At 39.6% G+C, this 57,671-nt stretch carries 55 protein-coding genes, 3 tRNA genes and 1 pseudogene (2 of these 59 cut by a window edge); 19 read left to right on the forward strand and 40 right to left on the reverse strand.

Features of this window, described 5'->3' with window-relative positions; all coding sequences use genetic code 11:
* From M5E07_RS09665 to M5E07_RS09735, 15 genes are all read right to left on the reverse strand, one after another.
* Nucleotides 1-355: the 5' portion of a prepilin-type N-terminal cleavage/methylation domain-containing protein gene (locus tag M5E07_RS09665; RefSeq protein WP_252218829.1), read on the reverse strand. 197 nt of this gene lie to the left of the window's left edge; only the first 355 of its 552 coding nucleotides appear in the window; the start codon lies at nucleotides 353-355; its stop codon lies beyond the left edge, outside the window.
* 11 nt (nucleotides 356-366) lie between these two features.
* Entirely contained in the window at nucleotides 367-966 is a 600-nt protein-coding gene (locus M5E07_RS09670; protein ID WP_116758958.1) for a TetR/AcrR family transcriptional regulator, read from the reverse strand.
* A 54-nt stretch (nucleotides 967-1,020) separates the two neighbouring features.
* Complete coding sequence (locus tag M5E07_RS09675) at nucleotides 1,021-1,794, reverse strand: TatD family hydrolase (protein ID WP_252218831.1); 774 nt, start codon at nucleotides 1,792-1,794, stop codon at nucleotides 1,021-1,023.
* A 25-nt stretch (nucleotides 1,795-1,819) separates the two neighbouring features.
* Nucleotides 1,820-2,161, reverse strand: coding sequence for a PilZ domain-containing protein (locus M5E07_RS09680; protein WP_116758956.1), 342 nt, complete (start codon nucleotides 2,159-2,161; stop codon nucleotides 1,820-1,822).
* 11 nt (nucleotides 2,162-2,172) lie between these two features.
* Nucleotides 2,173-3,159 carry a DNA polymerase III delta subunit-related protein gene (locus M5E07_RS09685; protein ID WP_116759014.1) on the reverse strand — a complete coding sequence of 329 codons (987 nt, stop codon included), beginning with the start codon at nucleotides 3,157-3,159 and terminating at the stop codon, nucleotides 2,173-2,175.
* 12 nt (nucleotides 3,160-3,171) lie between these two features.
* Nucleotides 3,172-3,933 carry a 3-deoxy-manno-octulosonate cytidylyltransferase gene (gene kdsB / locus M5E07_RS09690; protein WP_252218833.1) on the reverse strand — a complete coding sequence of 254 codons (762 nt, stop codon included), beginning with the start codon at nucleotides 3,931-3,933 and terminating at the stop codon, nucleotides 3,172-3,174.
* Between the two features lie 9 nt (nucleotides 3,934-3,942).
* Complete coding sequence (gene lpxK, locus M5E07_RS09695) at nucleotides 3,943-4,947, reverse strand: tetraacyldisaccharide 4'-kinase (protein WP_252218835.1); 1,005 nt, start codon at nucleotides 4,945-4,947, stop codon at nucleotides 3,943-3,945.
* A gap of 3 nt (nucleotides 4,948-4,950) precedes the next feature.
* On the reverse strand, nucleotides 4,951-6,678 hold the full coding sequence (msbA, locus tag M5E07_RS09700) for a lipid A export permease/ATP-binding protein MsbA (protein ID WP_116758953.1): 1,728 nt from the start codon (nucleotides 6,676-6,678) through the stop codon (nucleotides 4,951-4,953).
* Nucleotides 6,678-7,100: an ExbD/TolR family protein gene (locus M5E07_RS09705; RefSeq protein WP_131265446.1), complete on the reverse strand. Its 423-nt coding sequence runs from the start codon at nucleotides 7,098-7,100 to the stop codon at nucleotides 6,678-6,680. Before M5E07_RS09705 ends, msbA begins: the two co-directional genes overlap by 1 nt.
* Before the next feature lie 8 nt (nucleotides 7,101-7,108).
* Nucleotides 7,109-7,747 (reverse strand): MotA/TolQ/ExbB proton channel family protein, encoded by a 639-nt coding sequence (locus tag M5E07_RS09710; RefSeq protein ID WP_116758952.1) that lies wholly within the window; start codon nucleotides 7,745-7,747, stop codon nucleotides 7,109-7,111.
* 27 nt (nucleotides 7,748-7,774) lie between these two features.
* Nucleotides 7,775-8,662 carry a ParB/RepB/Spo0J family partition protein gene (locus M5E07_RS09715; RefSeq protein WP_116758951.1) on the reverse strand — a complete coding sequence of 296 codons (888 nt, stop codon included), beginning with the start codon at nucleotides 8,660-8,662 and terminating at the stop codon, nucleotides 7,775-7,777.
* The gene (locus M5E07_RS09720) at nucleotides 8,659-9,441 is read right to left on the reverse strand and encodes a ParA family protein (protein WP_116758950.1); all 783 of its coding nucleotides are present in this window, start codon (nucleotides 9,439-9,441) and stop codon (nucleotides 8,659-8,661) included. Before M5E07_RS09720 ends, M5E07_RS09715 begins: the two co-directional genes overlap by 4 nt.
* A 25-nt stretch (nucleotides 9,442-9,466) precedes the next feature.
* Entirely contained in the window at nucleotides 9,467-10,099 is a 633-nt protein-coding gene (gene rsmG / locus M5E07_RS09725; RefSeq protein ID WP_252218838.1) for a 16S rRNA (guanine(527)-N(7))-methyltransferase RsmG, read from the reverse strand.
* An 85-nt stretch (nucleotides 10,100-10,184) separates the two neighbouring features.
* Complete coding sequence (murU, locus tag M5E07_RS09730) at nucleotides 10,185-10,874, reverse strand: N-acetylmuramate alpha-1-phosphate uridylyltransferase MurU (protein ID WP_252218840.1); 690 nt, start codon at nucleotides 10,872-10,874, stop codon at nucleotides 10,185-10,187.
* Nucleotides 10,871-11,887, reverse strand: a complete 1,017-nt coding sequence (locus M5E07_RS09735) for an aminoglycoside phosphotransferase family protein (protein WP_252218842.1) — start codon at nucleotides 11,885-11,887, stop codon at nucleotides 10,871-10,873. The genes murU and M5E07_RS09735 overlap by 4 nt, the downstream gene beginning before the upstream one ends.
* Before the next feature lie 120 nt (nucleotides 11,888-12,007).
* Between M5E07_RS09735 and M5E07_RS09740 the strand changes: the two genes are divergently transcribed.
* Complete coding sequence (locus tag M5E07_RS09740; RefSeq protein WP_252218844.1) at nucleotides 12,008-14,452, forward strand: LPS-assembly protein LptD; 2,445 nt, start codon at nucleotides 12,008-12,010, stop codon at nucleotides 14,450-14,452.
* A gap of 16 nt (nucleotides 14,453-14,468) precedes the next feature.
* Nucleotides 14,469-15,779, forward strand: coding sequence for a peptidylprolyl isomerase (locus M5E07_RS09745; RefSeq protein ID WP_116758946.1), 1,311 nt, complete (start codon nucleotides 14,469-14,471; stop codon nucleotides 15,777-15,779).
* 215 nt (nucleotides 15,780-15,994) lie between these two features.
* Here the strand turns inward: M5E07_RS09745 and hfq are convergent, their stop codons facing one another.
* From hfq to tsaE, 4 genes are all read right to left on the reverse strand, one after another.
* Complete coding sequence (hfq, locus tag M5E07_RS09750; protein ID WP_252218846.1) at nucleotides 15,995-16,525, reverse strand: RNA chaperone Hfq; 531 nt, start codon at nucleotides 16,523-16,525, stop codon at nucleotides 15,995-15,997.
* 97 nt (nucleotides 16,526-16,622) lie between these two features.
* A complete protein-coding gene (gene miaA, locus M5E07_RS09755) occupies nucleotides 16,623-17,567 on the reverse strand; it encodes a tRNA (adenosine(37)-N6)-dimethylallyltransferase MiaA (protein ID WP_252218848.1) in 945 nt (314 codons plus the stop codon).
* A gap of 6 nt (nucleotides 17,568-17,573) precedes the next feature.
* On the reverse strand, nucleotides 17,574-19,508 hold the full coding sequence (gene mutL, locus M5E07_RS09760) for a DNA mismatch repair endonuclease MutL (RefSeq protein ID WP_252218850.1): 1,935 nt from the start codon (nucleotides 19,506-19,508) through the stop codon (nucleotides 17,574-17,576).
* On the reverse strand, nucleotides 19,501-19,977 hold the full coding sequence (tsaE, locus tag M5E07_RS09765; RefSeq protein ID WP_252218852.1) for a tRNA (adenosine(37)-N6)-threonylcarbamoyltransferase complex ATPase subunit type 1 TsaE: 477 nt from the start codon (nucleotides 19,975-19,977) through the stop codon (nucleotides 19,501-19,503). Before tsaE ends, mutL begins: the two co-directional genes overlap by 8 nt.
* Before the next feature lie 132 nt (nucleotides 19,978-20,109).
* On the opposite strand from tsaE, the gene M5E07_RS09770 reads away from it, so the two are divergent.
* From M5E07_RS09770 to M5E07_RS09780, 3 genes are all read left to right on the forward strand, one after another.
* Nucleotides 20,110-21,015 carry a pseudouridine synthase gene (locus M5E07_RS09770; RefSeq protein ID WP_252218855.1) on the forward strand — a complete coding sequence of 302 codons (906 nt, stop codon included), beginning with the start codon at nucleotides 20,110-20,112 and terminating at the stop codon, nucleotides 21,013-21,015.
* Between the two features lie 109 nt (nucleotides 21,016-21,124).
* Entirely contained in the window at nucleotides 21,125-21,475 is a 351-nt protein-coding gene (locus M5E07_RS09775) for a type II toxin-antitoxin system RelB/DinJ family antitoxin (RefSeq protein WP_116759012.1), read from the forward strand.
* Between the two features lie 93 nt (nucleotides 21,476-21,568).
* The gene (locus M5E07_RS09780; protein ID WP_252218857.1) at nucleotides 21,569-22,012 is read left to right on the forward strand and encodes a GNAT family N-acetyltransferase; all 444 of its coding nucleotides are present in this window, start codon (nucleotides 21,569-21,571) and stop codon (nucleotides 22,010-22,012) included.
* Here M5E07_RS09780 and M5E07_RS09785 read toward each other — a convergent pair.
* Nucleotides 22,005-22,715, reverse strand: a complete 711-nt coding sequence (locus tag M5E07_RS09785; protein WP_252218859.1) for a pseudouridine synthase — start codon at nucleotides 22,713-22,715, stop codon at nucleotides 22,005-22,007. The genes M5E07_RS09780 and M5E07_RS09785 overlap by 8 nt on opposite strands.
* Before the next feature lie 125 nt (nucleotides 22,716-22,840).
* Here M5E07_RS09785 and M5E07_RS09790 point away from each other — a divergent pair, with 125 nt between their 5' ends.
* The gene (locus M5E07_RS09790; RefSeq protein ID WP_116758938.1) at nucleotides 22,841-23,293 is read left to right on the forward strand and encodes a DUF441 domain-containing protein; all 453 of its coding nucleotides are present in this window, start codon (nucleotides 22,841-22,843) and stop codon (nucleotides 23,291-23,293) included.
* A gap of 68 nt (nucleotides 23,294-23,361) precedes the next feature.
* Here the strand turns inward: M5E07_RS09790 and M5E07_RS09795 are convergent, their stop codons facing one another.
* On the reverse strand, nucleotides 23,362-24,282 hold the full coding sequence (locus M5E07_RS09795; RefSeq protein ID WP_116758937.1) for a LysR family transcriptional regulator: 921 nt from the start codon (nucleotides 24,280-24,282) through the stop codon (nucleotides 23,362-23,364).
* A 495-nt stretch (nucleotides 24,283-24,777) separates the two neighbouring features.
* Here M5E07_RS09795 and M5E07_RS09800 point away from each other — a divergent pair, with 495 nt between their 5' ends.
* Nucleotides 24,778-26,004 (forward strand): MFS transporter, encoded by a 1,227-nt coding sequence (locus tag M5E07_RS09800; protein ID WP_252218861.1) that lies wholly within the window; start codon nucleotides 24,778-24,780, stop codon nucleotides 26,002-26,004.
* Nucleotides 26,005-26,100: 96 nt separating this feature from the next.
* Here M5E07_RS09800 and M5E07_RS09805 read toward each other — a convergent pair whose 3' ends face one another.
* From M5E07_RS09805 to M5E07_RS09815, 3 genes are all read right to left on the reverse strand, one after another.
* On the reverse strand, nucleotides 26,101-27,084 hold the full coding sequence (locus M5E07_RS09805) for an ion transporter (protein ID WP_116758935.1): 984 nt from the start codon (nucleotides 27,082-27,084) through the stop codon (nucleotides 26,101-26,103).
* Nucleotides 27,085-27,187: 103 nt separating this feature from the next.
* Nucleotides 27,188-28,903 (reverse strand): AAA family ATPase, encoded by a 1,716-nt coding sequence (locus tag M5E07_RS09810; protein WP_252218863.1) that lies wholly within the window; start codon nucleotides 28,901-28,903, stop codon nucleotides 27,188-27,190.
* A 177-nt stretch (nucleotides 28,904-29,080) separates the two neighbouring features.
* Nucleotides 29,081-31,090 carry a hypothetical protein gene (locus M5E07_RS09815; RefSeq protein WP_252218865.1) on the reverse strand — a complete coding sequence of 670 codons (2,010 nt, stop codon included), beginning with the start codon at nucleotides 31,088-31,090 and terminating at the stop codon, nucleotides 29,081-29,083.
* Between the two features lie 286 nt (nucleotides 31,091-31,376).
* Here M5E07_RS09815 and mdh point away from each other — a divergent pair, with 286 nt between their 5' ends.
* Nucleotides 31,377-32,588: an iron-dependent methanol dehydrogenase gene (mdh, locus tag M5E07_RS09820; RefSeq protein WP_116758932.1), complete on the forward strand. Its 1,212-nt coding sequence runs from the start codon at nucleotides 31,377-31,379 to the stop codon at nucleotides 32,586-32,588.
* Between the two features lie 215 nt (nucleotides 32,589-32,803).
* Nucleotides 32,804-33,772: an alpha/beta hydrolase gene (locus M5E07_RS09825; RefSeq protein WP_252218868.1), complete on the forward strand. Its 969-nt coding sequence runs from the start codon at nucleotides 32,804-32,806 to the stop codon at nucleotides 33,770-33,772.
* 1 nt (nucleotide 33,773) lies between these two features.
* Here M5E07_RS09825 and M5E07_RS09830 read toward each other — a convergent pair whose 3' ends face one another.
* On the reverse strand, nucleotides 33,774-34,964 hold the full coding sequence (locus M5E07_RS09830) for a transcriptional regulator (protein ID WP_116758930.1): 1,191 nt from the start codon (nucleotides 34,962-34,964) through the stop codon (nucleotides 33,774-33,776).
* A 196-nt stretch (nucleotides 34,965-35,160) separates the two neighbouring features.
* Here M5E07_RS09830 and exaC point away from each other — a divergent pair, with 196 nt between their 5' ends.
* Together exaC and M5E07_RS09840 are read left to right on the forward strand one after the other, a co-directional pair.
* Nucleotides 35,161-36,672, forward strand: a complete 1,512-nt coding sequence (exaC, locus tag M5E07_RS09835) for an acetaldehyde dehydrogenase ExaC (protein WP_116758929.1) — start codon at nucleotides 35,161-35,163, stop codon at nucleotides 36,670-36,672.
* Between the two features lie 447 nt (nucleotides 36,673-37,119).
* Nucleotides 37,120-37,833 (forward strand): glutamine amidotransferase, encoded by a 714-nt coding sequence (locus M5E07_RS09840; protein WP_252218871.1) that lies wholly within the window; start codon nucleotides 37,120-37,122, stop codon nucleotides 37,831-37,833.
* A 104-nt stretch (nucleotides 37,834-37,937) separates the two neighbouring features.
* Here the strand turns inward: M5E07_RS09840 and M5E07_RS09845 are convergent, their stop codons facing one another.
* Together M5E07_RS09845 and tkt are read right to left on the reverse strand one after the other, a co-directional pair.
* The gene (locus tag M5E07_RS09845) at nucleotides 37,938-38,522 is read right to left on the reverse strand and encodes a YceI family protein (protein WP_252218874.1); all 585 of its coding nucleotides are present in this window, start codon (nucleotides 38,520-38,522) and stop codon (nucleotides 37,938-37,940) included.
* Between the two features lie 349 nt (nucleotides 38,523-38,871).
* Entirely contained in the window at nucleotides 38,872-40,860 is a 1,989-nt protein-coding gene (gene tkt, locus M5E07_RS09850) for a transketolase (protein WP_252218877.1), read from the reverse strand.
* A 635-nt stretch (nucleotides 40,861-41,495) separates the two neighbouring features.
* Between tkt and M5E07_RS09855 the strand changes: the two genes are divergently transcribed.
* The 4 genes from M5E07_RS09855 (at nucleotide 41,496) to M5E07_RS09870 (ending at nucleotide 44,292) form a co-directional block, all read left to right on the forward strand.
* Complete coding sequence (locus M5E07_RS09855) at nucleotides 41,496-41,777, forward strand: hypothetical protein (RefSeq protein ID WP_252218880.1); 282 nt, start codon at nucleotides 41,496-41,498, stop codon at nucleotides 41,775-41,777.
* Between the two features lie 188 nt (nucleotides 41,778-41,965).
* Nucleotides 41,966-42,169 carry a hypothetical protein gene (locus M5E07_RS09860; RefSeq protein WP_252218883.1) on the forward strand — a complete coding sequence of 68 codons (204 nt, stop codon included), beginning with the start codon at nucleotides 41,966-41,968 and terminating at the stop codon, nucleotides 42,167-42,169.
* A gap of 398 nt (nucleotides 42,170-42,567) precedes the next feature.
* A complete protein-coding gene (gene metK / locus M5E07_RS09865; RefSeq protein WP_252218886.1) occupies nucleotides 42,568-43,734 on the forward strand; it encodes a methionine adenosyltransferase in 1,167 nt (388 codons plus the stop codon).
* A 354-nt stretch (nucleotides 43,735-44,088) separates the two neighbouring features.
* On the forward strand, nucleotides 44,089-44,292 hold the full coding sequence (locus M5E07_RS09870) for a hypothetical protein (protein WP_016167644.1): 204 nt from the start codon (nucleotides 44,089-44,091) through the stop codon (nucleotides 44,290-44,292).
* A gap of 296 nt (nucleotides 44,293-44,588) precedes the next feature.
* Here M5E07_RS09870 and M5E07_RS09875 read toward each other — a convergent pair.
* The 5 genes from M5E07_RS09875 to M5E07_RS09895 form a co-directional block, all read right to left on the reverse strand.
* Nucleotides 44,589-44,673: transfer RNA gene (locus M5E07_RS09875), tRNA-Leu, on the reverse strand.
* Nucleotides 44,674-44,701: 28 nt separating this feature from the next.
* Nucleotides 44,702-44,775, reverse strand: a tRNA-Trp gene (locus M5E07_RS09880).
* 31 nt (nucleotides 44,776-44,806) lie between these two features.
* Nucleotides 44,807-44,891, reverse strand: a tRNA-Leu gene (locus M5E07_RS09885).
* Between the two features lie 107 nt (nucleotides 44,892-44,998).
* Nucleotides 44,999-45,706: a serine/threonine protein kinase gene (locus M5E07_RS09890; RefSeq protein ID WP_252218889.1), complete on the reverse strand. Its 708-nt coding sequence runs from the start codon at nucleotides 45,704-45,706 to the stop codon at nucleotides 44,999-45,001.
* Nucleotides 45,707-45,812: 106 nt separating this feature from the next.
* Nucleotides 45,813-47,324, reverse strand: a complete 1,512-nt coding sequence (locus M5E07_RS09895; RefSeq protein WP_116758923.1) for a DUF3336 domain-containing protein — start codon at nucleotides 47,322-47,324, stop codon at nucleotides 45,813-45,815.
* A gap of 183 nt (nucleotides 47,325-47,507) precedes the next feature.
* Between M5E07_RS09895 and M5E07_RS09900 the strand changes: the two genes are divergently transcribed.
* On the forward strand, nucleotides 47,508-48,380 hold the full coding sequence (locus M5E07_RS09900) for an ATP-binding protein (RefSeq protein WP_252218892.1): 873 nt from the start codon (nucleotides 47,508-47,510) through the stop codon (nucleotides 48,378-48,380).
* A gap of 192 nt (nucleotides 48,381-48,572) precedes the next feature.
* Here M5E07_RS09900 and M5E07_RS09905 read toward each other — a convergent pair whose 3' ends face one another.
* Nucleotides 48,573-48,983 (reverse strand): NUDIX hydrolase, encoded by a 411-nt coding sequence (locus tag M5E07_RS09905; RefSeq protein WP_252218893.1) that lies wholly within the window; start codon nucleotides 48,981-48,983, stop codon nucleotides 48,573-48,575.
* 166 nt (nucleotides 48,984-49,149) lie between these two features.
* Between M5E07_RS09905 and M5E07_RS09910 the strand changes: the two are divergent.
* A pseudogene (locus tag M5E07_RS09910) lies at nucleotides 49,150-49,284 on the forward strand (IS982 family transposase); the annotation flags it as partial.
* A gap of 580 nt (nucleotides 49,285-49,864) precedes the next feature.
* Here M5E07_RS09910 and tsaD read toward each other — a convergent pair.
* Complete coding sequence (tsaD, locus tag M5E07_RS09915; RefSeq protein WP_252218895.1) at nucleotides 49,865-50,884, reverse strand: tRNA (adenosine(37)-N6)-threonylcarbamoyltransferase complex transferase subunit TsaD; 1,020 nt, start codon at nucleotides 50,882-50,884, stop codon at nucleotides 49,865-49,867.
* 145 nt (nucleotides 50,885-51,029) lie between these two features.
* Between tsaD and rpsU the strand changes: the two genes are divergently transcribed.
* Nucleotides 51,030-51,245, forward strand: a complete 216-nt coding sequence (rpsU, locus tag M5E07_RS09920) for a 30S ribosomal protein S21 (RefSeq protein ID WP_001136722.1) — start codon at nucleotides 51,030-51,032, stop codon at nucleotides 51,243-51,245.
* Between the two features lie 33 nt (nucleotides 51,246-51,278).
* Nucleotides 51,279-51,725: a GatB/YqeY domain-containing protein gene (locus tag M5E07_RS09925; protein ID WP_116758918.1), complete on the forward strand. Its 447-nt coding sequence runs from the start codon at nucleotides 51,279-51,281 to the stop codon at nucleotides 51,723-51,725.
* A 68-nt stretch (nucleotides 51,726-51,793) separates the two neighbouring features.
* Here the strand turns inward: M5E07_RS09925 and M5E07_RS09930 are convergent, their stop codons facing one another.
* The 6 genes from M5E07_RS09930 to M5E07_RS09955 all read right to left on the reverse strand — a co-directional run.
* Entirely contained in the window at nucleotides 51,794-52,159 is a 366-nt protein-coding gene (locus tag M5E07_RS09930; protein WP_252218897.1) for a hypothetical protein, read from the reverse strand.
* Between the two features lie 71 nt (nucleotides 52,160-52,230).
* The gene (locus M5E07_RS09935; RefSeq protein WP_116758917.1) at nucleotides 52,231-52,596 is read right to left on the reverse strand and encodes a GFA family protein; all 366 of its coding nucleotides are present in this window, start codon (nucleotides 52,594-52,596) and stop codon (nucleotides 52,231-52,233) included.
* A gap of 47 nt (nucleotides 52,597-52,643) precedes the next feature.
* Nucleotides 52,644-54,047, reverse strand: a complete 1,404-nt coding sequence (locus M5E07_RS09940; protein WP_252223779.1) for a M48 family metalloprotease — start codon at nucleotides 54,045-54,047, stop codon at nucleotides 52,644-52,646.
* Nucleotides 54,048-54,167: 120 nt separating this feature from the next.
* Nucleotides 54,168-55,133, reverse strand: a complete 966-nt coding sequence (locus M5E07_RS09945; protein ID WP_252218899.1) for a 2-hydroxyacid dehydrogenase — start codon at nucleotides 55,131-55,133, stop codon at nucleotides 54,168-54,170.
* Nucleotides 55,126-55,818, reverse strand: a complete 693-nt coding sequence (locus M5E07_RS09950; RefSeq protein ID WP_252218901.1) for a hypothetical protein — start codon at nucleotides 55,816-55,818, stop codon at nucleotides 55,126-55,128. The genes M5E07_RS09945 and M5E07_RS09950 overlap by 8 nt, the downstream gene beginning before the upstream one ends.
* A 97-nt stretch (nucleotides 55,819-55,915) precedes the next feature.
* Nucleotides 55,916-57,671 carry the 3' portion of a M48 family metallopeptidase gene (locus tag M5E07_RS09955; protein ID WP_434087811.1) on the reverse strand. 95 nt of this gene lie beyond the right edge of the window, so 1,756 of the gene's 1,851 nt are visible here — the last part of the coding sequence; its start codon lies off the right edge, out of view; it ends in the stop codon at nucleotides 55,916-55,918.

Here is a 57,671-nt window from a genome sequence, read left to right on the forward strand (position 1 = left end):
CATTCTCTGGCAAAGGTTGTATTTTAAAAACTGAATATTCTGTCCAAGAGGACTGATTCGCGACCGTATTCATTTCAGTTTTTGCAGGATGATATTCAACAACCATATATCGAAAAGGATTTACATCTGTTGCAGGCTGTGCATTTAAAGCCAAAACAAGCGATTGATCATTCGACTCACGAGCAATACGCTGTACATTCATCATGAAAATTTCACGCGCTTGCATCGCTTTGCGCTGATCAATCCCGCCAAAATTCATCATGATTAATGAAGTAACAATAGCGACCACCACAATGACCACCATCACCTCAATCAGTGTAAAACCTCGACTCGAAGCGCGTTGATGGTATTTCATGATTTGAACGTCTACGAACTGACTTGTTTGGGTAATGCAAGGGCTTGGTCAATATACGCCACGCGTAAAGTATCACGAGAGCCAAGATAGCGTTGATAGAAGCTAGAATTCAAAATTGCAGCAGCACCATAGGTTAAAGACCAAATTGATGCCAGATAATCACGTACAGACATCAAACTCTGAATAGAACCCAAATAGGTTTCTGTCATATTAATAATGAGTCGCAAACGATGACGTCGTACTTTGTACAACTCACTAAATAAATGTTGAATGCCTTGACCTGTAATAGAAAGGCGTTCTTCTATTTGATGAAAAAGCACTGTCCGTTCAGGATGATGAAGATGATGGAGCATAAAAAATGCGAGATGTTCAGGAAAGGCTTTTTCCGAGTCCATAATCATCTCTAGTAACATACGCTCATTACGAATAATGAGCAGCATATACAGTTCATCTTTACTTTGAAAATGCTTGTAGAGTGTGCCTTTTGCTAAATCCAGCTCAGCAGCCAAAGCATCGAGAGTCATGCCTGATTCGCCATTTTCAAGCAATAATTGCTCAGCTACTTGGAAAATTAAAGTTTCTCTTGCTCGAAACTGAGCTTGACGATCCATCTTCACTCTACACTCTCTTCAATTCTTATATTCAGTCTAAAGCCACACAATCTATTACTTTAATTGCAGCAAGTTTTCAAAATTTTGTGTGGTAATCAATGCCATTTCTTCCAGCGACTTATCATATACATCAGCCAAGGCTTTGGCTACATATGGCACATATTTTGGTTCATTTGTTTTACCACGATATGGCACTGGCGCAAGATATGGGCTATCCGTTTCAATCAACACGCGATCTAAAGGAACTTGCTTGGCAACATCTCTTAAATCTTGCGCATTTTTAAAAGAAACAATGCCTGAGAAAGAAACATAATAGCCACAATCTAAAACAGCTTTCGCTGTGGCCCAATCTTCTGTAAAACAATGCAAAATCCCATGCGTCGACTTTTCTGCACGAATAATATCTACTGTGTCATGCTTAGCCGAGCGAGTATGCACAACGACAGGCTTTTTCACAATTTTTGAGGCTTGGATATGCCGAGCAAAACACTCTTTTTGTTCTTGAATAAAGTCTGTACTGTGAAAATAATCCAATCCAGTTTCACCCAATGCCCAGACCTTGTCTGCTCGGGCTAGCTCCACCAAATAGTCAGTTGTTGCACGCGCCATCGTACCTGCATCTTCACAAGGATGCACACCCACGGTATAGCCCACATCGGCATGGCGTGCGGCAATTTCAGCTAAAGCAATATGGTCATCTAGATCGACCGAGATACTCATAAATTTGGTAACGCCAGCCTCTCGCGCTTGCGCCAAAGCCAGATCTAAATTTCCATCATATGGCGTCAGATCAAGCATAGTTAAATGACAATGAGTATCTACAAACACAATTTTTTCCTATTTTTCAACCATATTACATGGTGTAACTATAACGACCTTCAACTTTAAAACCTGCGAGAATTTTTTCAGCTTCGGCTTTAAAGAAAACACCTTTTTCACCCGATAATTGCATACCAAAACCTTGAGGTTTGATGCCGTTTTGTTTCTGCGAAATCCAAATCACTTTACCTGTTAGAGGTATTTTTTGAGATTGTTCTGGCAATGTCGTGAGTACAAAAACCTCATCCCCTAATTTTACAGCTTGTTTTGAAGGAATAAATAAACCGCCGCCTACGACATAAGGCATATAGGATTGGTACAATGTTTCCTTATCTGGAATGTTTGCCTGAATGATACCGCCCATACGTGGTTGCATTGTTTTCCCCTTTAAACATTCATTAGTTTTATACACAGTTGATCGAGTACTAAATTTGTTTGTACGTTTTGCTCAATAAACTGCTTGGACTGTTGCAAATCTGAATATAAATTGAAAAGCATTTCTAAAGAATATTGCTCAGAAAGCTGTACCAACTCCAAATCTATATTTTTAATTGGTTGATTTAGCTTGACACAAATCAGGTCAGCCAACAAGTACTCAAACATGCGACTAAAATCATCAAATGGCAAGGCTTTCTGCCATTTGGTCGCGATTGCCATTGGCATATTTTTATCATGAAGTAATTTTTGCCAATCATTTAAAAAATCTTGACGTAAATTCAACCATTGACTTTGTGCCAACTCTAAAGCTTGTAATGGCATATCGTTCGACAGATTCAACAACAGCGTCAATTGCTCTTGTGAAAGTTCAGAAGCAAGATGTTCTGCCAAGTACGTCCGTGTTTGCTCTGTGCTAATTCGATCAAGTGCAAAATGCTGTAATCGACTGCGTATCGTGGCAGGTAATTTTAAATAATGTTCCGCCATAAGAATAATGAGAACACGATCACCTGGCTCTTCTAATGTTTTCAAAAGTGCATTAGCAGAAGCCGTATTTAACGCTTCTGCTGGATCAATCACAATCACCCGCCAACCATCTACAGTTTGTTGTACAAATGGCAATAATTCTCGGATTTTTTCAATCTTGATTTTTGCGTTTTGCTTTTTATTCTCTTCATCCGTTGAAATATAAACATAATTTGGATGTGTATCCGATTTCAACCACTGACAACTGCCACACTCCCCACAAGGGGCATTACGCAAATGACGTTGTTGGCACAAAATCCACGCCAAAAAATATTGGGTAAATGCTTCTTTACCACAGCCTTTTTTGCCATAAAACAATAAGCCATGTCCTAACTGTGGGAAACGTCCTGTTAAGGTATCCCACACATGTTGTTGCCACGGAAACACTTGCGGTTGAATATCGGTTTGCATCATCAATCTATCTTATTCAAAATGTGCAACATCCATGCTGTTTAAGCGATCCAAATCCGCTTGGGTATCTACACCTGGCGGTAAATTCGCTTCTGCAACTGCAATTGCAATACGATGTCCATTTTCCAATACACGTAGTTGCTCAAGACTTTCTAGTTTTTCTAAAACACCCATGTCCCAAGTCACATATTCTTGTAGCAAGCTGACACGATAAGCGTACAAGCCTAAATGGCGAAATGCCTGATCATGCAATACTGGATTGACAAGTTTCGCGCCATCACGATCATAAGGAATCGTTGCACGACTGAAATAGAGTGCCTGATTAAACTTAGACTTGACCACCTTCACGATGCTATCACGCTGGAATTCATCTAGACTATGTATTGGCTCACACAAAGTGGACATCGAACAATCTGGTTGCGCAACCAAAAGCTCTGCCACCTGCTTGACCAATGTCGCAGGCAATAATGGCTCATCACCCTGTACATTGACAATAATATCGCCTTTATCCCAGCCTTTTAAACGTGCCACTTCACTTAAACGGTCTGTGCCGGACGGGTGGTCTGCACTGGTCAGTACAACATCCACACCTTCCGCGCGACATACCTCTGCAATACGCGCATCGTCTGTCGCCACACATAAATCATCAAAACCTTGCACTTTTTTGGCTTGATCAACCACACGTAAAATCATGGGACGACCATGAATTTCCAATAATGGTTTACCAGGAAGTCTTGAACTGGCAAAACGCGCAGGAATGACGATATGTTTCATAATTCACTCTTATTCAATTGAAATGCCTAAATCAGCCAATTGCTGATTGAGCACACGATAACATGCACTAGACAGTACAGCTTCAACAGGCACTACCCAAATTTCACGTTTAAAATCTGGATGTTGTTTTAAAATAGGCAGCAGTTTAACTGCATCTTTTTCCGTGGTAATAATCGGATTGCTATCTTCAAACTGTAGATCTGTTAAATCATAATCATAATGATCTGGAAATTCATGACACTGGAACTGCTGCACACCTAAGGACTCAAGGGTACGGTAAAAACGTTGTGGAAAGCCAATACCCACAACTGCATAAAAATTTTGTTTAGAGTCAAAGCTTCGAATTTCATCTGTATTCAGCAAATAAGGTTCAGCAACCTCTAAATGCATATTCAGTTCTGTTTCTGGCTGAGCGGCATGTTCAATCACAGTACCAGTATTCAAACGACTTTTCGGTTCACGCAAATAACCTTCAGGCAACAATTTTTCATTGCCCAAGCCACGATTACGATCTAATACAATCCATTCAAGCTGCCGCGCAAGCGCATGATGCTGCAAACCATCATCACTAATAATCAAGTCCAACTCATGCTTAGCCAACAGCAACTCTATGCTTTGTTGACGACTTGAACCCACCACCATCGCAGCGCCAGTAGATTGTACAATCAGGCAAGGCTCATCACCCACTTGTTCAGGTGTAGCATCAAATCCCACAAATGCAGGGAATGGCCCTTTCCCCCCATAACCACGACTGATGATACCTACACGCACATTCTTAGATTGTAAGTAATTCACTAAATGGATCAATAGCGGTGTCTTTCCACTCCCACCCACAGTAATATTACCAATAATCATGACTGGCACTGGCGCGGTATAAACGGCTTTTATACCTTTTTCATAAAGCTTTCGATTAAACCAAAACCCAAAATGATACAAGCAAGACAAAGGACGTAGCACAATTAACCACTTTGCTTGTCTATTCCAAGCATTTTGAATAAGTTGTGCTACTGACATTGCTTAGTTTTCCTCAAAATTACGTTGATGTAACTGGAAATATGCCCCACGCTTCTGAATCAATTCGGCATGTGAACCATGCTCAACAATACGGCCCTGATCCATCACTACAATGCGATCTGCATTTTCAATTGTTGATAATCGATGTGCAATAACAATCGTGGTGCGATTTTGCATCGCCGAATCAAACGCTCGCTGAATAAAGTATTCAGATTCGTTATCTAATGCGCTAGTTGCTTCATCTAAAATTAAAATCGGTGCATTTTTTAGAATCGCACGTGCAATTGCAATACGTTGACGTTGACCACCTGATAGATTCAAGCCTTGCGCACCGAGTTGTGTATCATAACCCTTGGGTAGTGCCATAATAAAATCATGTGCATAGGCCGCTTTTGCGGCAGCAATTACTTGTTCATCTGTCGCATCTTGCAATAAACCATAAGCAATATTTTCACGTACGGTACGGTTAAACAACACAACCTGCTGATTCACCATCGCAATTTGCGAACGTAAGCAATTGACTTCAATATCATCAATTGCGTATTGATCTAATAGCAATTGACCCGAACTTAACTCTTGAAAGCGCGGTAACAAATTAACTAAAGATGTTTTACCCGCTCCTGAGCGCCCAACCAATGCAACTGTTTCGCCAGTTTTGACCTGCAAGTTAAAATCATGAATGGCATGATGACCATCAGAATAAATTAAATTGACATCCTTAAACTGGATATTGCCTTGTAAGACAGGTGTTAAAGTCCCTGTATTTTTTTCTTCTGGTAAATCAATTAACTCAAAAACAGAATGCGCCGCTGCCATACCACGCTGTAATTTTTCATTTACATCGGTTAAGGCTTTAATTGGCTTACTCAGCATACCTGCCGCAGTAATATATGCGACGAACTCACCCGCAGTTGTATCCCGTAAAATTTCAGGACGCAAAGCAATCCACATGATCGTAGCCATGGCAATGGACATAATGAACTGCACGATTGGGCTGTTCAACTGCTGCACCACCACCATTTTCAATCCACGCTTTAGGTTTTCAATAGACGTCGCTTTAAAACGCTCTTGCTCAAAAGCCTGTCCACCAAAGCCTTTCACCACTACATTACCATTGACCGTTTCTTGCACCACATGGTTGACGTCACCCATCGTGTCTTGCACTTGTAATGACAATTTACGCATACGCTTTGATGCTTTACGAATCAACAAGCCAATTAATGGTGCGAAAATAAGAATAATCAGGGTTAAGCGCCAGTTGGTATAAATCAAATATCCCAACAAGCCCAAGGTTATTAAGCCTTGCTGCACAATGGTTTTTAGCGAGTCAGATGAAGCAGCGGTTAACTGCTCCACGTTATACATAATTTTGGCCGTGATATGACCACTAGTATTGTCTAAGTAGTATTGCGAAGGCAAACGTAATAACTTGGCAAATACTTCCTGACGAATATCAAAGACCAAATTTCTCGAAATAACAGCAGTAAAATAACCACCGATAAATGAGCCCACACCACGAAAGAACATTAATAGCACAACCAAAAACGGGATAAGGTTAGTAAAACTCTGATCCCGATGTTGTATGGCTGTGATAATTTTTTCTAGCAACTTAGCAATTGATACTTCGGTTGCTGCATTAATAGCAAAACCAATGACGATTAAAATCGCTACGCCCCAAAATCGCTTCAGATAGCTCAGAAGACGTAGATAGACCTTGAAATCCTGACTCACTAATAACCTCGAGATGGTACTTTGGTACTGATATTAATATTCACAAAACCGAGTTGCCCTGCAACATCCATCACACGGATGACATCTTGATGCGTAGCTTTCGCATCAGCAGCAATCACAAACATTAAATCACGTCGCTCATTAGAAATCTGTTTAATTGCAGTACTTAAATCAGCAACATCTTTACTCGACAAGGCCTGACCATTCACAGCGTAATGTCCTGATGAATCTACAATCACTTCAATTTTATGACTGTATTGCTTCGGGGGCACGCCTTGTGCATCGGGTAAAGTCAAGTTCATGCGACTGAACTGATTAAATGTGGTTGATAACAGCAAAAACACCAAGATAAACAGTAAACAATCTATCATTGGTGTCAAATTAATATGAATATCTTCAACTTGCCTACGCTTGAATTTCATCTTCCACCTTAACCTGCTTTACGTAGTTCTTGCTCTTCAGTAGCAGAATTCTGGTAGTAAATCGCCGCGTGGAATAAGGTTGATTGCTGTTCCAACTCCGCCACATATTCCTGCACCAAGCGCTGAAAATAACGATATGCAAATAAAGCCGGAATCGCGATGAGCATGCCCGCGGCTGTGGTAATTAAAGCTTTTGAAATCCCTGGAATCATCATGGTTGGGTTACTGTTGCTTCCCATATCAATCACTAAAAAGGATTCAATAATCCCCACGACTGTCCCTAATAATCCAAGTAATGGTGCAACCGCACTTAAAGTGCCCAAGAAATTAATATTTTTTTCTAAAAAACCAATTTCTTGTGATGCTGTTGCTTCCATTTGTGCACGTGCATATTGCTCTGTTTGCTTTTGACTGTTTAAACCAGAGACTAAAATGCGTCCAAGGCTACTCAACTGCAAGCTTTTGCTATTTTGTAATTGTTGCACGACCTGATGTACATCTTGTCCTCCATTCAACAGTAGCTCTTTTGGTAATACCATAGAACGCTTTAAACGAATAAAACGCTCAATGGTAATCGCCACTGTAAAAATGGAACATAAAACCAGTGGTATCATTAACCATCCACCAGCTTTCACTAATTCCCACATTATTCTTCCCCAAGAATTTTTAAAATATTAATCAGCTAAACAAATATTCAAAATACCATCCAGCTCATCGAGTGAATGATAATGAATCACGAGTTTGCCTTTACCCTGCTTATTATGATCAATTTTTACATCTGCACTAAAGCGTTCAGCTAAACGCTGCGTGAGCTGTTGTAAATCTGGCGCAACGTCGGTTTTTGCCTTTTCAGTTTTTGGCGCAGTCAAATCACGTACGAGTTGCTCTGTTTGACGTACCGACAAGCTTTTAGCAATCACTAACTCTGCGACTTTTATTTGTTCTTTCGCTTTCAAAGTCAAAATTGCTCGCGCATGCCCCATGTCAAGCTGCCCTTGCTGCATCATATCTTTGACTGATTCAGCCAAAGTCAGTAAACGCAACAAATTGCTCACTGTGGTCCGTGCTTTACCCACTGTATCTGCAATTTCTTGATGACTTAAACCAAATTCATCATGGAAACGCTGTAAAGCAAGTGCTTGATCAATTGGATTTAAATCTTGACGTTGAATGTTTTCAATCAATGCCAAGGCAATTGCAACTTGATCATTTAAATCACGAACTAACGCTGGAATTTCAGTCAAACCCGCCAATTTCGCTGCGCGCCAACGACGCTCACCCGCAATAATTTCGTACGGATGCTCTTCATCAGCTATCGGACGAATCACGATGGGCTGCATCACGCCATGCTTTTTAATCGATGCAGCTAATTCTTGTAAATCATTTTCCTGAATAAATCGACGCGGTTGATATTCGCCACGTCTAAGCAAATTAACATCAATTTGTTTTAGCTGACCATGATCTAATGCTTGCACTTCAAGTTGTAGTTTTTCTTTTTGGATTGACCCAAGTAAGGCATCCAAACCACGACCTTTGGCAAGTCCGCGTTTTTTTAAGGTCATGCTTTACTTCCTTTCTTCACTTTGCTTTTCTTTAAAATCTCAGCTGCTAAATTTAAATAGGCAACTGCACCCTTGGAACTTTTTTCAAAATAAATAATCGGTAAACCGTGAGCGGGCGCTTCAGCCAAACGTACATTACGCGGAATAACACAGTCATACAGCTTTTTACCAAAATATTGCTCTAGTTCAGCCGATACATCACGGGTTAAAGCATTACGACCGTCATACATGGTACGTAATACACCCACTACTTCTAACTCAGGATTTAAAGCCTGTTGAATGCGATCAATGGTCTGGGTTAAGTCTGCTAGACCTTCTAGGGCATAATATTCACATTGCATTGGAATAATGACACCTTGAACAGCAGCTAATGCATTTACTGTAATCAAGCTTAAACTTGGCGCACAGTCCACAATAATATAATCAAAGGCATGATCAATACTTTGTAAAGCATCACGCAAAATAAACTCACGACCTTCTTGCTCGGCAATTGCAAGTTCCACGCCCGCCAAATCTCGGTTTGCCCCAAGAACTTTATAACCGACTTCCGCTTTGCTAATTGCGGTTTCAATAGGTACTTCACCCAAAAGCACATCTGTTACTGAATATAATAGGTCATTCTTTTGAATGCCTGACCCCATTGTGGCGTTACCCTGTGAATCCATATCCACAAGTAAAACTCTTTTTTTCAGCACGGCTAATGATGCTGCCAAATTAACTGCGGTTGTGGTTTTTCCTACGCCACCTTTTTGGTTCGCAATCGCAATAATTTGAGCCATGGTAACCCCAGTCCTTCGAAAATAATTAAATCTGTTTCAATAATAATAAATGGCGTTGCTCATCTAATCGAGGTACTTTTAACTCGATCACTTCACAACTGTATTCATCTTTTAACGCGATAATTTCATCTTGAGGAATCAAGCCTTTCATTGATGCAATGATGCTCTTTTCATGCATGTAGGGCTTAGATGCAGTAACGAAGTCGGTCAGTGAAGCAAATGCTCGACTGGTAATGACATCAAACTTTCCTAAATCTTGAATACTATCTTCATCTTCAACACGTGTTTGTACAGCAACCACGTTTTTTAATTTTAAGTCTGCGATAAACTGCTTTAAAAAACGAATTTTTTTACCATTCGAATCTAACAACACACAGCTACGTTCAGGCTGACATAACGCAATGATCATGCCCGGCATACCCCCCCCTGTACCAATATCGAGCAAACGACCTGCTGGTAAATCCTTTAAAATACTGAGGCTATCAAGCAAATGCTTGACCAACATTTCTTTAGGATCTCGAATTGCTGTCAAGTTATACGCCTTATTCCAAAGAACTAAAGCGTCTTGGTATTTGAGTAATAAATTTAAAGTCTCTTCACTGAGCTCTAAACCTAAAGCTTGACTACCCTGCTTTAGTTCTTGAAAAAACATGTGCATATACAATTAACGTCTCGAAAATGTTAGGTGAAGTATACCGATTTATCCATGAAGTCATAGTGGCTTGTGCTTAGTGAATATGCACTTAAGCATACATGCCTTGCCTAATCTGCAAATCTAGAGCAGTTAAACGCTCTGGCGTCCCCACATCAACCCACGAAGCTTGCATTTTTTCTGCTGAAACTCGACCATCCAACATCGCCTGTTTCAATAAAGGTGCCAAAGGACGTTTACCATTTTCCAAGCCTGCGAACATCTGCGGATGTAAGACAGCCACACCACTATAGGTTAAATCTTCGCCTTGCTGTGCTTGTTCAAAAGTATATGCACGGCCATTGACCAAGGTAAAGTCACCTTGTAAATGTTGCGGTGGGTTCTTCACAAAAACCAAGTGCGCCAAATCCTGAGCAAGCTCGACATCCAGTAATGAGGCAAAATCGAAGGTCGTCCAGACATCGCCATTGACTAGAATAAACGGCTCAGTCCCCAATAAAGGTAATGCATTAATAATGCCACCCGCTGTTTCTAAGCCTTCGTCTTCGCGTGTCCACAAAATATTGACGCCAAATTGTGAACCATTGCCTAATGCACCAATCAACACATCAGCTAACCATGCAGAATTGATCACAATTTCGGTTACGCCAATTTCTTTGAGTTTTTCAATGTGCCAAACGATCAATGGTTTGCCACCAACCTCAAGTAAAGGCTTAGGTTTATACAGCGTTAAGGGACGCATCCGATTCCCTAATCCCGCCGCTAGAATCATCGCTTTCATGCAGCAACAACCTCGTATTTGCCATATTTTTGTTCAAATTTCGGCATTACTTTAACCTGAATGAACTGCATAAATGGTTGTAATTCTGCATATGGCTTGCTTTCTTCGAATAAGTACCACATTACCCGCGGTAAATCTTTGAGATAACCCGATTTACCGTCCCGCTCAAACAAGCGCACAAAAATGCCTAAAATCTTGATATGTCGTTGAATTGCCATGAAGTCTGCATCTTGCTTAAACTGTTCAAAGTCACGCCCTTCTTTCGCAGAAGCAGGCAACAAGTCATAAAATACTTTAAACCAACCATAAACACGCTCAGGATCCCACTGCACGTATGCATCACGTGTGATAGAGATGAGGTCATACGTATCCGCCCCAATCACAGCATCCTGAAAATCAATCACGCCTTGCTCTTGCTCGTCTGCCAAAAGCATTAAATTACGACTATGAAAATCACGATGCACAATCACTTGAGGCTGAGCCAAAGCTGCATTGGCTAAAATCGCAAAAGTACGCTTAATCAGTGCAACCTCATCATCAGATGGCTGAATTTGCAAGCTCGGCAGTAACCAATCTGTTAACAGCGACATTTCCGTCATTAACTTTTCATAAGAATACGCGGGAAAATGTCCCTCACCATTAATTGACTGTAATTGAATCAACTGTTTAAAGCTTTGCTCATAATGTGCATCGACAGTGTTTTCATCTAACTGCGTTGATAACAACACATCGCCAAAATCTTCAAGCAACAACAGACCTTGCTCTAAATCTTTCGCCACAATATGGGGTACACGTACGCCATGTGCATCAAAAAATTCATCAATCGAAACAAAAGGTACACAATCTTCTTTCTCAGGAGGTGCATCCATCAACATAAATGTTTTATGATTCAAATTGATTCGTGCATAACGACGGAAGCTGGCATCACCTGCTAAAAAATTAATTTCAAATTGATCTGAACCAAGTACAGATGTAATCCATGTTTGTATCAATTGTTCACGTTGTGTATTCATTTGCGATAAATTCTAATACAGGCTGAGTTTTTAAAGTGCTAAGTGTAGCCACTTATCAACTTTTTCTCTATGATGCGACAATAATTAATTGCGATTAAGCATACTTGGTTAATGATACAAATGAAGCATCAGTTTAAATTCAATCCTTTAGCGACTGCTATTTTCAGCCTCTTATGCGGAAGCTCGATTACGGCATATGCAGATACATCTAATACTGTTTCATCCCTAACCAATGAACAACTGAAAGCAAGTATAAATGAAGCCTATGCAGGGCAGCATTTTTTTGAACAATACTATGTCGACAAATCCGCACCAGAAGCACAGCAACGTCAGGGTAAATCGCTGAGTGCAGCTTATTGTCAAGGTGCATGGATCACTCCAATTGCTTCAAATACAACAGCAGTCGATCCAAGCAAAGCCACCTCTGTTGTTACGGCTGATTATGGTCATTATGACCCAAATGGTGACTCTGTCCTTGAGGGTAATGTCCTGATTGACCAACAAGGTCGACAAATTCGTGCCGATAAAATTACCATTGATAAAACACAAACTTTTGCCAATGCGCAAGGACGTGTGCAAATGGCACAAGCGGGTCTTTTAGCGCAAAGCGATCAAATCAATTACAACTTAAAAACCCAACAAGGCGATTTAAACAATAGTTACTATATTGCTGAAGAACAACATGCACATGGTCATGCTGAAAAAATTGCACGTACCTCTGAAAATGTTGTCGTTTTAAGCAATGCCACTTACAGCACTTGCCCACCAGAACAAAAACCCACTTGGAAAATTCAAGCCAATACCATTGAATTGAATCAAGACACAGGACGTGGTGTTACCAAAGGCACCAAGCTATATGTGAAAGATGTCCCTGTTTTAGCTGTACCTTACTTTAACTTCCCAATTGATGATCGTCGAACCACGGGGATTTTAACTCCAAGTTTTGGCTACACCAATGATGGCGGTATCGAGTTTTCAGTTCCTGTTTATTTAAACCTTGCGCCAAATTATGATGCCACACTGACACCACGCTATATGAGCGACCGTGGTGCCATGATTGATGCAGAGTTTCGCTATTTAACAGAAAACTTTGGTGAAGGTAAAATTTGGGGTGGTTATTTACCTTCAGATGAGAACTATGAAAATCAAGATCGTAAAGATTTGCACGTTATCCACAAATGGCAAATCAACAACAGCTTTTCAACCAACCTTGAATACAACTATGCGTCGGATAAAGACTACTTTAGCGACCTAAGCAGTAATCCAAATACCAAAACCGACTTGAACTTACGCCGTGCTTGGGAGCTTAATTACAAAAACGGTATTCCTGGTCTAACTGCCCAGTTAAAAGTCGAAGATTTCCAAACTTTGGATAAAACAGTTTCTGATGAAGACCGTCCTTATGCGCGTTTACCTCAATTCTTACTCACCTACAAAGGTGGAAATCCACAAGGCTTCCAGTACGAATTTAACAACGATACAGCTTATTTTAAAAAGAATATTGACAACACCACATTAGCAACATCTGAACCAAGCGGTACGCGGTTCTACAACGATTTCGCTGTCCGCTATAATTATCGTAATCCATGGTCATTTGTCATTCCTGAAGTATCCGTTCGTAGTATCAATACCTTCTACGACCAAGACACCATTACTGCTCAGCAGAATCAGACCACAAGTATAAGTAATAGTGATCAAAACAAATCTGTCGTTGTACCGCAATTTAGCCTAGATACAGGCTTAACATTCGAAAAAGATGGTAAATACTTACAAACCATTACCCCGCGTGCCTTCTATGCTTACTCGCCTTATGAAAATCAAGCGGATTATCCAAACTTCGATACCATTAGCGCTTCAATCAATTATGATCAATTATTTAGCTCAAGACGTTTCTATGGCCATGACCGCTTAGAAGACAACAATTTCTTATCATTGGGTTTAAGTTATAGCTTATTTGATGATATTGGCTTAGAACGCTTAAAAGCGAGTGTAGGTCAAAGTTTCTATTTTGATGATCGTCGCGTGACTTTAGATGGTACAACGGATGAATTAAACACAGAATCACATACGGGCCCTATCGTTAGTCTGTCCAGCCAACTCTCGCAGCATTATCGTGTAAGCGCCAATTCAGCTTGGATGGCAAATGGAGATAATGCACAACGCGATGTGCAAATTTATTACATGGGTGATCAAGGGAATATTTATAGTGCGGGTTATTTCTATCGCAAAGAAATCGCCAACCGCCAAGATAAATATGACCAGTTTGTTGCATCATTTATACAACCCATTCACAACAACTGGCGTATTATGGGCCACGCTCAATATGACATGGACAACAATGTTGCGCGTGAATACTTACTCGGTGTGAATTATGAATCGTGCTGTTGGGGGCTCTCTCTCTACGGGCGTTCTTACTACAACGACTTGGATGATGTAAGTGATTCTAGTGTTAAACCAAAACGTGCTTTTATGGCTGAAATTAACCTGAAAGGTTTAGCTGGTTTCAACAACAAACTAGCATCCATGCTTGAAAATCGAATTTTAGGTTACGATCGTATTAATTAATTTGGACACGATGTTAATGAAGACAAAACAGTTAAAACAATTCTTTAAGGCAACTGCGCTAGCAATTGCCCTTTCTTCATCAATGCCGACATTTGCCCAGACTTCGGATGAAGTTGTGGCAGTTGTCGACAACAGTGTCATTTTACGCAGTGATTTACAACAAAGCGTTGCTGAAACCAAAAGTCAATTAGAAGCCCAAAAGCGTCCTGTTCCGCCAGAGCAGTATCTTGAGCAACAAGCCCTTGAGCAACTTATTCTACGTCAAACTCAGTTAGAACAAGTAAAACGCTACAACATTAAAGCCGACGAAAAGAGCTTAAATGAAGCCGTACTCAAAGTAGCGAACCAGTCTGGAAGTAACTCATTAGAAGCATTTCAGCAAAAATTAGACAAAATGGCACCAAACACTTACGAATCACTCCGCAAACGCATTGCGGAAGATTTAGCCATTACTCGTTTACGCCAACAGATTGTGATGTCGCGCATTAAAATTAGCGACCAAGATGTAGCAAATTTCCTTAAGACTCCACAAGGACAAGCCGCTCTTGGTAGTCAAGTTCATGTCATTCACGCACGCATAGCGGGTGACAGCAATGTTGAAGCTGTTGCTAAACAAGTACGTACTGCTTTAGACAGCAGCAATGACATAGCAGCGATTAGCAAGCAATACAGCACCAAAGACATCAAAGTTGAAGGTGCGGACATGGGCTTCAGAAATCTTTCTGAGATTCCCACAGAACTCGCAGCACGCGTTACACCATTACAAGTTGGTCAAACCAGTGAGCTGATTACAGCTCGTGATGGTATTCATATTATTAAGCTGTTAGAACGAAAAGGCTCTGAACAAAAAGCCATTATTCCTCAATACCACACTCGACACATTCTGATTCAACCTTCAGAAGTTGTCAGCCCTGAAAGTGCTAAACAAATGATTGATAGCATTTACAACCGACTTAAAGCGGGTGAGGATTTTGCAGTGCTGGCTGCCACATTCTCAAATGATTCTGGCTCTGCACGCGATGGTGGTAGCTTAGGTTGGGTAAGCCCAGGCACGATGGTTCCTCAATTTGAAGAGCAAATGAAGAACACTCCTGTAGGTCAAATTAGTCAACCCTTCCAAACTCAGTTTGGCTGGCATATTCTTCAAGTGACTGAGACACGTCAGCAAGATATGACACAGGAATATCAAGAACGCATGGCTCGACAAATTTTAGGTGAGCGTCAATTCGATACCGAATTAGACAGTTGGTTACGTGAAATCCGTAATAATGCTTTTGTCGAAATTAAAGACCCAACTTTAGACCGTAAAAATAATAAAACATCTTAAGTGATAACTGAAAAAGCCAGTCAAGTGACTGGCTTTTCTTTGCCATAGAGTGATGTAATTCATTTACCATTTATAAATATTTAATGGGTCTTTACTCTTGTTATTAATCTAGTGTAAATATTATCCCTATACCCACTCTGCGTAATTTGTAAAATACCTATAATTTCTATTAAAAAAAAGCCTCTCACGTGAGAGGCTTTTTTAATGCATATCAATTAACGATTGTTGTCGTCTTCTTGAGAGTCATCAAATTTAGTTTCGCTATCAAAGCCACCTTGACCACCGAAGCCGCCACCTTGACCACCGAAGCCACCTTGACCACCGAAGCCGCCGCCTTGACCACCGAAGCCACCTTGACCACCGAAGCCGCCACCTTGACCACCGAAGCCACCTTGACCACCGAAGCCGCCACCTTGACCACCGCCAAAGCCGCCGCCTTGACCGCCACCAAAGCCACCGCCTTGACCGCCACCAAAGCCACCACCTTGTGCACCACCAAAGCCTGCACCTTGTGCACCACCAGCAGGAGCACCAGCAGGACGTGGGTTACGCGCAGGAACAACCGTAGAAATAGCGTGTTTGTAAACCATTTGGCTTACAGTATTTTTTAACAGAACAACATATTGGTCAAAAGATTCAATATGACCTTGTAACTTAATACCGTTTACAAGGAAGATAGATACAGGAATACGTTCTTTACGGAGAGAATTCAAGAACGGATCTTGCAAAGTTTGACCTTTAGACATGTTATACAACTCCAAAAAAAATATTAAAAATCAGCGCAAAAAACTATCTTTATTTTTCAATTAAAAATTATAAAAAAGACAGTATGTAAATTTTGCTTTATCCGTAACAGTTTCGCAAGTCTTCTTGAGCCTGCTTTATTGTTAAATATGTTTTAAATTTATGCGACTGTTGCAAAGATCTTAACCAAGTATATTGACGTTTCGCAAGTTGTCGTGTTGCAAAAAGGGCTTTATCCTCCATTTCTTTCTTATTTTCGAGACTTTTGTCGCTTTTTAATAAAAAATCTAAGGCTTGCCTATAACCGACTGATCTCATTGAAGACAAATCATCAAATAGATCGTATTTTTCAATTAGTGATTCAACCTCATTTAAAAAACCGATTTCCCACATAATTTCCAAGCGTTTTTCAATTCGCTTATGTAATTCTAACCGATCTGGCAACAAAGCATAATTATGAAAAGTGTAACGATATGGTACATTTTTAGGTTGTTCTGCTTGTAATTTGGTAATCGGCTGCCCTGTAATACGAAATACTTCGAGTGCACGAATAATACGCTGCTTGTCACTGACTTTGAATTTCTCACCCGCAAGTGGATCCACTTCACATAAAGAAGCGTAAACTGACTCCCAACCTTCTCGATCACCCTGTGCTTCAATTTCAGCACGGATTGCATAATCCGCACTTGGCAGATTACTCGATAAGCCTTCTAGCAAAGCTTTGAAATACAACATCGTACCTCCGACCAAAATCGGAGTTTTGCCTTTAGCATGTATCTCATCAACCAGCCTAGTTGCATCTTCTACAAATTGCGCAGCAGAATACACTTCTAGTGGACTAATAATATCAATCAAATGATGTGGATACTGTGCTTGCTCAGCTTTACTTGGCTTCGCTGTCCCAATATCCATATCTCGATAAACCAATGCCGAGTCAACAGAAATCAATTCAAAATTGCCCTGTTCATATAACTCACATGCTAAAGCCGTTTTACCGCTGGCTGTAGGTCCCATCAAATTGATGACAGGCAATTGATTCGACATTTAGGTTTACTCTCCTCGAGCAAAAAGTTTATCTAGCTGAGCCAATGGGAATGCACGCCAAGTCGGTCGCCCATGGTTACATTGACTCGCAAATTCGGTCTGCTCCATTTGACGAAGCAAGGCATTCATTTCAGAAAGACTCAACAATCGATGTGCACGCACAGCACCATGGCACGCCATACCCGCCAAGATTTGATCACGTTTCTGCAATAGCCCACGCACCTCGTCTGTTGGATCCAAATCATTGAGTAATTCGGGAATCAAAGCCGAAAAATCAGCTTTATGTAAAATAGCAGGGACACCACGAACAATGACTTGTTCATCACCATATTGATCAATTTCCAAACCCAATCGCGCTAAAGGTTCTTTTAAATCTTCTACTCGAAGGGCTTGCATCCGATTTACATTAACTATTTTCGGAATCAATAGCTGCTGAGAGATCCAAAACTCTGGATTTTCCCAAGCAGATTTCATTTGTTGTAATAAAATCCGCTCATGTGCAGCGTGCATATCAACAATAATCAGACCTTCGGTGTTTTGCGCCAAAATATAAATGCCGTGTAACTGCGCAATCGCAATACCCAAAGGATGCTCATCTACCCGAGGAGCCATATCATCCACCACAACATCATCAGTGGACTGACCAACTGCTCGTAATGGCGCGAGATAACTCTGCAAAGCAGCAGTATTTACCGGTGATGCAGGATTGACTCGATACGCTTTAGTGTCTTGCGCTACATACTGCACAGCTTGTGGCTGTGGAGATTCAAAGTCTGTTAATACTGCGACAGACTCAGGCATTGGTGTTGATTCTGCTGCACGATGCAACTGAAACTGCTCTTGATAACGGGGTTGGTGTATATTTGTTGGGCTTGCTGGCTCAACTTTCAATGCTTGCGCTAAATCTGCACTCGCAGTTTGAAATTGAGACAGCGTATCTTTTGCAAAATGACGTACAAACTCATGAACTTCGCGTTGATTTAAAAAACGAATTTCATGCTTGGTTGGATGTACATTGACATCGATATTTTCAGGATCAACCTCTAAAAATAACAAATAAGCAGAGTGTTGGTGTCCATGTAAAATACCATCATAAGCCATGCGTAAAGCATGGGAGATCGTTTTATCTTTGACAATGCGTCCATTGACATAGACATACTGCAAATCTGCCTGTGCTCTTGCATCAGAAGGGTGTCCCAACCAACCACTGAGACGCATATTAATGCTGTCTGCATCAATCCAATACGCATTTTCTGTGAATTGACGCCCCAGTAATTGTTGCACCCTTTGAAAGCGTAATGCACCACTATCAGCAACAGGTAAATTCAAACGAATGTTATTGTTATGTTCTAGCACAAAACGTATATCAAAATGAGTAAGGGCTAAACGACGCACAATTTCTTCGATATGGCCGAATTCCGTGCCTGGTTTTTTTAAGAATTTTCGGCGTGCAGGAACATTAAAAAATAAATCCTGTACTCGAATCTGTGTGCCACGCGATGCTGCTACAGCTTGAATTTCTTGGTGTTGAAATGCAGTGCCATTCACTTCAACCTGATAACCAACACCATCGTCTACTTGGCTACTGGTCAAGGTTAAACGCGAAACCGCTGCTATCGATGCTAATGCTTCACCACGGAAACCCAAACTCACAATCGCATGTAAATCTTCTGCGGTTTGAATCTTACTGGTCGCATGACGCATCACTGCCAAAGATAAATCATCAGGATGAATACCACGACCATTGTCGATAATTTCAATCAGCGTACTGCCGCCTTGTTCAACCCGAATAATCAGTTCTGTTGCGCCTGCATCAATTGAGTTTTCCAACAGCTCTTTGACTACAGAAGCTGGGCGTTCAATTACTTCACCCGCAGCAATCTGGTTGGCAAGTGCAGGATCTAAGGTATGAATGCGGCGTACAGAAACTTCATCACGCATGTTGAAATGCCTGCTCAAGTGCTTTATAGAGCATTTCATCTTGAAAGTTTAATGTGGCATGACGGGATAACTCGTCTTCAGACTTTAAAATTTCAATAGTGAAATCGGCAGCCGGAATTTCTTCACCACCTTTACTTGGCCATTCAAATAAGAATAAAGCGTTAGGTGTATCCAAATAATCGCGAATACCCATTAACTCAAGTTCATAAGGATCATTGAGGCGATACAAATCAAAATGAAATACTTGCTTATTCTGAATGCTATATGGTTCCACCAAAGTATACGTTGGACTTTTTACTGAACCTTCATGCCCAAGTTGTTGTAACAAATAACGGGTAAATGTCGTTTTCCCTGCACCTAAATCGCCAATTAAATAAATTACACCCTCAGTAAAATGTTGTGCAACCACACGCGCAAGTTGCTGGGTATCTGCTTCAGAGTTTAGGGGCAAATGAAATGAATACGACATATGACTCACAGCATGATTCAAAAGTGGAATTATGATAGCATCGCCACGCTCTTAATACCTATGCCATGCATACGAAATGTGCATTTTTAATACAGTGCATGGTATACCCTAACCTGTTGTGATTGATGACTTATGACTGCGCATGACTTTGTTCCTCCCATGATTCGTGGTGTAACTGCAAGCAAACTGTTCTTACCTGCTTTACAACCTGCGCCACAGCGTTTGTATGATTATCTCTGCCAACAGTTTGCACATATTTCAGCACAAGAGTGGCAACAACGTTTTCAAGACCAACTAATTTATGCAGCCGACGGTACGATTCTAAGCCTAGATAGCCAATATCTTGCCAATCAACATATTTATTACTATCGTTTTTTAGCACATGAAATTCATGTTCCGTTTCAACATGATATTTTGCATGAAACTGATGATTTATATATCATCGATAAACCACATTTTCTAACCATGAGCCCTACAGGTCAGTATGTGCAGGAAACCTTATTGGTTCGCTTAAAAAACCAAACAGGCAATGCGGATTTAACCCCGATTCATCGTTTAGACCGTGAAACTGCTGGACTGGTTTTATTTTCCAAACGACCAGAAACGCGTGGTATTTACCAACAAATGTTTGCTAATCGCAAGGTTAAAAAGACTTATCATGCGATTGCAGCTTATCATTCCACCCTTGAATTCCCACGTACCGTTTGTTTAAGAATGGACAAAGGGCATCCCTTTTACACCATGCAAATTGTAGAAGGCGAACCAAACAGTGAAACTCAGATTGATATTTTGGAACACAATTCTCAATGGGCCAAATATCTGCTAAAACCCGAAACAGGAAAACAGCATCAGTTACGAGTTCACCTGAATCATTTAGGCATTGCCATTCAAAATGACCCTTTTTACCCAACCGTTCAGCATAAATCTGATGATGATTTCTCCAACCCATTACAGTTGTTAGCCAAACAAATTCAATTTATAGATCCTGTCACAGGAGAATCTATGGACTTTTCATCTAATTTTGAACTGACACTGTAGTTTGTTTGTCATTACAAAAAAGTGAAGTTTTCAATTCAAAAATATTGAAATTACAATAAAATTGATTAAAATGAAGGCTAAAAGTTCAATCTTCAAATTTATAAAAATCATGAGAAAAACCGAAGTTTATCAAATTCGTCTCGATTCACAGGAAAAGAAACAGGCTTTTGCTGTCTTTAAACAATTGGGGATTACGCCAGCTCAAGCTGTGCGGCTCTTTTTCAAACAAGTTGTACTGACAAAGTCCATCCCCTTTTCTATTGAAAATCAGAATATCAATTTAGAGCAATTGATTAAATTAAGACGGCTTAAACAAGAGCAGAAAACCACTACTGTTACACATGAAAGTGATGACACAATAAACAGCGTTCAACCTAGCGATGAATTTCTTATGGATGATGACCATCTAGACTTATTTGAAGAACTTAACGCGATCTTGGGTGAAAGTGATAAAAATTAACCATGTTGCATTTTTATACATTATTTCAATTTTTTCATTTAAAAACTTAGGTATGCTTCATGCAAGGACAATAAAAAATGCATGGAGCAATCAATGATTGTAAAAAAAGCCACATTAGATGACCTCAATCAACTTGCAGTTTTATTTGATGAATACCGTCAATTTTATGGTGCTTCTTCTAATTTAAATCTTTCCCAACAATTTTTAAAACAACGTTTCGAAAACCAAGAAAGTGTCATTTTTATTCATGTCAAAGATCATGTATTTACAGGTTTTATTTTGCTCTATTTAGGTTTTTCTTCTGTCGCCTGTTCAACCTACTATATTTTGGACGATGTCTATGTAACTCCCCAATTTCGTCGTCAAGGCTCAGCCAAACAACTGATTGATACTGCAATTATGTTTGCACGACATGAAAATGCGCTTCGTATTAGCTTAGAAACGCAAAAAAACAATCGTGAATCTCATCGACTATATGAAGCTATGGGCTTTATTGCTGACAACGAGTTTAGAACCTACCACTGCTTTTTTAAATAGTTTCTCGGGTACGGGCTAACGCTATCTGCTCAGGTGTCAAATAGATCCATTCGCCTTCTTTTAGCTCAGGGCAATGCAATGCACCGATTTGTACGCGATGTAATTGTTCAACTTTATTCCCAACCGCAGCCAGCATTCTTTTTACTTGATGATAAACACCTTGATGAATCGTCATTTGCAACTCACACGCTGCCAATTGCTGTACATCTGTAGCCGCAAAAGTACCTTGTTCATTGCGTAATTCAACACCCTGTTCAAGTTGCTCAATCTGTTCAGCGGAAATAGGATCGGCAGTTTGCATACGATAAACTTTGCCCACATGCTTTTTGGGATGGGTTAATGCTTGAAGAAATTGACCGTCATCCGTAAGCAGCAATAAGCCAGTCGTATCCTGATCTAAACGCCCAACGCATTGTAATCCTCGATTCAACAGCACATCATCAAACAAGTCGAATACACTAAAATGATGCGTCGCTTGATGAGAACATTCATAGCCCGCGGGTTTATTTAGGGCAATATAAACGTTTTCTCGATATTGATAGTGCTTTCCATACACCTCGAAAACTAAGTTATCCAAATTTAACTTCTGCTTAGGGTTTTGCATAATGTCTTGATCAATGCAAACAGCCCCAGATTTAATCAATTGTTGGCAATGCTTACGCGAACCAAAACCTTGAGATTGCAACATTTTTTCCAAATACATAATGTAAGACCTTACAATAGACTGCCGCATTTTAAACAATTTTCGACTTTTCCGCTGATTTTCTCGATGTGATAGGCAAAAAATCGCTACAATAGTTGCATTTTCACACATTCTCCCTGCATCTTATGCCTAATTTAGATCTAAATTTGCTTGTACTACTGGTTTTATTGGCTTGTGGTATTTTCAGTCATAACAATGCGGTCACCATTGCTGCTGCTGTACTGATTGTCTTCAAAATCACCCCCCTAAGTGAGTTTTTCCCGCTATTACAGCAACATGGTTTAAATATTGGTATTGTCATTTTAACCATCGGCGTTTTAACCCCAATTGCCAGCGGCAAAATTCCCGGCGAAGCTATTCTTAAATCCTTTTTAAGCTGGAAGTCATTACTTGCGATTGCGATTGGTCTTTTTGTCGCCTGGTTAGGTGGCCGCGGTGTAAAACTAATGACTCATCAACCAAATGTGGTCGCAGGATTGCTCATTGGAACCGTTGCTGGGGTTGCCGTATTACGCGGGGTGCCCGTTGGCCCTTTAATTGCCGCAGGCGTACTGTCATTATTTATAGGACAATCTTAGTCCAATTCAATTTTGTGTGATGATGCAATCTATAAATTGCACCATCACAGCAAACTGCATCAATTTGATTAAGACAAATAATATTGATGACGCTTCTGTGAAAATTTATCCAATTGCTTCAAGAAGCCTTCAAAATAAGTTTTCTCTTTTTCATCCGTTCGATACCCTGCATATAAAGTACGGCGTAGACCTTTTGCAGACACACAATCCAAACGGCGTGACGTTACCCAACCTTTTTGCTCATATTCATTTACAACCCAATCAGGCAATGCAGCAATGCCGCGCCCACTTGCGACCAATTGAATCAGCATCTGAGTTAAATCCGTGGTACGAATCTGTTTAGGTAGAATGTTCGCTGGAATGAACAGCTTTGACATAATATCTAAGCGATGTTTATCGACTGGATAAGTAATTAGGGTTTCTTCAGCCAAATCCTGTACTGTAATCTTTTCGGCACGCACCAAAGGGTGTGTATTGGATAATACTAAACGCGATTCGTATTCAAAGATTGGAAAATAATCCACGCCTTTCAAAGCAATTGGATCTGCAGTAATAAGCAAATCAAACTCGCCATTTTGCAACAATTCATGCGGATTGGCTTCGAAACCAGAAGCAAAATCTAAATCGACATCTGGATATTGTTGGCGATATTGATTTAAAAGAGGCATTAACCAATCAAAACAGCTATGACATTCTGAGGAAAAAATAATACGTCCTGTCTGACCATGTACAATTCGCGTAATGTCGGTTTGCGCAATTTGAATTTGTGGTAAAACATCATCGGCAAGCTTCAGCAAACGTTGTCCAACATTGGAAAATGATACTGGGCGACTACGGCGATTGACCACTTCTACCCCGTACCAATGATCTAACTCTTTTAACTGATGCGAAATAGCAGAAGGCGTCAAACATAAATCATTGGCTGCTGCAACCAAAGAGCCATGTTCACGAAGTGCAAGTAATGTTTTTAGATGTCGAATTTCAAGCATGTTTATTATCAGTCCGCAAAGATCAAAAGCTAAAATATCAGCGCAATAGTTTAAATCGGCTTAAATGCCGCAAACTGAGCGAGCAACAGAATAAGAGATTATTGATGTGATTTAATGTAAAATCACAAAATGAATTTGACTCATTCTAACATAAGATTAATTAATATATTTCACCTTAAATACAATTTCAGTATTTGTTTATCTAAAGAAATTTATAATATTTTCCTAAATCCATATTAAAAAAATCCATCTTCTGCTTTGTGATATTTATTTCTTAATAAAACACTTAATATTTCGACTAATTTGCATAGAGTATTTTATTTCAATATCTCATTATATACATGATTATATTAGGTAATTAAAAATATTAAACTTACACACACCTAAATTTAATCTATTCATCAACTGCATGAATTCCGAGTAAACGACTTAACATTATTCACTCATTTCACCTATAATTAGCTCTTTCTCCCCCTCCCAATATTCCGATTAAAAATGATATCTCCGAGTTTAAATACGGCGACTGATCCTACGCCATCCTATCGCCTATTTTGGGTCATTCTGGCACTCGCCTTAGGTGGCTTTTGTATTGGTACAACAGAATTTGTCGCGATGGGGCTTATTCAAGAAATTTCACATAATTTGAATGTAAGTATTCCTGTAGCAGGTCATTTTATTAGTGCCTACGCCTTAGGCGTTACTATCGGTGCTCCAATTATTGCAATCTTAGCGGCCAAAGTACCAAGAAAAACCCTACTGATTGGACTTATGCTCTTTTATGGTATTGCCAATGCTATCACAGCATTTGCCAATCATTATGAGAGCATGTTGCTGTCACGTTTTATTGCAGGGTTGCCTCACGGTGCTTATTTCGGTATTGCAGCCTTGGTTGTGGCTGACTTCGCAGGCAAACAAAAACGTGCTTCTGCGGTTGCCAAACTCATGATGGGTTTAAATGTAGCAACGGTTATTGGTGTGCCTTTTGCAACATGGTTGGGACAACATTATGGTTGGCGGTCTGGGTTTGAATTTTCGGCTTCAATTGCATTTTTTACCGTCATTGCGATTTGTTTTTTCCTGCCAAAAATTCAACTCGACCATACAGCTAGTATTCAAAATGAACTTCGCGGGCTTAAAAATACGCAAATGTGGCTAACTTTAGCTGTCGGCGCTATTGGTTTTGGCGGTCTTTTCTCGGTGTATAGTTACGTTTCACCCATTTTGACTGAATATACACACGCCAATATTGAAATCGTACCGTTTGCACTTGCAAGTATTGGTTTGGGTTTGGTACTTGGTGGTTTAGTTGCAGGGCATTTCGCCGATAGAAACTTGAATAAAGCAATTATTTGGGTCCTCCTTTCAAATGCAGGCTCTTATATTATTTGTGCACTCGCCATTGGAAATCTCTATACCGCGTTTGCTGCATTATTCTTAGTCAGCTTTAGTATTGCAGGTTTAGGACCATTGCTACAAACCCGTCTCATGGATGTTGCGGGGAATGCTCAAAGTTTGGCAGCTTCTCTCAATCATTCAGCATTTAACATCGCCAATGCTTTTGGTGCTTTCCTAGGTGGTTGGTTAATTAGCCAAAACTTGGGTTGGCTCGCACCCATTTGGGTTGGCACACTACTCAGTTTTGGTGGTTTAATCATTTTATTTTTTGCTTTTCAGCATGAGAAAAATAATCTAGTCGTTTCAGCATGTCATGAATCTATCTAACACAATGCCTAGACGTGGGCATATGTGAAATAAGCAATGAAAGTGCTTTCTGCTTTCATTGCTTTACCCATCGCTTAACTCTCAATTCTTTAAATATTATTCAGGTAACTTCTTACCACAATGTGGACAATAGGCATATTGTTCACGTTCCTGTTTTAAAGATTCCTCTTTTTGCTCTCGAATCAATTGCAAAATAATATCTTGGGTCTGCTCCTGAGTAAGTCCTACTTCTTTACGTATTTCCTCAATCTTTTCTTTTTCTAGAATAAAATCAATATCACTGTTTTGAATCAATTCTCGAAATCTAAGTTCCAATTCTTGTTTTCGTAATTCAAGCTCATTTGCCAAACCATTGGCTAAAATACCTGCGGGCAAAGCTGCCAATCCGACACCTAAAATGGTAATCAGTGCCCCTAAAAAACGTCCAAGCGGCGTTACAGGTGTTACATCACCATAACCCACCGTGGTTAAGGTCACGACCGCCCACCACATCGATGCTGGTATTGAACTAAAGACATCGGGTTGTACCCGACTTTCGATCAAATATACACCTGCCGCAGCCATAATAATCATAATCACCAAGATAAAAATGACGGCTTGGAATGAACCTTTTTCGCGTTCAATGACACGTAATAAAATTTGCAATGAAACAAAATATCGAGTCAGTTTTAATAAGCGGAGTAAGCGTACAATTCGAAGGAAACGTAGGTCGAAATGAACAAAGAAATTGAGATAAGCAGGTAAAATAGCCAGTAAATCGATAATCGCCCCGCCACTTTTAACCCAATGTAAACGATTTTTCCAAGCCGATTCAAAACTGTCTGACTCTGCAACTGACCAAAAACGTAAAATGTATTCTACGGTAAAAATAAAAATTGAAAAAAGTTCAAAATAATAAAAAAAAGTTTCGTAACGTACATAATATTGGTGTACTGACTCAAGTAATACCGCAGCAGCATTACTCATAATGAGTCCTATCAGAAAATAATTAAGCCCACGACTTAAGCGGGTTTCATAATCTTCATTGTGCAAATTGTTATAGACAAACTTGCGTAGCGTATACCATGCCGTAAATTTCATTGCTGTTCTAAGTTATTCTTATCGCTTATAAATCAGTGTATATGAACTTTAATTTAAAGTAAGCAAGAATTACCCCTGCCTACTCCTTTTCCGGATTTAAGTTTTATTCAATATAAAGTAACGCTAAACGCACTTGGTCATAGCCCATACGTGGATTGGTTGCTTCCACAATTGGGCGTAATTTAATGGCACCATCATCTGCAAAATGATCTGGGCTTTGGCGTTTTTGCAAACGTTTATAAATCTTACGGACTTCCTCTACAATCTCTTCCCCTGGATGCGCAACAGAAATATCTAAGCCTTGTTCTTTATGCAACCGTCCCAAATGATTAATAATGGTGGCAGGCGTGAGTCCACGTTCCGTTGCAATATCTTCAATCTCATAGCCAGATTCGAATAGTTCACGAGTTTCATCTAAAGTTGCCGAAGCATAGTTTTGTTTACCTGCATTTCGAGCAATTTTTTTCTCATTCCGCTCAATTTCAACGTCATTCAGCGTTCCGCCACAGTGGCGAATAAAAGCTTTATGTTGCACGGTTAAATCGGTTTCAGCAAAATTTGTTTCAGCTTCGGCAGATAGCTCCTGAAAACGGCGATCTGCTTTAATCGCAAGACTATCTAATTCTAAGGCTTGCATATTAAAACCCAGCAGTTTTAGACCATTTAATGATTTTAACCTTGATAATGCGACATAACCTTGTCCTTTTTCAAAGGTATGACTTAAGTTTATTTCTGCCGCCGCCAAGGTCATACCTTGGGATTTATGAATGGTGATTGCCCATGCCAGACGCAGTGGAATTTGCTGCAAACTGGCAATACTCTTCCCCGCTTCGTTATCCACTGACCATGTTTCTGGCTCAACCAATAAGACTGAACCATCAGTGAGTTTCACTTTTGGCAAAATGCCATGATCATCATCTTCTTCAAAACCAATGACTTCTCCTAAACTGCCATTGATATAACCCATGTCAAAGTTATTTTTTACAAACATCACTTTGGCATTTTTCTTCAATGTTAATGCTTCAGGCGCACGTACAGAGGATTTCAAGGTTTCAATTAATTTATCATTACCATCACAGACTGCCATAAATTCATGACCTTTCTGCTCAATGGCATTTAAATGTTGAAAATTAATCGAATCAACGTCCATATTATGGGTGTATAAACGTGTGAAAGTCTCACCAATATCTTGTGAACGCGTTTGTTCTAATACACGTATATGTTCCGAAGTAATACTCTGACTACGAATTGCATTCAAAATATCATTAAGATAATCATTACCTTGACGATGCTGCTCGGTCAGATAGCAAACACGGAACTTGGCTTCAACCCACGCCTCAGACATAAAGCAGAATTTATCCCGATTTAGCTCTTCTTTTTTCCCAACGGGTGGCAACTGAAAAAAGTCACCTGCAACAATCACCTGAATGCCACCAAAAGCGTCCTCACTTTCTTTGAAGTATTTTAAAACTTGATTGACCAAATTCAGTTGTTTTGCGTGCAACATCGAAATTTCATCAATAATTAATACCTGTGCATTTTCTAAATGTTCTTTGAGGTATTTGCGCTCTTTCATACGCTTAAGATCATCATCACTTAAGCTATCTTTAATACCGATACCTGCCCAAGTATGAATGGTCATGCCATTCATATGCGTTGCAGCAATACCTGTAGAAGCCGTAATCGCAACAGGTACCTTACGCGCTTTCAAATAATTGATGTACTGATTTAAAGTATAAGTTTTTCCTGCACCAGCCGAACCTGTAAGGAAGACATTTTCGCCAGCTTTGAGGAGCTTAAGTGCAGTTTCTTGTTTCATATGACCGATAACCAATAAATAACGGCTATAGCCTAACGAGTTTTGCGTTAAAAGTTAAGTCTGAGAAGAAACACACTCGTTTTTTCGTACATCAAATGATTAAATAACAAAAGCTTATCAATGAATTAAAAAAAAGAACCAAAATAGTTTTTGTTAATTGGTTAAATCATATGAAGTCTATTTCTGTGATGGTGAAAAATGTTCGTTAAACCATTGAATAAATTGTTCCGCAATCGTCACCAACAATTGCTCCGCTTTTTGATTATTTGGATATTCTAATTGATCAAATAGCAATTTCCCTGCCTGAATATGGCAACCCAGCGTTAAAGACTGCGCGTAATGTGGCGAAGACATATGAAAAGCGACATATTCTCCCTGCATAATTCGTTCCGCATAACTCATCGCCAAGCAATGATGAAATACATTCGATTCTTCAATAATACGTTCAATTTGATGCAATTCCTCAAAACTCCAACCTGAATATTGCAAAATGGTTTGAGGGGATACCGCATTCCATGTATTCACAGCAAAATTCTGTTTTAAACGCGCTAAAATTTCATCTTTATGTAACTGCCGATGCCACTCTACAGCGTGGTGAAACAGACCTAGCCATGTACTATTTTTGGCAATTTCACGGTTTTCATTAAAACAATAAATCAAATAATCTCGAACATAGGCATCAAATACAGACACTCTCAAATTCTGATATCTTAAATAAAATAAAGCCCTAAACTCATTCACAGGGACATGATGCCGACGTAAGGTACGATAAAACCCCCGATTTTGGTGCGTACTTGGATGCACATAATTCAATAACTCATGGGGTAAATCTTGCACAATATGATGTAAATGCAACATATATGCCTGCATGACGCGGCTAATTTTCTTATAGACCTGCTTCACTATGGTTTCATTCTTATTGGCAACATTACGCAGTAAATTCATCCATTCATCCAAATATAAAATAGATGGACTGATGGCAATGCGCTGATCCTCAACCGTTTGCTGTTGTCCTTTCAGCACCACGCTTTGATTGTTTTGGTGCTCGAACCATTGTTCTGTGGTCGCATGAATATCACAACTTTGAATGAACATCCGCGCACAGGTATGTTGAAAATATTGCAGTGTTAATAAAATGATACAAGGATGAATTTGACTGGTATCGACAAAACTTAAAGCGGTAACGGCGATGCGCACATGACTGTGCTGGATGTGTGCACTTAACCAGTCAAGCACCATTGCATCTTGCTTAAACAACCAATTGACCGTTCTGGAATAATCAAAGATAGGTAAACGCGCGACTTTCTTTTGCCAGATCTGCGCATTGGGTTGCAAAAAATTCTGTTTGGCCAATAAATCATCTTTATGCCACAACTCCCGATTCATCAAGCGTACAAAGGACAAAACATGACTTTGCTGTAAGGCATAAGGTTGCAGTAATGCAAAATCCATTTGATGATCAAGCAGTTCATCTAAATTAAATTTTTGTTCAAACGTTAAAGTCGCTATCCGATACAGTGCAGAAGGTAAAAACTGCGCTGCACTGTGACAAAGCTCATCATAACAATCCATTAAGCCCTGCAACGGTAAAAAGTCTTCCCCATTCACAATGTGTAAAGCACAAAGCTGACTAAAATGTTGTTGTAATGCAGGATCCAAATCGGTTCCTATTTGTTTAGACTGGGCAAAACAAGCGTATTTCGCCATTCCGAGTACCATTAAACGCCGATCTAACAACTCAGCTTGAGCCATGCTCATTTGGTTTAAACATGCAATGACACGCGTAGGTCCATCCACCCACTGATAAATTTGTTTCGCAATAAGTTCACGTAATTGCTGTGCTTTATTTTTAAGAAATAATGAGTGTTGTTCATTCAATTGATCAGTCAAAAAACCGACATCATTCAAAAAGAAATCTTCAAGTAATTCAGCATGTTGATCTTGATCATTAAAATTGTATTGAATAAATGGGGTATGTTGGTTGTGGACTAATGCAAAAGAAATATGAAACATCTCGTTCATAATAAAAATGGTCTGCTTTTCTTGATCAATCCGAAACATATTTTCTGCATTCAGATTGCCCAAGATTTTCCACTGTTGATGCTGCATGGCAGTCAAATCTGGAGAAAATCCCAGAATCAATTGAGCAATTTGACGATGTTGCGGTATTAAACGCTCTTGTTCCATACACGCCCCTCATTCTACTTTTGTATAATGCCTCTTTCTATTGTAATCAAATTTTCAAAAAATTCACCCCAAGATAGAATTCATATTTTTATATTAATTTTCAGTTATATATAAGAATAAATTTTCTCATTCAATTTATATTTCATATCTAACTACCCATATTGTTTTTTGTAAAACATTTGATGGTAGGTGTTTGGTAGGTAGGTTTAAAACTGTCTTCGTTAAATACTCAAGCCACGGTGAGGGTCACCGCTTAGAACATAACAATGGTAGAAGGAATCGCACCATGGCTTTTAAAAATATTGCAGATCAAACAAACGGTTTTTACATTCCATGTGTTTCACTCTTTGGTCCAGGCTGTGCTAAAGAAATTGGAACCAAAGCACAAAATTTAGGTGCTAAAAAAGCACTGATTGTTACCGATGCAGGTTTATTTAAATTTGGTGTAGCAGACACTATTGCGAGCTATCTCAAAGATGCGGGTGTCGACAGTCACATCTTCCCGGGTGCAGAACCAAACCCAACAGATATTAATGTCCATAACGGCGTACAAGCATATAACGACCATGCATGTGACTTTATTGTTTCATTGGGTGGTGGCTCCTCACATGACTGCGCAAAAGGCGTTGGTCTGGTAACAGCAGGTGGCGGTCATATTCGTGATTATGAAGGCATTGATAAAAGCTCTGTCCCAATGACGCCTCTGATTGCAGTAAATACAACTGCTGGTACAGCATCTGAAATGACGCGCTTCTGTATTATTACCAATACAGACACGCATGTAAAAATGGCAATTGTCGATTGGCGCTGTACTCCACTGATTGCAATTGATGACCCTAAACTCATGATTGCAAAACCAGCTAGCTTAACCGCTGCTACAGGTATGGATGCATTGACCCATGCTGTAGAAGCCTATGTTTCTACTGCTGCAAATCCAATTACCGATGCATGTGCTGAAAAAGCCATTTCAATGATCAGTGAATGGTTACGCCCAGCGGTTGCGAATGGTGAAAACCTTGAAGCTCGTGATGCGATGAGTTATGCACAGTACCTTGCAGGTATGGCATTCAACAACGCCTCTTTAGGTTATGTGCATGCTATGGCACACCAATTAGGTGGTTTCTACAACCTGCCACATGGTGTATGTAATGCAGTATTACTACCACATGTTTGCGAATTTAACTTAATTGCATGCCCTGACCGTTATGCACGTATTGCAGAACTTATGGGCGTTAACACCACTGGATTTACCGTGACTGAAGCTGCCTATGCTGCGATTGATGCAATCCGTGAGTTGTCATCTTCTATCGGTATTCCATCAAGCCTAGCTGAACTCGGTGTGAAAGAGCAAGATTTAGGCATTATGTCTGAAAATGCTCAAAAAGATGCTTGTATGTTAACTAACCCACGTAAAGCTACTCATGCTCAAGTGGTTGATATTTTCAAAGCAGCATTAAAAAGTGGTGCTGAAGTTGTAGATTTTAAAGCAGCGGTGTAAGTCTCTCCAATCTCTTACTTTTTGCTTTTGGCAACCCAGTTCTGTTTGAATCGGGCATGGAATGTAACCAATGTTGACTAACCATTGGTTGCATTCTAGATTCTCAACAGAAGAAGGCACTGGGTTGCATTTTTTTATTTTACAATCAATTCAATTTGACAAATGTTCCGACATCATCAAGGATTAAACCATAATAAATCTTGATGAGTATAAAAATGACATCGCTCAAAATTCCTACCACCTATCAAGCCGATGTTCTAGGGCCAGATTATCAACAGCTTGTGCTTGAATTCCCCGATGATTATGAAGGCAAAGTCGTTGCGACTTTAGTCCGCAAAAAAAATACTCAAGCCACCACCAAAGCAATTTTGTACATTCATGGTTTTATTGATTATTTCTTTCAAACCGAAATGGCAGATCAGTTCAATCAGCAGGGTTTTGATTTTTACGCACTGGATTTACGCAAATATGGACGTTCCCGTTTAGGGCATCAACAACTCTATAATGTACGTGATTTAAGTGAATATGATGCAGAAATTAATAAAGCGTTAGAAATTATTCAAGCTGAAGGTCATGATGCTGTGTTGTTAAGCGGGCACTCAACAGGTGGACTCATTTGTACCCTATTTGCAGCCCATCACCCGCAGCATTCATTGATTAAGGGGCTATGGGCAAACAGTCCTTTTTATGATTTCAACATGAACGAGTTTGAAAAAAATAAAGCGTTACCGCAACTCAGCAAACTAGGTCGATTGCTTCCGAATCTCACTATTCCAAGCGGTTTGAATAAATGGTACGTCCCTAGCCTACATTGTCACTATCACGGTGAATGGAATTTTAACCTTGAGTGGAAACAACCAAGCTACAAGATGGTAAAACTCAGCTTTGTGCGAGCCATCTATGAAGCTCAAAAAGAGATTCACGCAGGCGTAACACTCACTATTCCCACTATAGTTATGCATTCACATCAAACCACGAACCCGAAAAAATGGGGGATTGAAGCTCAGACCAGTGACGTGATTTTAAATGTTAATGATATTCAAAAATACGCCGAGAAAATGATTGGGGATATCAGCATTCAAACCATTGAAAATGGTTTGCACGATTTGGTTTTATCCGCACCTAAAGTTCGTGAACAGGTTTATCAGCACTTATTTGCTTGGATAAAAGAGAAAGGTATCTGAATTAAAAATCCTCTCTATCCTTAAATTTCAACAGCGTTTGATGAACAGGATGTGTCTTAGGCATCAGTTCAATCAAACGCTCTACCGCATCTATTGCTTCTGGAAAATGCGCCACGTGTTTTAGTAATACATCAGTTTCGTTGGCTTTAAAAATGGCATCACTTAAACGTGACTCTAAACAATCCCGCCAAGCACATAAAAATGGACTTTCGGTTTTCGCCAAGAATACGCCTGTATACAGCTTTAATGCAGTTTCCAAATATCCAGCGTCTAAAGCTTGCTCTGCCTGTAAAAAATCCGCATCGACATTGACCAACAAACGGTAAGGTCTTGAGCCTAACATGCCTCCCAAAATATCACGAAGTTGTGACATTTCTGCCTTTAGTGTTCCCACACTGACCTTACGCTCCCCATAAAGTGCTTGATGCAAAGTATCTAAGGTTAGCCCTTGAGGACACAAAGCCAGAATCGCCAGAATCTCAATTTGACGTGGAGTCAGTACTAACGTCTTGCCATTGAACAAAATTTGCGGCACAGCAAATGCACGAATAAATAACTGTTGCTTTTGATGTTCCAATAAGGCGGATTGAATAATCGAGGCACAACGCTCAGCAGCTAAAAGCCCCAAACTATTGTGGTTTTTCCATGTGGTCGATAAATCAATGACCCCTAGGACTTGCTTTGAATAAGGGTCAATTATTGGTGCCGCATAACACACCCAATCTTGTATTGAAGTCATGTAATGCTCATTAGAGAACACACAACTCGATTGCTGGGTTTTTAACGACAATGCTAATGCATTGGTACCAACCAACTCTTCTCGCCACTGCCCGCCTTCAACAAAGTGTACACTTTCAGCCGCACTCTGCATTTGATGGCTTGATGCCGACCACACAATGGTACTGCCGATATCACCCACTGCAATCACCATGGAAGATTGCTGGGCAATATGTTTGAGATCTTCAGTGCAAAGTTGTAAGGCATGCTCTAAGGCGCCGTTTAAACCACGACGATGCTGATGATTAATTGGCGCTGCCATACGGTCCTTAGGAATCGCTGCCGAGGCTGAACGCTGCCATGAGCTTGCAATACTTTGCCCTAATTGTTCTGCATGTAACGGCGAAAGGCTACTACTTTGGCGGAACTGATCAATCCGTTGTCTTTTTTCTACTAATGTTTGCTTATTCATCATTGCTTTCTCTCAACAACTAATGATTCGACGTCCTGTACTTAACTGTTTTTGTAAGCATTTGTCGTCCTGTTGTAAACCTTCAACTTTCCAACCTTTCTCCAACCTTATGCTAGTTATGCTAAACAAATAATGTACTGATGTACCTTATACCAAAGCTGTAGAAGCTGAGATAAACAACAAGCAAAGGAAATTATATATGCGTTACGTCGATCCTAATCAACCTGGTTCTAAGGTTCAATTTAAAGCACAATACGAAAACTTTATTGGTGGACAATGGGTACCACCTGTTAAAGGAGAATACTTCGAAAACATCTCGCCTGTCGATGGCAAAGTATTCACCAAAATTCCTCGCTCAACGGTTGAAGATATCGAACTTGCGCTTGATGCAGCGCACAAAGCTAAGGCTCAATGGAACAAATCCTCTCCTACAACGCGTTCAAATCTGTTACTTAAAATTGCAGATCGTTTAGAACAAAATCTTGAATTACTGGCTGTTGCAGAAACTTGGGACAATGGTAAACCTGTCCGTGAAACACTTGCGGCTGACATTCCTCTAGCAATTGATCACTTCCGTTATTTTGCAGGTTGTATTCGTGCACAAGAAGGCGGAATTTCTGAGATTGATGAAGATACAATTGCTTACCATTTCCATGAACCATTGGGTGTAGTGGGTCAAATTATCCCATGGAACTTCCCAATTCTTATGGCGGCATGGAAACTTGCTCCAGCATTGGCAGCAGGCAACTGTATTGTTCTTAAGCCGGCTGAACAAACCCCTGTCGGTATTTTATTGGTTGCTGAATTAATTCAAGACCTACTACCAGAAGGTATTTTGAATATCGTTAATGGTTTTGGTGCCGAAGTAGGTCGTCCGCTTGCAACTAGCCCACGTATTGCAAAAATTGCATTCACAGGTTCTACGCAAGTAGGTCAGTTGATTATGCAATATGCGACTGAAAACATTATTCCTGTAACGTTGGAACTTGGTGGTAAATCTCCAAACATTTTCTTTGAAGATGTGATGGATCGTGAAGATGACTACCTAGACAAAGCACTTGAAGGTTTTGCAATGTTTGCCTTGAACCAAGGCGAAGTTTGTACGTGCCCTTCACGTGCTCTCGTTCAAGAAAGCATTGCAGACAAATTCCTCGAAAAAGCCATTGAACGTGTTAAGCGTATTAAAACAGGTCACCCTTTAGACACAGAAACCATGATTGGTGCTCAGGCATCTCAAGAGCAGCAAGACAAAATCTTGGGTTGTATTGCAACAGGTCGTGGCGAAGGTGCGGAAGTTCTGACTGGTGGTGGTGCTCGTCACGAAGTTGGTAGTGGTTTCTACATTGAACCAACCATCTTCAAAGGCAACAACAGCATGAAAGTTTTCCAAGAAGAAATTTTTGGACCAGTATTGTCTGTAACAACCTTCAAAGACTTTGATGATGCCATCAAAATTGCCAATGACACCATTTATGGTTTAGGTGCAGGCGTTTGGTCGCGTTCGGCGCATACTTCTTACCGCGCTGGCCGTGCGATTGAAGCTGGTCGCGTATGGACCAACTGCTACCACATTTACCCTGCGCACGCGGCATTCGGTGGTTACAAAAAATCAGGTATTGGTCGTGAGAACCACAAAATGATGCTTGATCATTACCAACAAACTAAAAACTTGTTAGTGAGCTATTCGACTAAGCCTGCTGGTTTCTTCTAATTCTCATATAAGACCTATTTCCTTTGCAAGAAAACTGAAAACAGCGAACCAAGGTTCGCTGTTTTCATATTCGAATCTGCTATTAACTATTTTACCCACAAGTAAGTGATAACAATCTTTTGATTTGATTCAAATTTAGGTTGTTCTTTAAATAAAATCATCAAACAAAAATCAGCCCTATTCCTAACTAGCCAAATCCATCTAATTCCTCTCTAACCACCAGTATTGTAAATAACTCAGCAAAGCTTGGGGCGTACTGTGCCAACTGGTTGGTGCGATTAGCCTTGCGCGTGGCATGGCAGATGAAACTATACAAAAACAAGTGATCGAATCCAGCAAGGCATTTTTAAAAGCGAGCCTTGCTGTTTAAATTTTATTACTTACGCAACTTTATTATTTTGGTATATATTCAAAACCATTTCGTTTATTCATCACAATTCAAAGCGTATGAAAACAACAGCTCCCGATTTTCCTGAAACCATTTATGCGATTCAACATCTTGCTTTTGAAGACCTTGGTGCTCTAGAAGATACTTTTTACCAACTTGGCTTTCGTGTGAGATACGTAGAGGCAGGTGTTGATGACCTGCGTAAAGCGCTTGAACATGAAGGCCTTACCGTTATTTTAGGCGGCCCAATTGGGGTCTATGAAACGGAAGATTACCCATTTTTAATACAAGAAATTGAACTATTACAACAGCGCTTAGCACGTAATTTACCAACGCTCGGCATTTGTTTAGGTGCACAACTGATTGCTCATGCATTAGGTGCCAAAGTCTATGCTGGCGCACAAAAAGAAATAGGCTGGAGCACTTTAGAAATCAAACCTGTCGCTCAGAATCCTCTTGCGAGCCTCACCAATACGCAAGTTTTACATTGGCATGGTGATACTTTTGATTTACCGCAAAATGCAGAACTTCTGGCAAGTTCTGCACTATATCCAAATCAAGCATTTAAAATAGGTAACAATATTCTGGCACTACAATTTCATGTTGAAGTTGCTGCGGATGCAATGGAAAAATGGCTGATTGGTCATACCTGCGAATTACGCAATGCAAAAATTGACATTCCAAGCCTACGTGCGGATAACCAACGTTTTGCACCCACTTTAGAACAAAATGCACCGCAAGTGCTTGAGTTTTTTATGCAACATATTGAGTAAAACTGTTAGATCAAATCGATCCTCTATTACTCCAAGAATTAACGGACATAAAAAAGGCACTCAATGCGAGTGCCTTTTACTTTCCCGAAGAAATCGTGGGGAGATTATTTCTTCGCAGGAACTGATGCTTCGGTGGTGATGTTTACCGTGATTTTATCACCTACATTTGGTACGTACGCACCGACACCAAATGCAGAACGGTCAAATGAAGTTGTTGCATTAAAACCAATTGATTGAAGCTTCGTCATTGGATGTTCACCCTGTTTGTTCAATACTGCATCAAGCACAACAGGTTTAGTCACATCTTTAACTGTTAAGTTACCTATGATTTTATATTTATTGCGACCTAAAGCCTCAACTTTAGTACTTTTAAACGTGATGTTTGGGTAATTGATTGCATCAAAGAATTCCGCTTTTTTCAAATGCTCATCTAATGCAGCCACATTGGTATTTAAACTTGCCAATGGAATAGTCACATTCACTGAAGAATTCGCAGGCTTGTCATTATCTATATTAATTGTGCCTTGAATATTACTAAAGTTTGCAGATGGTGTAGAAAAACCAAAGTGGCTCCAAGAAAATACGGTTGCCGTGTGTGTTGGATCAATTTGATATGCAACAGGTTTTGCCATAGAGAATGTTGCAACTGAAGCAACGGCCAAACCCAAAGTTAATGTTTTTAAGTTCATGTGATTGTATCTCGTTTCAGAATGATTATTAGTGTATACCTTTCAAATTATAATTCACTGTTATGAATAAGACGATATGTTTCAAATTTAGAACAGTTTAAAGGATTAATATTAATATGAATTTTAGTAGAACGATTGCAACAGATTACACATTAAATTAATCATTTGTATTTCATTTCAGCATCTTTCAAATAACCGTTAGTCTACCTACTTCGGAATATGCAACCTAAGAATTTTAGCCGTGAGATCCATTTCAGGCTTAGTTTTATCTGCTTTTATTGTTGTGATTTAGAAATCTTATAACCATAAAAAACGCCCCTTATTAGAGGCGTTTTTTAGAAATGACCGATTAAGCTGTTAATTCTTTTACTGCATTTACAACTGCTTCAGTCGTAATACCAAAGAACTGGAACAAGTCTTTCGCAGGTGCAGATTCACCATAAGTCGTCATACCAATTACACGACCATCAAGACCTACGAACTTCCACCAGTAATCAACATGCGCAGCTTCCACTGCAACACGTGCACGGATGTGAGCTGGTAATACAGCTTCACGGTAAGCAGCATCTTGCTTCACAAATTCTTCAGCACATGGCATAGAAACCACACGTACGCCTTCTAATTGTGCATAGGCTTCCATCGCTAATGACACTTCAGAACCGGTTGCAATAATAATTGCTTTTAATTCGCCTTTTTCTTCAGCAAGCACATAACCACCTTTTGCCACGTTCTCAATTTGTGCTTGAGTACGCGTTTGGAATGGTAAGTTTTGACGAGAGAAGATTAACGCAGAAGGACCATCTTTACGTACAAGAGCAGATTTCCAAGACACCGCTGCTTCAACTGTGTCACATGGACGCCATGTATTTAGGTTTGGTGTACCACGTAAAGATGCAATTTGTTCAACTGGTTGGTGTGTAGGACCATCTTCACCTAAACCAATAGAGTCATGTGTATAAACATGAATGACACGTTGTTTCATCAGTGCAGACATACGGACTGCATTACGTGCATATTCCATAAACATCAGGAATGTTGCAACGTAAGGAATAAAACCACCGTGCAATGCAACGCCATTTGCCATTGCAGTCATACCAAACTCACGTACGCCATAGTGTACATAGTTACCCGCTGGGTTATCTTGAACGCCTTGGCAACCTTTCCAAAGTGTTAAGTTAGAACCCGCTAAGTCGGCAGAACCACCCAATAATTCAGGCAATAATGGACCAAATGCTTGTAATGTATTTTGACTTGCTTTACGAGTCGCAATGGTTTCTGCTTTAGCATTAGTTTCTGCAATGAACGCATCTGCTTGAGCAATAAATTCAGCAGGTAACTCACCTTCGATACGACGTAATAATTCAGCCGCTTCTGTAGGGTACTTCGCTTGATATTGAGCAAATACCGCATTCCAAGCTGCTTCAGACTCAGCACCTTTCGCTTTTGCATCCCATGCAGCATAAACATCAGCAGGAATTTCAAATGGACCTTCTGTCCAACCTAAAGCTTCACGGGTTAATGCAATTTCATCATTGCCTAACGGTGCACCATGGCAATCTTCTTTACCTTGTTTGTTTGGAGAACCTAAACCAATAATTGTTTTACAAATAATAATCGTTGGTTTTTGCGTTTCTGCTTTTGCTTCCAAAGTTGCAGCACGCAATGCATCAGTATCGTGACCATCAACACGAAGTACTTGCCAACCATAAGATTTGAAACGTTGCTCTGTATCGTCAGAGAACCAACCTTCAACTTCACCATCAATTGAAATACCATTGTCGTCATAGTAAGCAATTAACTTACCTAGACCTAAAGTGCCTGCAAGTGAACACACTTCGTGCGAAACACCTTCCATTAAGCAGCCATCACCCAAGAAACAGTAGGTGAAGTGGTCAACAACATTCAGGTCTTCTTTGTTAAATTGAGCAGCTAAAGTTTTTTCAGCAAGCGCAAAGCCTACAGCATTGGCAATACCCTGACCCAATGGACCAGTTGTGGTTTCAATGCCAGGCGCATAACCTAATTCTGGGTGACCCGGTGTTTTAGAGTGTAGTTGACGGAATGCTTTTAAATCTTCAATTGAAAGCGCATAACCTGTTAAATGTAACAATGCATACTGAAGCATTGAACCATGACCATTTGACAATACGAAACGGTCACGGTTCGCCCATTGTGGGTTAGTCGGATTGTGATTTAAAAATTCACGCCAAACGACATCTGCAATATCTGCCATCCCCATTGGTGCACCTGGATGTCCTGAGTTGGCTTTTTGCACAGCATCCATAGCCAATACACGAATTGCATTTGCAATACGACGTTCGTTCAAAGGGGTTGTCATAGATCAGAGTCCAATTAAAACAATTTAAGAAGATGAATATCACATTCAATAGTGCGCCTATTGTCTTAAAAAAAGCGAGATGGGTAAAGCCTTATACACAATTTTTCCCTATTAATTGCTACTTATGTGGACTTGAATGAATAGAAATTTTAGGATTTTAATTTAAGCGACCAAGCAATCTTTCTTTTTTATCATTTATATCAATTGCTACACGCTGCAATACATTTCAAATTATCTTTATCTCTGTAAAAACTCAGCTTGAAATTTAAAGATGCACATCAACTCTATCTTCGCATCTTACATGGCATCCATTTCATATCAGATATTTGAAAATTAATAATAAATTTAAGCTCGTACTGGCAACCCTTCATACAAATAAAAGCATCAAGGACGCTGCACCAAATAGCGTTATAGATCTTGTCATGATCATTTTTATAAAATTGAATTTCTAACAAGAAAACCTGTATTGCATTCGCCCACATCAACATTCTGTAGTCTATTTTCTTTAAATATAAATACCCTCTCTCATCCTGCATGAGAATAAATAAAAAGCCCCAGAACAATATAAAACAAGAGGTTCTTATGAGATTAATTCCACTTTTGCCATCGCGCTATTGATGTTCACAGGCAATGTCATGACTAAAGAACAAACAACCGTAAATAACAATGCAGATAAATTGGCGGATGATCCGACCAAAGTCACCACCAAGTTAGGTGTGTCTTATGCCAATAATTTTGATTTTAACGATGATAATTATTCCTTTTCTGGCTCATATACTCTAGGTCAGGCACGCAAACTCAATGTACAGACAAACTGTGATGCCCGTGAATGGAAAATTGGTGATTCATGGCTATTCCCTGTAGGCATTGTGAATTTCAACTTTGGCAAAAGCGAGTACACCAATGGTGTGAACTAGACCAACTACAGTATTGGCACTTTTATACACCTAAGCTATTTTGGTATTCAGCCTGCTGGTATTTAAATTTTTCCAACAGCAGGTTCTACCTACAATGATGGTGAATCTCCACGCCGCACTGCCCCAAATGGAAATTGTGCAAATTTGTCAGCTTTTTCTGGCATGCCAAATGCAGAAAGTAGCTAACGATGATGGGTTTTGCCATGGGAAGCTCTGGTTCTGAAAACGTTGCAGACGAAAACTACAAAGGCTACTTTGCCAGTTTGGGTCTTGGTTATTTAGTGCAAAAGTGCCATTCATTTAATGCCATAGCCTTCATGATGGATAACAACACCCATTTGGACAGCCCCGATAAACGCTTAATTTTATCATATACTTATCAGTTTAATTGATTCGAATGACCTCACCCACCACTCACTCCAATAAATTGCTCAAAATTAGCTTTCGTTTTATCGGCATCCATTTAAACCTATTTTATCGACAAAATTGTTTCAATCCCAATAAGCAACACGCATCACAGATCTATAGAAACATGATTCAATCCTTGGATGAATTTATGGAAATTTTGTTTGTGTTCGATAAAATTTGCTTCAAATTGTTTAACTCACGTACACCAGATATTTCAAACTAAAACAATTAATCGCTGCTTTATCAGTTTTATAGATGCTTATATCAAATAAAAAGTCATTGAATTGAAATAAATTCATCCTTTTTTACACAAGTTGAGCTAGTCCTAAAGTCGAACTCGATGTAACATATTGCGTCTTTAAAATTAACTGTGATAGGACTTATGCGCGAGTACGCTGTATTTACTTCGGAATCTGTAAGCGAAGGCCATCCAGATAAAATGGCTGATCAGATCAGTGATGCTATCTTGGATGCAATCTTAAAAGAAGACCCATATGCGCGGGTTGCTTGTGAAACGCTTGTAAAAACGGGTGCTGTCGTACTTGCTGGCGAAATCACAACAACTGCAAACATTGATGTCGAAGCTATTGTACGCCAAACCGTAAACGGTATTGGCTACCACCATTCAGACTTAGGTTTTGATGGTTCGACTTGTGCAGTCATTAACATGATTGGTAAACAATCTCCTGAAATTGCTCAGGGTGTTGACCGTCAAAAGCCTGAAGATCAAGGTGCAGGTGACCAAGGTTTAATGTTTGGTTATGCAAGCCGTGAGACAGATGTGCTTATGCCTGCTCCTATTTCATACGCTCATCGCCTAATGGAAAAGCAAGCTGAGTTACGTCGTAATGGCTCACTTCCATGGTTACGTCCAGATGCAAAAAGCCAAGTAACCTTTGCTTATGAAAATGGTAAACCTGTACGTTTAGATGCAGTTGTATTATCAACACAACACGACCCTGAAATTTCACAAGCCAACTTAAAAGAAGCTGTGATTGAAGAAATCGTGAAAAAAATTATTCCTGCGGAGATGTTCCATGCAGGCACCAAGTTCCATATCAACCCAACAGGGATGTTTGTAATTGGTGGTCCAGTAGGTGACTGTGGTTTAACAGGTCGTAAAATCATTGTAGATACTTACGGTGGTATGGCGCGTCACGGTGGTGGTGCTTTCTCTGGTAAAGACCCATCTAAAGTTGACCGTTCTGCTGCATATGCTGGTCGTTATGTTGCCAAAAATATTGTGGCTGCTGGCTTAGCAGATAAATGTGAAATTCAAGTGTCTTACGCAATCGGTGTTGCTGAGCCGACTTCTATTTCAATCAATACATTTAACACTGGCAAAGTGCCTGATGAACTGATTATTCAATTGGTTCGTGAACACTTCGACCTACGCCCATACGGCATTACCCGTATGCTTGACCTGATTCAACCTATGTACAAGCAAACTGCTGCATATGGTCACTTCGGTCGCCAAGGTTCTGATACCGCATTTACTTGGGAAAAAACAGACAAAGTTGAAGCACTTAAGTCTTCTGCTAGTCTCTAATATTTTTCTAGTCTGTAAGAAAGCTCACTTCGGTGAGCTTTTTTTATGACTATTCCAAAATAATTTCTCATAACAAAATATTTCAAACGTATTTTCCATCTGAAGTTTAATTGCAAAAAACCACTCATATTTAACATAAAATAATATGTTATTAATCTTATATTTAATCTGAAATATAACGAGTAATCGCCACTTTAATTTAACCTTTTCCCTTATATTAAACCTGCCAAAGTAATTACACATCAGCATAGAAATTAGACAAAAAAGAGCATATAAATAAAAAAATAGGTTTTTGCCCTTTAAAAAATTTTGCCTATCCCTATTAAATATTTATATGTTTACAGGAGTTGTCTCGTGAAAAAGGTTGTGAAAGCAAAAAATTTAATCGCATTTCGTATTTGGTTAGAAAAATTAGGTTATTCAGTAAAAAGCCTTGCTGATGACCGTGGTTTTACTTTTAGTTTTAAAAAAGAATATGGCTTAGTCACTTGTGATTTGGCAGGAAATTCATTAGCCATGCAATTAGGCGAAGAGTTTGAAGACCATTTAAAAGCATAAAGAAATAAGAAAACCTGTAAGTCGTACACGATATTCACCGTTGATCGAGTTGCTCTTTCTATATATTTAAGCCCTACGGGGCTTTTTTTATTTGCTGCTTTAAACCATAGTCAAACAGTCATATTCGCAAACTAAAATGCAACAGATGTAATCTAACCCTCTACACCTACCACCTTCATGTTCGAAAAATCTAAATTCATTTACCTAAATTGCTTAACTAGTTTTAAACATCAACTTTTCTACAGACGAAAAAAAACAAGGCTTTAACCTTGCTTAATTCTTCCCAGTTCACTAAGTGGTGGGGGCGAAGAGACTCGAACTCTTACACCTTGCGGCGCTGGAACCTAAATCCAGTGCGTCTACCAATTTCGCCACGCCCCCATACTGGGTTTCACATAAAGTGAATATTTGGCAGAGGATCAAGGACTCGAACCTTGACGAACGGTTTTGGAGACCGTCATGCTACCATTACACCAATCCTCTGTTACCTAAACATCATCAACTGATGATTAAGTGGTGGGGGCGAAGAGACTCGAACTCTTACACCTTGCGGCGCTGGAACCTAAATCCAGTGCGTCTACCAATTTCGCCACGCCCCCGATGGCTGTGTATATTATAGAGATCACTCCCCTCTGACAAGTCCTTTTTATGAAAAAACATCTTGTTTGATTAAATATAAAACAAAAATCACTTTTATGTATTTTTCTTAAACAATTTCAGATACTAAGGCGTGTTTTATTGCACAAATATTGTCAAATCTAGCCTCTTTATGCTTTGCCAACATCTTCAAAAGAAGTGATTGAAAACCTAATAATTTCTCTGGTAGCTCAATCTGCAACCGCTGACAATGTAAATACGCCCAATCTGTATAACTTTTCGCACTTAATCTCTGCCCAGACAGCCATTCATAAAAAATAATGCCTAAAGCATAAATATCGGTTTGTATTGTTTTCACTTCACCATGAAATAATTCTGGCGCCATATAACGTGGCGTTGCATTCATTTCAGTTTTCACTTGTTGGGTCATGGATTGCACCTGCTCAAAGTCAATCAGTTTGACTTGCCCATGATATTCAACAAAATGCTCCTGTTTTAAATCAGCATGTATCCACCCTGCTTCGTGTAGCACTTGCATGACATCTAACGCACGCAATAAATGGTGCTGCATACTTGCAATCGGCAATGTATGAGCACTCACTGTAAAATATGGCACTGCATGAGGCAAAATGAGCATCTGCGCTAAGGATTGCTCTATTTCAATATCTACCGCCCTAGATGCTAGAAATGCTTTAGACACGATTTCACCAGGTAATGTAATACTGGATAGCAAAATAGATTTCATGCACTTTTGATAAAAAGCCAACTCGTGTTGAAATCCTTGTTGGTAGTCGCAATGCCCTTGCTTCATCTGCATTTTTAACCAATAAGCATTTTGCTGATCTTGAAAATAATAAAGCCTGCGTCCATATCGCAGGCTGGTAGGCTTGGTTTTTAATTCCAAACAATTTATATGATTAAAATTAGGCAGTATTAACTTGGACATGTGCTTGTCGATGCAATTGCTGATAATTTAGAAGTTCTAAGGCATGCTGAATCGTTTTCCCAATTCGGGCATGAGTTTCAATGCTCGAAATTTTGGGCCATGTGGCACGTTCACCTTCACGCTGTAACAACTTAAATAAGTGCGGACGAGGGTTTTGAAGCATATAGCTATAATGACGCAAACTATACCTGCCAATAATATTGACATCACCATAATAGCGCTGATCCACCACACCATAGCCATGATCAAGCAAACGACGTACTGAAGGTACTTTCCCTACCCGTTCACGGGTAAAATCCATCACGCCTTTGGCAATGACTTTACCTTGACGACGAATAATACGTGCTGGCCAACTCAACATGTCACGTCTGAACCGAGAAACATCATCCTGCATAAATGGCACAATATGTGGGTTAACCTGACTTGCGATACTGTAATTTAGATTATAAAGGCGTGCCATTTTCTGTTGAGGGAAATCGCTCCGTACACTACCATCTACCCAACGTGTGGTTGCCATATATGGCGTAAGTTCGCCATCATAGCGTTTACTGGTGAGCTTAACAGGTGGAAATAAAATAGGAACCGCACAGGAAGCCAATACCGCACTCCACACCAATAAATCAGGTGAAGTATAGGTATTCATAATACGTGCTTCCTGTGATGCGTCGTAAGGTGCTACCGCAACATTGATATATAACCCTGACTGTTTGAATGCTTCATCAAAAGTGACATTGCCTAAATTTTCAACGAGGAATTTTTTCAAATACTTCACATCGGCAACACCACCGTTACCTTTTAATAAATCACCTAATTTACGGAAGTGAAAAGCCTCACTAAAAAAGTTCTCGCCATTTAATATTTTCGAAATATTCTCAGGGTTTGAGACACCAAGCATAGCGGTCATAATTGCACCTGCGCTTGAACCTGACAGCACTTTAGGCATTAAATCCTGCTCAAGTAAGGCTTTACACACTCCAGTGTGGAACAAACCTAAGGTTGCACCTCCCGAAAACATCAGCGCTGGCTGCCCATAGGCTTTTTCACAATGTTTAAAGAAATCCATTTTCTCTTGATGAGAAAGACACTCACAAGCGTCCGAAGCAATAAACGCTAAGCTCGCGCTCATTTCTTCAATGTAGTCCTCAATAATGGTTTTTGTACCCACATACGTAGCAGAAAAGAGCATTGGGTGTGCAATATTGGCAATATCGTAAGTTAACCCCTCGCGTAACAAATACATTAAGTCACGCGTCCGATGCTGATAGCGATAGCGTTTTAATAACTTCAAACGATACGAAATCATTTCCGCATCAAAATAAGGGGAACAATTATCATATTTCCACTCTTGCGCCCCCGACTCTTGGTCAATTTTAAGCGCGATACTTTTCCACTCCGCGTAGCTTTCCGCATGCTCCAATTGGCGTTTTAACTTTTTTATACGATAGGCTTGGTGTGGATTCATATCCTGTATGAATTCTTGAAATAACATAGCTTCCCTCAAAACACCTGCGCTTAAATATACTGACTTAAAATCTTTATCATTCAATCTTAAAATTTGGCGAAATCGAAGCATGATTCGATTAGCATTCATTGACATAATACTATACAGTCTAAAACCAAGGCTGATGTTGGTCTTATTTGCTACTTTATCGTAATTATAAGCTGAATGACTATGGCAACCATTGAATTACCTGACACCATTTTACAATCCCTATCTCAAGTTCTTGCTCAATTACATCAAACACTTCCCACATTAAAACAAGAACCTGACTTTTCTGCTCCAGCATTTAAGTGGCAAAACCAACAACTGATTCCCATTTTCCACCCAAAAAAAATTGATTTAGACGACCTAAAAGGGATTGAACGTCAAAAAGCCAAAGTTATTCAAAATACGCTGCAATTTTTAAATGGATTACCTGCAAACGATGTATTGCTGACTGGCTCACGCGGCACAGGCAAGTCATCTATTGTTCGCGCTTTATTGAGTCAATATCAAGATCAAGGCTTGCGTTTAATAGAAATTGAACGTGATGATTTATCAGAATTACCCGAAATTCAAAAAATTATTCAGAACCGCCCTGAAAAGTTCATCGTCTATTGTGATGATTTAGCATTTAATGCTGAAGATGAAAACTACCGAAGTTTAAAAAGTGTATTAGATGGCTCATTACAGTCAGGCTCAAGTAATTTTATTATTTACGCCACCAGTAACCGTCGTCATTTACTTCCTGAATTTATGCATGAAAATACACCTGTAACACGGGTTGATGTGCCTCAATATACTGAACTACACCCGCAGGAAGCAATTGAAGAAAAGATTTCCCTGTCTGATCGCTTTGGCTTGTGGTTGTCGTTTTACCCTATGGATCAGGCACTTTACCTAGAGATCGTAGCGCACTATTTAGCAAAGTCGAATATGCCAATGTCCGATGAAACTCGCGCAGAAGCACTGAGATGGTGTCAGGCACGTGGACAACGTTCTGGGCGTGCAGCGTATCAATTCTCAAAACATTGGGTGGGTTCGCAGCAGTTAAGTCAGCTTTAAACTTCTTATAAAATCAGTTTATTTAAACAACGATGTGGAACCCTGTTTATATTTCATTCGCGAAACGTTCTTTTTTAAAATAAAAGCCCAACCCATGAGGAATGGGTTAAGTTAAATACAATAAACATTCGATTTATATAGAAATAAAACAAGGATTTCATATGAGGTGTATTATGTTAATTGTAGCAAAAATTAATATCTGGATTTTATAAATTCTAATAATTCTTTAAAAAGTTGATGCCATTCATCCGTTGGCTCCTGCGCAAGAGGATGCCAGAAAAATTGAAACTTGAGCCCACCATCATCATTACAAAAATGCGTCCAATTATCTTTTAATATTTCTGTTGTGTAGCATACAAACACATGCCAATTCGGTCCTGATTCAAATAGAGAATGCAAACCAAGATATGAATGAATATTGGTAGATGAAATCCCAGACTCTTCATAAAGCTCTCGTATAGCGGCATCCTCTAGCTTTTCATTAGCTTCAACAGTGCCTTTTACAATTTGAATGCCTGCAATAGGATGTCTAAAAACTAATATTTCAATATTTTGACTTACATGCCTAAATATGACAGGTACTACTTTTTCTATTACGGCCATACTTAAAATATTTATATAAAATTAGCTAATTATACCCTACATTTGACTTAATCGGCGTTATACAAAATATATTTAACCCGAATCGCGGATAAGAAATTAACTTGAAAAACAGGAGGACTAGAGCCATCAGTTGAGTTACCACACCAAACTCACAACGCTAGTCCTGATGTTCAATAGTACCGAATTATTCTGTGTAATTGATGATTTCTTTCTTAAATTTGAAGTAACCTACTGGAAATTCCTCAAGCAAGGCTATCACTGTTTAAGAATCCGAACGGCACAACTAAGTATCTCAGAAATCAGACGAATAAAGCTCGAAGTATTTCTGGGTTCTTAAGTGACATCTATGCCTCGTTATGTGCATCCCAATTAAATCACCGAAATAAGCCAATCATTCAAATTATAGAATCATTGACTTAAACAGGATTGGGGTTATTTATCTAAAGCGATATACATCAAAGTATCAATTTTAAAATCAAACATTAACAAATATTTATGAGCCTTTTTCCTGCTCAAAAATTTTATTATTTCCAACACACCAGATAGATCAAAAAACATGCTAAAATTCAATAATACTAGGTAAATCAATGCTTAGAACCCCTAATTTTATCCGCAATTTCTGTGGATAACCCTAGGGGTAAGTGTATTACAACTCTGTACGCTTCTGCTTACACCTATTCAGGCAGATAATCTCTATACCATTCACCACAAGATTTATATTATGAAGTCATAGAGAACAGGATGTTCCAAACCTCAAAACAACAATAATAAAGTCAGCACTAGGACGTGAGGTACGACAGGAGTTATACCGAATACTCGATACAAAAAAGCCCGACGAGATGTCGGGCTTTTTTATGGTAGTGCAATTTAATTGAGATTGATTAAATAATTTCCGCAGGATTACTTAATTCTGTCATTGGCCAGCGAGGAGTCGTCGTCACTGCCAAACCGTCTTGTTGCCCCGCTTTTAAACGCTGATAGCCTGCAAATGCGATCATGGCACCATTATCAGTACAAAGTGCAGGCTCAGCATAATAAACCTGAGCGCGAACTTTGGCTAAATCTGCTTCCAAACGTTCACGTAAACGCTTATTCGCACTTACCCCCCCCGCAATCACTAAACGTTTTAAACCTGTTTGTTTTAATGCTTTGACAGATTTTTTAACTAAAGTGTCCACAATGGCTTCTTGGAAACTCGCAGCAATATCAGCATCACGGTTTTCATCACCTAATTTTTTCATTTGTACAGATACGGCTGTCTTTAAACCACTAAATGAAAATTCCAAGCCTTGATGCAACATTGGGCGAGGGAAAGCAAATGCGTTAGGATCGCCTTGCTCTGCAAGTTTAGAAATATTTGGACCACCTGGATATGGTAACCCCATCATTTTCGCGACTTTATCAAAGGCTTCACCCGCAGCATCATCAATCGATTCACCAAGTAATTCATATTGCCCAATGCCATAAGCTGCCATTAACTGCGAATGTCCACCAGACACAAGTAATGCAACAAATGGAAACTCTGGTGGTGTTGCTGATAGCAAAGGTGCCAACATATGCCCTTCCATATGATGCACACCAATAGCAGGTTTATTTAAAGCAAAAGCCAAAGTTCGACCAAACAAAGCGCCTGTCATAAGCGCACCCATTAATCCTGGTCCACGTGTATACGCGACCGCGTCAATTTCGGATTTTTTAACACCACTGTCCGAAAGCAATTGATTTAATAATGGAATCAATTTGCGTACATGATCACGCGAAGCCAGCTCTGGTACGACGCCACCATATTCTGCATGCAGCTTAATCTGACTATACAAAACTTGACCGCGTAAGCCGTTTTCACTGTCATACAGTGCTAAACCTGTTTCATCACAAGATGTTTCTAAGCCTAAAACGATCATTAAACTGCCTATAACCTGTATCAAATCTATTGCGTGAACCATTATAGACTTGTGGTATGAGATGTAAATGAGTAAAATACTGACCTTCACTTGTGATCAGGGCAATGTCGCCCAGATCTTATCCATAACTTAATGAGGATTCTTCATGCCACAAGTTAAATTGAAAGAAGGCGAACCAGTAGACGTAGCTATCCGTCGTTTCAAACGTTCATGCGAAAAAGCGGGTGTTTTAGCTGACGTTCGTAAGCGCGAATTCTACGAGAAACCAACTCAAGAACGTAAGCGCAAAAAAGCTGCTGCTGTTAAACGCTACCAAAAGAAATTGGCGCGTGAATCAGTACGTACTACTCGCCTTTACTAAGATTAATTTGTGATTGACTGCCTGGATTAAATAATGACTACTTTAAAAAACCAAATAACTGAAGTTTTGAAAGCCACTATGCGTGCTAAAGAAATGGATAAGTTAACGGTAATTCGTGGTCTACAGGCGGCAATTAAGCAAATCGAAGTCGATGAGCGCAAAGAACTTGACGACACTCAAGTTCTTGCGGTCATTGAAAAACAAATTAAACAACGTAAAGAATCGATCAAAGCCTTTGAAGGCGCTGGTCGAGAAGATTTAGCTAGTAAGGAACAAGCCGAACTTGAGGTTTTATCTCAATTTCTACCAGAAGCTATGACTGAGGAAGAACTTGATTCCATGATTGCGCAAACGATTGCAGCGCAAGAAGCTACTAGCATGAAAGATATGGGTAAGGTGATGAATTCTCTGCGTCCGCTCATAGCCGGGCGCGCCGATCCTTCTCAAGTTTCAGCAAAAATTAAAGCAAAACTGGCTTAATCTTTCACAATATTCTTTCTTTATCGTTGAACTGCCTTAACAATAAGACAGTTCTTAGATAACAGCATTTAAGTCAAATTACACTGCACATTATATTTCTTCAAAATCATCATTTCTTTAGATGACATTACTTGTTGAATTACATCTTGCTTGGTTAAATTCCGATATTGCGCATCAAGCGAACTTCTATTCTTGTCAGCTGCTATATATAACTGATCTACATAACGCTCCATAATTCCACAATATCGCATTTGCTGTTCAGCAGTAAAATTGGTTTGCTGCGGATTAAGTTGCGCAAAGAACTGTCGAATATCCGCCTTGTAATTACGATTAATTTTATCCACCGTAACCACATAATCTTCGACACTCGCAAAAGCCGAACCACAAGAAACAGCAAGCCAAAGTGCTGCTAAAAATTGAACTTTATTCTTCATGTGAACCATTAAAAATCAAAAAATGATTGAACGCCATCATACAGCGCCAACTATAGCAAAACTAGCACCGTTTATTTTATTTGAATAAATTCAGGTTTATATTGCTTGAATGCCTCTTCGCTTGGTGCAGGAATTTCTCCCTGTGTAACCGTTCCCAATCGCAAACGAATTACATCAGGCAAATCAATACGATAAGAAAAAATAGGGCTGCCACATTCTTGACAAAAAACACGTGCTTTATTCGGACTGTGAAAATACTCTTTAAGCACTTTCACTCCACGTACTACTTCAAATAATGACTTTTGTAATGGGCTATTCCAACCAGCGAAACTGCCTTGTGCTTTTTGGCAATGCTGACAGTAACACAAAATTGATTTCTCAATTTCCCCATGATAACGGTAACTGACCGTTCCGCATAAACATTGCCCCTCTATCATTTTATCCTCCTATTATTCTTATAATTTTTAAATGCCGTATTGATGCCCTAAATTTTAAGTTGGCGTTCTTGTTGCATTTGGTCAATACGCTGTTTTAATTGCACAGACATTGCAACATTATCCTTCGCCAAACGCTGTGCATGCAATAATGACTTTATAGCACCTTCTTCCAAGCCACTCCAATATTCAACTTCAGCACGATAACGCAAAACATTAACAGCTCTTAGCTGCGAGGCAACATCTATATTCGCTGATTGTTGCAACAAATGCCACCCCGTAATATCCCGCGGGTTTTGATTCACAAAATTTTGTACCAAATTATTCACTTGTGCGGGTTGCTTTTGACGAATCAGCACTTCCGCCAATTTATAAGCCAAAGCTCGATTCTCAGGCATAACTCTTGCCGGTGATTCAATGGTCTGATAAGCATCATCTAATTTATTTTGACCAAGATAAACATCTGTTTGAATCAAAGTGAGTAAATTATGTAACTTCTTTTGTTTTTTGAGCTGATTGAGCTGTGTTTGAGCCAATACATAGTCACCCTGCTGATTATAAAAAGCCGCTAAAGCCAATTCCCCAGCAAAGCTCCCCTGTTTTGCAAGGGTCTGTAATTGCAATTCTGTCGCTTGATTAGTAACAACCAAGGTATACCATTTTAAGATTTCAAAATTTTCATCGCGCATACCACTTTTAACTTGAGGTAACTGATTCGCACGTAAACGCGCTTCACTCATACGCTCTGTAGTTAAAGGATGGGTCAACCAAAAGTCAGGTAAAAAGCTCACTTGACTGGTTGTTCGGTGCATCACCTCAAAATAGTCAGCCATGCTTTGCGGATTATAACCAGCGGCATACATGTACTGCATTCCTATCCGATCAGCTTCCCGCTCCTGATTACGACTATAAGTCAACTGCTGATCCATTAAAGCAGCTTGGGAACCCATCATCACCGCTGCACCTGCATTACCATCCGCCTGTGAAGCCACCAGTGCGCCAACAATAATTCCCGCCAAAGCCAAAAGGCTCTGTCCTTTAAATGCCTCTTGAGAACGACTGTAATGTCGTTGCGTTACATGTGCAATCTCATGCGCCATTACCCCTGCAATTTCATCCAAATTACGCGCAGAAGTAATCATGCCTGTATTTAAAGCAAATAAGCCCCCAGGCACAGCAAAAGCATTAATTTGAGCATCATTCACCAGAACCAAACCAATGGGCTGACCCAACTGAGTCTGACTTAGAATATTTGAAAATACAGATAAAAGTTGATCTTCTAGCCACGTATTATGCGCAATAGGTAATTGATGTTGCACTTCACGATAGACTTTCTCACCAATCATTTTTTCATTTTGGCGATCAATCAAACCTATTCCACTGCCAATTTCAGGAACATTAAACTGAGGAGATGATGAGAAGTGTGTAACATCTGCCCAAGCTATATGGGTGATTACACACAAACTACCAATAGCAAAAAACCGTTTCAATGTTACGTCTCAGGATCTTATTCATTCTGAGCAAACTATAACATTGAAACAACTTAGGATTTGCAATGATGTGTTATCAATATTTTAAAAGTCAGGATTAACCAAATAACGTGGTTGGCGTCCATCCAAAGCATCGACTAAATTACAATAGGCAAGCTCAGCCATTTTCTTCCGTGTCTCTGCTGTTGCAGATCCCACGTGGGGTAAAGTCACCACATTGTCTAACTGAAATAGTTCAGACGTTTGGAGTGGTTCTTTCTCATAAACATCTAAACCAGCAGCAAAAATTTTGCGATCTTTCAATGCTTGAATTAAAGCTTGCTCATCAATCACTGAACCACGCGCGATATTCACCAATACCGCATGCGACTGCATTAAGTCAAACTGCTCGGTAGAAAGTAAGGCTTTTGATTCAGCATTCAGATCAACCGCAACCACAACAAAGTCTGACTGTTGCAACAATTGCTCTAAAGAACGGTATTGCGCATTGAGTGGCTGTGCCATTTCTAATTTTTCGCGGCGATTATGGTACAAAATATTCATATTAAAGCCATATAAACCACGACGTGCAATTGCTGCCCCAATATTACCTAACCCTATAATCCCCAAGGTTTTCCCATGAATGTCTTGACCAAACTGCGCTTGCGATACTGTACGCTTCCATTCACCACTTTTAGTCCAATGGTCTAAATATGGTACTTTACGCGCTGCACTCATGAGCAAGGTAAATGCCAAATCCGCTGTAGTTTCTGTTAATACATGCGGTGTATGACTTAACCAAATATTTTTTTGATTCAAATAATCTACATCGTAGTTATCGTAACCCACACTAACACTTGAAATAATCTTGAGCTGCTGTGCAGTAGCCAAATTACTTTCATTAAGCAATCGACCTGCACCAATCATGCCATCTGCATCCTGAATATGCTGTTGAATTTGCTGATTCACATCACCTTGTTTAGGGTCTATAACCACAACATCGTATTGTGCCTGTAAGCGAGCTAGAATTTCTGGATCAATTTGGCTAAAAACAACAACTTTTTTATTCATCAGTCATCCGTGTATTGAGTGATTTTTGCATAAACTGCCACAAACGTTTTTTCAAAATTGGCTGATCAAGCATGTCCTGCAAACTTGCCAATTGATGGAGATCTACGTGTTGTAATTGAGAAATCACCCCTAATGCTATCAGATCTTTGTCCACACCAATCGCATCAATAAAACCACGAACATAACTTGATGCACCGCGACCATCTTGCATTTCAGCCAACGGAAATGGCCATTTCAACTCATGATATTCGGCAGGTATCGCACGTTGTATATTTATCCATAACTCGGCTTGTTGCTCACTTAACACAGATGCATCTATGACAATTAAACATGATGCCATGCTGATCGCTTGTAGTTCGAATGCATCTATATGAATCGCAGGCTGTGGATCTACTTTTAAAGGCTCAGACAATGCTGCTTGGGCATGTTGTTGACGGCTTTCTTGTTCAATTTCAACAAACTGAGTTAATGCTGTATCTATTTCCGCAACATCCGGCTGGCTCAAAGCAGAGATATCAATCTGACTTAGAGGTAATTCTGCCATCACCTCAGCTAGAGCTTGATCACGCCACAAAGAAGATGACTGAGTTTGCTGTACGCGAGTGACATGGTTAGGAATCCATATATCAATTCCCATCGTTGCCAATATATCTCGCTGGTGCCCCATCATTTCTATGTTCAACATCTCAATCTTTAGCGCTATTCTAACGACATTCACATCATTTTGCTGTGCTTTATTAAAGCACTCACAGATACCTACAAGATATAAATTTATATCTGAATTACATAATCATTAAACTATTTTTCTTTTGCATTTGCTCAACAATTTCTGAAGTTTCAAAACCAAAACGCCAATATAATAATTCTAAAACATCTAATTCATCTTGCGTAATAATGCGGTCATTCCAAAGACATAACTCCGCAATCCCCAATATAATTAAGCGATCACGTAATAACAAACCCGATATATCATGTACAATTTCTGCAAGATCAATCGGCTCATCAGAAATTTCTTCATAAATTTCCAACTCTTCTGCCGTTAAAATTCGTTTTAATATTTTTTCACGTACATCTAACTGATTATCACTATTAATTTGTTGCACATGCAATAACGCATCAACTAAACGAACAATTTGAGGTTTCACCTCATCTAAAGCAGTTGGGGTATGTGTAGGCAATAAGTTTAATTCGTATTTTACCCGCTCCAGTAACAACGCATCCAATAGCCCAATTTCACCATCCTCTTGAATAATTCGAGCCAGTTTAGTGACAAATTGGCGAGCAATTGTCGCTGGCATTCCACCAATATTGGCACATGCTTCATGGAAAATAGATAAATGGACGCGACCATCCAAATGAAGTAAAGCATCTATAATCGCACGACTCACTTCCGCTTCAGCTGGAATAAACTCACGGTATTGGCGGATCATGAGAATCGCAACCATGACCTCGCGCGAGCCTGTTGCTGTCTGTAATGCACGTTCAATCAATTCTGGGCGTTGCATAGAACTACGCACCTCAGGATTCAAAGGTTTTATTGCATCTTTAATGGCAAAACTAATTGGAGATAAACGCAAAAGAGGCAAAGGCTGAGGTGAACTCCAAGGTGTATGATATTCAGCATTAATTTCTTCTAATGGACGAAACAAACCAAATAGCGGCTGATTTTTCAGTCTTTTTAGATTTTCCAACTGTAAATCCTGTACTAATCCAGGATTCATTTCATAAATCCGCTGCTCAATACTTGGGTGAATATTCATCCAACTTTGCGGACTAAGTGAATTAGCAAAACACATATGTGAAATGGATTCTGAGTATTCACTATGAATTTGTGAACCTGCGTGATGCACATAAATACGTAATAACGTCTGTATATTGGCATTATTTTGAATCAACCGCTTGGTTTTTAAATCATTTCTAAAGGTACGACTACCTAAAGTTAAGTACTTAATAAATCGTGTGATTAAGACTCCCAAACTTCCCACTAACCAAATGACACCACCAAGTGCCACTAAAATAGTTTCGAATTTTTGCGGCTGATTATATTCGCGTCGACTAAATCCCAATTTCGCGACCTTACTCCCCCATTGACTGAAAGTTGTTAGCCCACTATATAAAATTTTAAGACGCGTATTGTCCGCAGTTTCACCTGATAAAATCTGATTAAATTCATGACTCAACAAGCCAAACAACTCAGATTCATCTAAATTCTGCAAAGCCCCCCAAGTTAAAATAATAGCAATATCACGTGGTAAAAAACCCGCTGTGAGTGCATTCACTCCAACTTCATCGGGCAGCACATATACAGCAGGGGTATCAATGAGAAATCGGTCGGAAAGCTGTTCCGCAATCTTCAGCGCAATAAATTCTTCAGGCGTACTTTCAATTAGACTCAGTCTTCTTGCGCGCAATTGTTTTGCCAGCGAATGTCCACCCGAACGGAACACATAAAATTCATACAGAATAGATGAACCAATAATCAGTAACAGTAAAACAATGACGTAGGGACTGAGTTGATGCCAAAAAATAGATTGTGAT

It is taken from the genome of Acinetobacter tibetensis (genome assembly GCF_023824315.1).
GTDB classification, from domain to species: Bacteria; Pseudomonadota; Gammaproteobacteria; order Pseudomonadales; family Moraxellaceae; genus Acinetobacter; species Acinetobacter tibetensis.

Bases quoted from the DNA above. Each gene is read 5' to 3' on its own strand.
- M5E07_RS09670 (WP_116758958.1), bottom strand. From the start codon at position 966: ATGGATCGTCAAGCTCAGTTTCGAGCAAGAGAAACTTTAATTTTCCAA.
- M5E07_RS09680 (WP_116758956.1), bottom strand. From the start codon at position 2,161: ATGCAACCACGTATGGGCGGTATCATTCAGGCAAACATTCCAGATAAG.
- M5E07_RS09685 (WP_116759014.1), bottom strand. From the start codon at position 3,159: ATGCAAACCGATATTCAACCGCAAGTGTTTCCGTGGCAACAACATGTG.
- kdsB (WP_252218833.1), bottom strand. From the start codon at position 3,933: ATGAAACATATCGTCATTCCTGCGCGTTTTGCCAGTTCAAGACTTCCT.
- lpxK (WP_252218835.1), bottom strand. From the start codon at position 4,947: ATGTCAGTAGCACAACTTATTCAAAATGCTTGGAATAGACAAGCAAAG.
- M5E07_RS09705 (WP_131265446.1), bottom strand. From the start codon at position 7,100: ATGAAATTCAAGCGTAGGCAAGTTGAAGATATTCATATTAATTTGACA.
- M5E07_RS09710 (WP_116758952.1), bottom strand. From the start codon at position 7,747: ATGTGGGAATTAGTGAAAGCTGGTGGATGGTTAATGATACCACTGGTT.
- M5E07_RS09715 (WP_116758951.1), bottom strand. From the start codon at position 8,662: ATGACCTTAAAAAAACGCGGACTTGCCAAAGGTCGTGGTTTGGATGCC.
- M5E07_RS09720 (WP_116758950.1), bottom strand. From the start codon at position 9,441: ATGGCTCAAATTATTGCGATTGCGAACCAAAAAGGTGGCGTAGGAAAA.
- rsmG (WP_252218838.1), bottom strand. From the start codon at position 10,099: ATGCACATGTTTTTTCAAGAACTAAAGCAGGGTAGTCAAGCTTTAGGT.
- murU (WP_252218840.1), bottom strand. From the start codon at position 10,874: ATGAAAGCGATGATTCTAGCGGCGGGATTAGGGAATCGGATGCGTCCC.
- M5E07_RS09735 (WP_252218842.1), bottom strand. From the start codon at position 11,887: ATGAATACACAACGTGAACAATTGATACAAACATGGATTACATCTGTA.
- M5E07_RS09740 (WP_252218844.1), top strand. From the start codon at position 12,008: ATGAAGCATCAGTTTAAATTCAATCCTTTAGCGACTGCTATTTTCAGC.
- M5E07_RS09745 (WP_116758946.1), top strand. From the start codon at position 14,469: ATGAAGACAAAACAGTTAAAACAATTCTTTAAGGCAACTGCGCTAGCA.
- hfq (WP_252218846.1), bottom strand. From the start codon at position 16,525: ATGTCTAAAGGTCAAACTTTGCAAGATCCGTTCTTGAATTCTCTCCGT.
- miaA (WP_252218848.1), bottom strand. From the start codon at position 17,567: ATGTCGAATCAATTGCCTGTCATCAATTTGATGGGACCTACAGCCAGC.
- mutL (WP_252218850.1), bottom strand. From the start codon at position 19,508: ATGCGTGATGAAGTTTCTGTACGCCGCATTCATACCTTAGATCCTGCA.
- tsaE (WP_252218852.1), bottom strand. From the start codon at position 19,977: ATGTCGTATTCATTTCATTTGCCCCTAAACTCTGAAGCAGATACCCAG.
- M5E07_RS09770 (WP_252218855.1), top strand. From the start codon at position 20,110: ATGACTGCGCATGACTTTGTTCCTCCCATGATTCGTGGTGTAACTGCA.
- M5E07_RS09775 (WP_116759012.1), top strand. From the start codon at position 21,125: ATGAGAAAAACCGAAGTTTATCAAATTCGTCTCGATTCACAGGAAAAG.
- M5E07_RS09780 (WP_252218857.1), top strand. From the start codon at position 21,569: ATGATTGTAAAAAAAGCCACATTAGATGACCTCAATCAACTTGCAGTT.
- M5E07_RS09785 (WP_252218859.1), bottom strand. From the start codon at position 22,715: ATGTATTTGGAAAAAATGTTGCAATCTCAAGGTTTTGGTTCGCGTAAG.
- M5E07_RS09790 (WP_116758938.1), top strand. From the start codon at position 22,841: ATGCCTAATTTAGATCTAAATTTGCTTGTACTACTGGTTTTATTGGCT.
- M5E07_RS09795 (WP_116758937.1), bottom strand. From the start codon at position 24,282: ATGCTTGAAATTCGACATCTAAAAACATTACTTGCACTTCGTGAACAT.
- M5E07_RS09800 (WP_252218861.1), top strand. From the start codon at position 24,778: ATGATATCTCCGAGTTTAAATACGGCGACTGATCCTACGCCATCCTAT.
- M5E07_RS09805 (WP_116758935.1), bottom strand. From the start codon at position 27,084: ATGAAATTTACGGCATGGTATACGCTACGCAAGTTTGTCTATAACAAT.
- M5E07_RS09810 (WP_252218863.1), bottom strand. From the start codon at position 28,903: ATGAAACAAGAAACTGCACTTAAGCTCCTCAAAGCTGGCGAAAATGTC.
- M5E07_RS09815 (WP_252218865.1), bottom strand. From the start codon at position 31,090: ATGGAACAAGAGCGTTTAATACCGCAACATCGTCAAATTGCTCAATTG.
- mdh (WP_116758932.1), top strand. From the start codon at position 31,377: ATGGCTTTTAAAAATATTGCAGATCAAACAAACGGTTTTTACATTCCA.
- M5E07_RS09825 (WP_252218868.1), top strand. From the start codon at position 32,804: ATGACATCGCTCAAAATTCCTACCACCTATCAAGCCGATGTTCTAGGG.
- M5E07_RS09830 (WP_116758930.1), bottom strand. From the start codon at position 34,964: ATGATGAATAAGCAAACATTAGTAGAAAAAAGACAACGGATTGATCAG.
- exaC (WP_116758929.1), top strand. From the start codon at position 35,161: ATGCGTTACGTCGATCCTAATCAACCTGGTTCTAAGGTTCAATTTAAA.
- M5E07_RS09840 (WP_252218871.1), top strand. From the start codon at position 37,120: ATGAAAACAACAGCTCCCGATTTTCCTGAAACCATTTATGCGATTCAA.
- M5E07_RS09845 (WP_252218874.1), bottom strand. From the start codon at position 38,522: ATGAACTTAAAAACATTAACTTTGGGTTTGGCCGTTGCTTCAGTTGCA.
- tkt (WP_252218877.1), bottom strand. From the start codon at position 40,860: ATGACAACCCCTTTGAACGAACGTCGTATTGCAAATGCAATTCGTGTA.
- M5E07_RS09855 (WP_252218880.1), top strand. From the start codon at position 41,496: ATGACTAAAGAACAAACAACCGTAAATAACAATGCAGATAAATTGGCG.
- M5E07_RS09860 (WP_252218883.1), top strand. From the start codon at position 41,966: ATGATGGGTTTTGCCATGGGAAGCTCTGGTTCTGAAAACGTTGCAGAC.
- metK (WP_252218886.1), top strand. From the start codon at position 42,568: ATGCGCGAGTACGCTGTATTTACTTCGGAATCTGTAAGCGAAGGCCAT.
- M5E07_RS09890 (WP_252218889.1), bottom strand. From the start codon at position 45,706: ATGCAGATGAAGCAAGGGCATTGCGACTACCAACAAGGATTTCAACAC.
- M5E07_RS09895 (WP_116758923.1), bottom strand. From the start codon at position 47,324: ATGTTATTTCAAGAATTCATACAGGATATGAATCCACACCAAGCCTAT.
- M5E07_RS09900 (WP_252218892.1), top strand. From the start codon at position 47,508: ATGGCAACCATTGAATTACCTGACACCATTTTACAATCCCTATCTCAA.
- M5E07_RS09905 (WP_252218893.1), bottom strand. From the start codon at position 48,983: ATGGCCGTAATAGAAAAAGTAGTACCTGTCATATTTAGGCATGTAAGT.
- tsaD (WP_252218895.1), bottom strand. From the start codon at position 50,884: ATGATCGTTTTAGGCTTAGAAACATCTTGTGATGAAACAGGTTTAGCA.
- rpsU (WP_001136722.1), top strand. From the start codon at position 51,030: ATGCCACAAGTTAAATTGAAAGAAGGCGAACCAGTAGACGTAGCTATC.
- M5E07_RS09925 (WP_116758918.1), top strand. From the start codon at position 51,279: ATGACTACTTTAAAAAACCAAATAACTGAAGTTTTGAAAGCCACTATG.
- M5E07_RS09930 (WP_252218897.1), bottom strand. From the start codon at position 52,159: ATGAAGAATAAAGTTCAATTTTTAGCAGCACTTTGGCTTGCTGTTTCT.
- M5E07_RS09935 (WP_116758917.1), bottom strand. From the start codon at position 52,596: ATGATAGAGGGGCAATGTTTATGCGGAACGGTCAGTTACCGTTATCAT.
- M5E07_RS09945 (WP_252218899.1), bottom strand. From the start codon at position 55,133: ATGAATAAAAAAGTTGTTGTTTTTAGCCAAATTGATCCAGAAATTCTA.
- M5E07_RS09950 (WP_252218901.1), bottom strand. From the start codon at position 55,818: ATGTTGAACATAGAAATGATGGGGCACCAGCGAGATATATTGGCAACG.